Raw genomic sequence first — 57,671 nt, 5'->3', positions numbered from 1 at the left:
ATCCAGGTCTTCCTGGAACTTCTCCCGGCCTTTCTCGGTGTTTTCGCCAAACACCGTCAGGGTGCGCTTGTACTCGCCAGCGGTCAGCACTTCGAAGTCGATATCGTGCTTTTTCAGCAGGCGGTTGACGTTGGGCAACTGGGCTACCACGCCAATCGAACCGAGGATCGCAAACGGTGCACTGATGATCTTCTCGCCGATGCACGCCATCATGTAGCCGCCGCTGGCCGCAACCTTGTCGATGCACACCGTCAACGGCACGCCCGCCTCGCGGATGCGTGCCAATTGCGACGAGGCCAGGCCATAGCTGTGGACCATGCCACCGCCGCTTTCCAGGCGCAGCACCACCTCGTCCTTGGGCGTCGCCAGGCTCAGCAGTGCGGTGATTTCATGACGCAGGCTCTCGGTGGCCGAGGCCTTGATGTCGCCGTCAAAATCCAGGACAAACACCCGTGGCTTGGACTCGGGGGTTTTCTTGTGTTTTTTCTCGGCCTTGCCCTGGGACTTGCGCAGGGCCTTGAGCTGATCCTTGTCGAGCAGGGTCTGCTCCAGGCGCTCGCGCAGGCCTTTGTAGAAATCGTTGAGCTTGCTGACCTGCAACTGCCCTGCATTCTTGCGCCGGCCCTTGCTGCGCAACGCCGCGAAACTGATCAGCACCACCAGGATGGCGACGACCAACGTGACGGTTTTAGCCAGAAAACTTGCATACTCAGCCAAAAACTCCATGGGACTCCTTACAGATACGGTGCGCCAGGCGCGGATTGCCCCAGCATACCGATGGGACTGCCGGTGAGCCAGAGCTGAAACCCCTTGAAACGGGCCTCTAACGAGCTTTTAAAACAAGCGTATGTTTTTTCATTGACAGCTTCCCGGCATCCTCATAACCTCGCCAGACTTTCAACGTACCGGGTGAACGGACGTGGGCAGCATCTATTTGATTCGACATGGCCAGGCCTCCTTCGGTGCAGACGACTATGACGTCCTGTCGCCCGTCGGTGTGCAGCAGGCACAGGTACTGGGCAGCCACCTGGCGGATCTGGGCCTGATGTTCGACCGCTGCGTGTCGGGCGACCTGCGCCGCCAGCAGCACACCGCCAACGCCGCGTTCGAGTCCATCGGCGCCCAAGGCTTGCCGGTGCCGCCCCTGGAAATCGACAGCGCCTTCAACGAATTCGATGCCGACGCGATCATCCGCGCCCTGCTCCCGGATTTGCTCGACAGCGAGCCCGAAGCCCTGGAGATCCTGCGCAACGCGCCACACAACCGTAGCGAGTTCCAGCGGATCTTCGCCCTGATCATCGAGCGCTGGCTGAGCGGGACCTACGACACGCCCGGCCTGGAAAGCTGGTTGGGGTTTGTCGAACGGGTCCGGGGTGGCTTGCAGCGTCTGCTAGAGGCGGCGGACAACTCCCACAAGATCGCGGTATTTACCTCTGGCGGCACCATCACCGCCCTGCTCCACCTGATTACCCGCATACCTGCCGCCCAGGCTTTCGAGCTGAACTGGCAGATTGTCAACACCTCGCTCAACCACTTGAAGTTCCGTGGACGCGAGGTGGCACTGGCTTCCTTCAACAGCCATACCCACTTGCAACTGTTGAAGGCGCCGCAGCTCATCACTTTCCGATGAATTGCGGCCAACCGTGACCCCAAGGTCACTGGCACCACCCATAAAAGGATCGAACCATGACTGACGTAGCTAAAGCCGTAGAAGCAATGAAAGCCAAATTCAACCCAGGCGCCGCCGACGGCCTGGACCTGGTGTTCGGTTTCCGTATCGACGACACCCAGAACTTCTCGCTGATCGTCAAGAACAACACTTGCGAACTGCAAGAAGGCGTGAATGAAGATGCTCAAGTGACCCTGGTCATGGACGGCGACACCATGAAAGGCATCGTCGACGGTTCCACCGACGGCATGCAGGCCTTCATGGGCGGCAAACTGCGCACCGAAGGCGACATGATGCTGGCGATGAAGCTGAGCGAACTGTTCCCGGCCTGATCCAGGGCAACCTGGGTTGACCAATCCCGCCTGCCCAGGCGGGATTTTTGTTTGTACCGGTTCCCGCAGTGGAACTCATTCATTTGCAGAATGAAGTCCAGAGGAATCTTCATTTGCACCCACGGGCAACGCCCAACAAAATCTGGCTCACGGCCCATACCACCGTTATCGCAGCCAGGATTTTTTCTATGCCTACCCCGCGCCATATCAGCCCCGACGACATCCGCAAAGACTTCTCCAAGGCCATGTCCGACATGTACCGCGAGGAAGTGCCGCTGTATGGCGCGCTGCTGGAGTTGGTGGCCGACACCAATGCCCGGGCGCTGGCGAGCGAACCCGACCTGGCGCGGCAACTGCAGCGCACCGGTGAAATCCAGCGCCTGGACATGGAGCGCCACGGCGCCATCCGCCTGGGCACGGCCCTTGAACTGGCAACCATCAGTCGCCTGTTTGCGGTGATGGGCATGCAGCCGGTGGGCTACTACGACCTCACCCCGGCCGGCGTGCCAGTGCATTCCACGGCCTTTCGCGCAGTGCATGAAAGCGCCTTGCAGACCAGCCCGTTCCGGGTCTTCACCTCGCTGCTGCGCCTGGAACTGATCGAAAACCTTGAACTGCGGGCCTTTGCCGAAGCCGCCCTGGGCAAGCGCTCGATCTTCACCCCACGGGCGCTGGCCCTGATCGAACAGGCCGAAGCCGACGGTGGCCTGAATGCCAACGATGCCCAGGCCTTTATCCAGCAAGCCCTGGAAACCTTTCGCTGGCACCACACAGCCACCGTCAGCGCCGCCCAATACCAACAACTCAGCGCCCAGCACCGGCTGATTGCCGATGTGGTGGCCTTCAAGGGCCCGCACATCAATCACCTGACCCCACGCACCCTGGACATCGACCGCGTACAAGCCGACATGCCCGGCAAAGGCATCACCCCCAAGGCCGTGATCGAAGGCCCACCCCGCCGCCAATGCCCGATCCTGCTGCGCCAGACCAGCTTCAAGGCCCTCGACGAAGTCATCGCCTTTACCGATGCCACGGGCAGCCACAGCGCACGCTTTGGCGAAATCGAACAACGTGGCGTGGCCCTGACGCCCAAAGGCCGCGCACTCTACGACCAGTTGCTCAACGCCGCCCGGGATGAACTGGGCGCCTTCCCCAATGAGGCCAACGCCCAGCGCTACACCGAACTGATGGAGCAGCACTTCCAGGCCTTCCCGGATAACCACCGGGCCATGCGCGAGCAGGGGTTGGCGTTCTTTCGCTACTTCCTGACCGACAAGGGCCGCGCAGCCGATAAGAGCCCGCGCCCCAATCTGGACGCACTGCTTGAGGCCGGTTACGTGGCAATCGAACCGTTGGTGTATGAGGATTTTCTGCCGGTCAGCGCGGCGGGGATTTTCCAGTCGAACCTGGGCGATGCGGCGCAGAGTCACTACGCGGCCAACGCCAACCAGGCCGAATTCGAACAGGCCCTGGGCCGCCAGACCATTGATGAGTTGCAGCTATATGCCGACACCCAGCAGCGCTCGATCGACGCCTGCCTGCAGGCGCTGCGCACCTAGAAAATAGAGTTCGCCCGACACCACAACGCAATCCATGCGCAGTCAACGTGCCCCAGGGTCGGGCGAACGGTTGGGATAATAGGCAGTGCAGGGGTGGCTGTCCTTTGGTCAATTCTGAACAAATATGGCGCCTCCCCAGGCGTTGGCTAATGCCCTTTGGTCTGCTCCAGTTGTTCGACGATTTTATCTTTGATCAACAGGCGTTTCTTCTTCAGGTTCTCCACATCATCGTCATTGGCACTTGCGGATTCAGCTTCCAGTACCTCCTTGTCGGCGACGTCATACTGAGTGAGCAATACATCCAACCGATGGTGGCTTGCCCGACGCTGCTGAACGTCTTCCTTGCTCAACCCCAAATCCTGATAAAGATCATGTTTCACTGGCATGAAGTACCTCCGCAAGTTAATCAATGACTGGTACACCTTGAAGCTAGCCCATCCATGGGCCTCTTGTCATGCCCAAGGTCAATTCCCCGGGCCCAGCTCGCGTGCGAGGAACGGTGCGGTGCGGCTGGTTTTGCTTTGGGCGACGTGTTGGGGCGTGCCGCTGGCGACGACTTGGCCGCCCTGGTCGCCGGCGCCTGGGCCGATGTCGATGACCCAGTCGCTCTGGGCCACCACGCGCATTTCGTGTTCGACCACAATCACTGTGTGACCGGCGTCCACCAGATGGTTGAGTTGCAGTAGCAGGCGGTCAACGTCACGGGGGTGCAGGCCGGTGGTAGGCTCGTCGAGGACGTACAGGGTTGCGCCCCGCGCGGTGCGTTGCAGTTCGGTGGCCAGTTTGATCCGCTGGGCCTCGCCGCCGGACAGTTCGGTGGCCGGCTGGCCCAGGCGCAGGTAGCCCAGGCCGATGTCGCGCAGGACCTGCAACGCACGCAGTATGCCCGGCTGTTCGGCGAACACGTCCACCGCCTGTTCGACGGTCAGGCCCAGTACCTGGGCAATGTTCAGGCCCTGCCAGGTAATCGCCAGGGTCTGGGGGTTGTAGCGCGCCCCGTGGCAGGTGGGGCAAGGGGCGTAGACGCTGGGCATAAACAGCAGTTCGACGCTGACAAAACCCTCGCCCTCGCAGTTCGGGCAACGACCCTTGGCCACGTTGAAGGAGAACTGCCCGGCATCGTAGTGGTGTTTTTTCGCGGCTGGGGTGGCGGCGAACAGTTTGCGCACGTTATCGAACAAGCCGGTATAGGTCGCGAGGTTGGAGCGCGGGGTGCGGCCGATGGGCTTCTGGTCCACCTGTACCAGGCGGCGGATCTGTTCCAGGCCCGCGCGGATGCGCCCGCCGCTGGTTTGCGGTGCCGGGTCTTGCAGGTCGGGCTCATCCTCGCTGACCACCACCCGCCCCAGCCCCTCACCCACCAGGTCCAGCAGCGCCTGGCTGACCAGACTGGATTTACCCGAGCCCGAAATCCCCGTCACCGCCGTAAAACAACCCAGGGGGAAGTCCACGCTCACCTCGTCGAGGTTATTGCGGCTGACCCCTTCCAGGCTGAGCCAGCCACTCGGCGCACGACGCGAAGGGTTCAGCGGTTGCGGCTCGGCAAACAGGTATTCGCGGGTCTGTGAGGCTTGGACCTGTGCCAGGCCTGCCGGTGGGCCGCTGTACAACACTTGGCCGCCCTGCTCGCCGGCTGCCGGGCCGACGTCGATCAGCCAGTCGGCGCGGCGCATGGTTTCCAGGTCGTGCTCCACCACAAACAGCGAGTTGCCGGCGGCTTTCAGGCGCTCAAGGGCGGTGAACAAGGCCTCGCCATCCGCCGGATGCAAGCCGGCCGACGGTTCATCCAGCACGTAGATCACCCCGAACAACTGCGAGCCCAATTGCGTCGCCAGGCGCAGGCGCTGCAACTCCCCAGAGGACAGGGTCGGCGTACTGCGCTCCAGAGACAGATAGCCCAGGCCCAGGTCGGTCAGGGTGCTGACCCGCTCCAGTAAATCCTGGGCGATACGTTGGGCGGCCAGGCGTTTTTCCAGCGAAAGTTTTACCCGCCCTTTGCCCTCGGCCACCGGACGCAGAAGTTGCGCCAGTTGCAACAATGACAATTGCGACAACTCGCCAATATCCACCCCGGCGAACTTCACCGACAGCGCGGCCTTATTCAGGCGCTTGCCCTCGCACAGGGGGCACGGGCTGCCCTGCATGAATTGCGCGACACGCTTTTTCATCAGCGCGCTCTGGGTGTGGGTGAAGGTATGCAGGATGTAGCGCCGGGCGCCGCTGAAGGTGCCCTGGTAACTGGGTTCGAGCTTGCGCTTGAGGGCGTCGCGGGTTTGCGCCGGGGTCAAGCCGGCGTACACCGGCACCGTGGGTGTTTCCTCGGTGAAGAGGATCCAGTCGCGCTGTTTTTTCGGCAGCTCACGCCAAGGAATATCGACGTCGTAACCCAGCGTCACGAGAATATCCCGCAGGTTTTGCCCCTGCCAGGCCAGTGGCCAGGAAGCCACGGCACGCTGGCGAATGGTCAAGGAGGGATCGGGGACCATCAGCGCCTCGGTCACTTCATACACGCGGCCCAGGCCGTGGCACTGCGGGCAGGCGCCCTGGGGCAGGTTGGGCGAGAAGTCCTCGGCGTACAGCATCGGCTGCCCCGGCGGATAGCTGCCGGCACGGGAATAGAGCATGCGGATCAAGCTGGACAAGGTGGTCACGCTGCCCACCGACGAGCGCGTGCTCGGCGTACCCCGCTGCTGTTGCAACGCCACGGCGGGCGGCAAGCCTTCGATGGAGTCCACATCCGGCACGCCCACCTGGTCGATCAGGCGCCTGGCATAGGGCGCCACCGACTCGAAATAGCGCCGCTGCGCCTCGGCATACAGGGTGGAAAACGCCAGGGACGACTTGCCCGACCCCGACACCCCGGTGAACACCACCAGGGCATCCCGTGGGATGTCCACATCGACATTGCGCAGGTTATGTTCACGGGCGCCCCGCACCCGGACAAAACCGGGGCGCGCGGCAAGAAGATTGGTGCCTGGCGGCAAGTGGCGCGCTGAAGTCATGGTCAACCTTGTTGAGGGTGGCAGGTCCTGCGGTGGAGCCAGGAACCGGGGCAAACGTTCAATTACGTGCATTGAGTACTGAGCGTACCCGCTGCGCGAGGGCATCAGGGCTATAGGGTTTACCCAGCAGGTGAATATCGGCTCCCAACTGGTGATTGCTGGAAAGCACGTCGCGGGTATGCCCGGAGGTAAACAACACAGCAACGGGCGGCTGTTGTACCTTGGCCCACTCGGCCAGGTCCGTGCTTTTGAACCGCCCCGGCATGACCACGTCGGTAAAGATCAGGTCCGGCCGCAAACCGGTGCGCAGCATCAACATCGCGTCGTCGCCGTCCTCGGCCGTGAGCACCGTGTAGCCGGCCTGTTGCAGCAACTCCACCGCCGCGGCACGTACACCTTGGTTGTCCTCCACGACCAGGATGGTTTCGCGGCCGCCTTCCTGCAACATCACCTGGGCAGGCGTTTCCTCGCTTTCCGGCTCAAGGCTGTGGGGGAAGTACATCTGCACTACGGTGCCCTGGCCCGGCTCGCTGCTGACCTGCACATGCCCGCCACTTTGCTTGACGAAACCAAACACCATGCTCAAGCCCAGGCCGGTGCCGTGACCGTCTGGCTTGGTGGTAAAGAACGGCTCGAAGACCCGCCGCAGCACCGCCGGCGACATGCCGGCCCCGGTGTCGCTGACAGACAAGCGCACATATTCACCGGGGGCAATCCCGTTGCGGCTGCCCTCCTCGGGCGACAAGGTGATGTTTTCACCGGTGATGCGGATCACCCCCTCGCCTTTCATGGCATCCCGGGCATTGATCGCCAGGTTGAGCACGGCATTTTCCAGCTGATTGCGATCGACATGGATGCACCACGGGTCTTGCGGCAATTGCACATCGATCTGGATGGTTTCCCCCAGTGCCCGCTGCAGTAACTCACCCAGGCCTTCATAAATGCGCCGGGGGTTGAACACCGCCGGTGACAGGGGCTGGCGCCGGGCAAACGCCAGCAGTTGCGAAGACAGCTTGGCGCCGCGTTCGACGGCAGCCAGGGCAGCCCCGACGCGCCGTTGTACCTGGGGGTTATCCCGTTCATGGCGAGCCAGCAAGTGCAGGTTGCCGGCAATCACCTGCAGCAGATTATTGAAGTCATGGGCCACGCCCCCCGTCAGCCCGCCAATGGCCTCGAGCTTCTGCGACTGGCGCAACTGGTCCTCGGCGGCCGAGCGCGCCTGGACTTCGGCGGCGACGCGCTGCTCCAGATTGTGAGTGAGCTTGAGCAGGGACTCTTCCGCGATCTTGCGCACATGGATATCAATGATCACCCCGGGAAAGCGCAGCGGCTGCCCCTGCGCATCCAGTTCGCAGCGCCCGCTGGCCAGTACCCACAGATAGCTGGCGTCAGGGCGCCGCACGCGAAATTCGACGTTATATGACCCGCCGGCTTCCAGGGTGCGGGCGATCAGGCGGCTGACCCGCGCCAGGTCATCGGGATGGATGATCTCGGTGGCGGTGGCGATGGGCAGGCCCTGCTCCACATCGTCCATGGACAGGCCCAGGGTGCGGGCGAAACGCTCGTCTCCCGACAGGCGATCCGGCAACACATCCCAGACAAATGAGCCCAGCAATGCCCCGGCATTGAGCGCCAGTTGCAAACGCTCGTCCGCCACACGGTAGGCACCCTCGGCTTCCTGGCGCAAACGCTCGGACAGCACGTGCGCGGTGGTCTCCACGACAATCGCCAGCACCCCGGCCGGCTGCTGGTCGTCACCGGCTACCGGGCTGTAATAGAGGTCCAGCCACAAGTCTTCGGGTTGACCATTGCGCAGCAGCGTCAAGGCCTTGTTGCGATAGGACAAGGTGCCGCCGGCCAGGCAGGTGCTCATGACATGCCGGTTGAAGTCGGCCACTTCCGGCCAGCCCTGCTCCACCGGCATGCCCAACAGGGACGGATGCCGGCCGCCGGCAAACACCGAGTAACTGTCGTTGTAGATCATGTACCCGGCGCGCCCCCAGAGCATCACCATCGGCACCGGCGAGGCCAGGAGCATCTGCACGGCACAGGTCAGGCTGGTGGACCAACTGTCAATCGAGCCCAGGTCCGTGTTCGACCAGTCAAAGGCACGAATCCTTTGGGCCATTTCACCGCCCCAGCCGTCACAACCATGGGTATTGGATAAAAATTGCATGGACCCTGCTCATACAAAGAGAAGACGTTCGCCAAGGTTGGAGCATAGCGGTGCCGGATGGTTTCACTCTGTATCAATGTGGCTAGGGGGCTGCCCCTCGCTGGGTTGCGCAGCAAGCTCCAGAACCTGCCACCTCGGGGTGTCTGGTGGAGCATGGTGAGCCGGTTGGGGTGGCTTTGCCACCCAGCGCGGGGCAAGCCCGCTCGCCACATAAAGACGGTGGTCCACAGTAAGTTCGAGGGTGCGGCAAGCTCCTTGTGGCGAGGGGGCTCGTCCCCCGATGGGCTGCGCAGCAGCCCCAAATCCTGCCACCTCGGTGTGTCTGGTGGAGCATGGTGAGCCGGTTGGGGTGGCTTTTCCACCCAGCGCGGGGCAAGCCCGCTCGCCACATAAAGACGGTGGTCCACAGTAAGTTCGAGGGTGCGGCAAGCTCCTTGTGGCGAGGGGGCTCGTCCCCCGCTGGGCTGCGCAGCAGCCCAAAATCCTGCCACCTCGGTGTGTCTGGTGGAGCATGGTGAGGGGGTTGGGGTGGCTTTGCCACCCAGCGCGGGGCAAGCCCGCTCGCCACATAAAGACGGTAGTCCACAGTAGGTTCCTGGGTGCGGCTAGTTTCTTGTGGCTAGGGGGCTCGTCCCCCGCTGGGCTGCGCAGCAGCCCAAAATCCTGCCACCTTGGGGTGCCTGGTGGAGCATGGTGAGCCGGTTGGGGTGGCTTTGCCACCCAGCGCGGGGCAAGCCCGCTCGCCACATAAAGACGGTGGTCCGCAGTAAGTTCGAGGGTGCGGCAAGCTCCTTGTGGCGAGGGGGCTCGTCCCCCGCTGGGCTGCGCAGCAGCCCAAAATCCTGCCACCTCGGTGTGTCTGGTGGAGCATGGTGAGGGGGTTGGGGTGGCTTTGCCACCCAGCGCGGGGCAAGCCCGCTCGCCACATAAAGACGGTAGTCCACAGTAGGTTCCTGGGTGCGGCTAGTTTCTTGTGGCTAGGGGGCTCGTCCCCCGCTGGGCTGCGCAGCAGCCCAAAATCCTGCCACCTTGGGGTGTCTGGTGGAGCATGGTGAGCCGGTTGGGGTGGCTTTGCCACCCAGCGCGGGGCAAGCCCGCTCGCCACATACAGCCCGCTCGCCACATAATGCCAGTGGTACATAGTAGGTTCCAGGGTGCTGCAAGTTCCCTGTGGCCAGGGGTTGTTTTTTGAAAGAAGAGCGTTGTACCCCTCAGCGGAAATCCCGGCTACGCACGCTGATCCCCGCCAACAGTGGCGTCAGGTCGCTCAGGCGGCCAGCGATCAAATGGCGGACTTCGCCCACCGCTTCCCAGCGACCATCCACCTTGAGCAGCCGTGAGTTCACCAGCACCTGGCGCTGACGCTCGGCCAGGTCGCGCCAGACCACCACGTTGATGTTGCCAAACTCGTCTTCCAGGGTCACGAAGGTCACGCCGCTGGCAGTGCCCGGGCGCTGGCGCCCGGTGACCAGGCCGGCAACGCTGACATTGCGCCCATGCTCCACCGCCTGCAGCTCCTGTGAGCTGCGGCAGCGCCGCGCGTGCAATTGATCACGCAACAGCGCCAAGGGATGGGGCCCCAGGGTGGTGCCCACGCTGGCATAGTCGGCGTACAGGTCTTCGCCGACGCTGGGTGCCGGCAGTTGCACCGCCTCTTCCTGCGGGCTCGATGCCCCGGCAAATAATCCCAGTTGCTTCTCCACCCCGGCCACGTCCCAGCGCGCTTGATGCCGGTGCCCGGTCAACTGACGCAAGGCCCCGGCATCCGCCAGCAGTTCCTGGGCCCGGCTGTCCAGTCGGGCGCGCTCGCCCAGGTCGGCGATATCGCGAAACCCTGCGCCCTGACGGGCTTTTTCGATACGCAGGCCCTCGTATTCGCGAAAGCCGCTGATCATGCGCAAGCCCATGCGAATCGCCGGTTGCTGGCCGTCGATGGGTTCCAGGCTGCAATCCCAGTCACTGGCGGTCACGTCCACCGGGCGAATCTGCAGGTGATGGCGGCGCGCATCCTGCAGGATCTGGTCCGGGCTGTAGAACCCCATGGGCCAACTGTTGATCAGGGCGCAAGCGAACGCCGCCGGCTCATGGCATTTGAGCCAGCAACTGGCGTAGGTCAGCAAGGCGAAACTGGCCGCGTGGGACTCGGGAAAACCATAGCTGCCAAAGCCCTTGATCTGCTCGAACACCTGGGCGGCAAAGGCCTCGCTGTAGCCGTTGTTGAGCATGCCGGCGCGCAGCCGCTGGCGATGGGGCTCCAACCCGCCATGGCGCTTCCAGGCCGCCATCGAGCGGCGCAACTGGTCAGCTTCGCCGGGGGTGTAGTCCGCCGCGACAATGGCGATCTGCATCACTTGCTCCTGGAACAGCGGGATACCCAACGTGCGCTTGAGTACCGCTTCCAGCTTGGGCGACGGATAGGTCTCGGGCTCTTCCTTGTTCCGTCGGCGCAGATACGGATGCACCATGCCGCCCTGGATCGGCCCGGGGCGCACGATGGCCACCTCGATCACCAGGTCATAGAACGTATTGGGCTTGAGCCGGGGCAACATGGACATCTGCGCCCGTGACTCGATCTGGAATACGCCGATGGTGTCGGCGCGGCTGATCATCGCGTAGGTTGCCGGATCTTCCGAGGGCACCGTCGCCAGTGTCAGGTCGCGGTGACGATGGCGGCGCAGCAGGTCGAAGCAGCGGCGGATCGCGCTGAGCATGCCGAGGGCCAGGATATCGACCTTGAGCAGGCCCACGGCGTCCAGGTCATCCTTGTCCCATTGGATGATGGTGCGTTCGGCCATGGCGGCGTTTTCCACCGGCACCAACGTGTCCAGCGGTTGCTCGCAAATCACGAAGCCACCGGGGTGCTGGGACAGGTGGCGCGGGAAGCCGATCAGTTGCTGGGTCAAGCCCAGGACCCGTCGCAAGACCGGGCTGTCCGGGTCAAAACCACCCTCGCGCAAGCGCTCCAGGGGCGGCGCTTCATCGCTCCAGCGCCCGCAGCAATCGGCCAGGGCATTGACCTGATCCGGTGGCAGGCCCAGGGCCTTGGCCACATCACGCACCGCGCCGGCACCGTGGTAGCTGCTGACCACTGCGGTCAAGGCCGCGCGGCGCCGGCCATAGCGCTGAAACACGTATTGCAGCACCTCTTCGCGGCGTTCATGCTCGAAGTCCACATCGATGTCCGGCGGTTCGTTGCGTTCCCGGGACAGGAAGCGCTCGAACAACATGTTCATCCGGCTGGGATCGATTTCGGTGATGCCCAGGGCAAAGCACACTGCCGAGTTGGCCGCCGAGCCACGGCCCTGGCAGAGGATCGAACGGCTGCGGGCGAAGCGCACGATGTCGTGCACGGTAAGGAAATAGCTTTCGTAGCCCAGGTCGCTGATCAACTCCAGTTCATTATCGATTTGCTCCAGGGTCTTGGCTGACGCCCCCTCGGGCCAGCGCTGGCTGATGCCCTCTTCGGTCAAGGCGCGCAGCCAGGACTTGGCGCTCTGCCCTTGCGGCACCAACTCCTTGGGGTATTGATAGCGCAACTGGCCCAGGTCGAAGGTGCAACGGCGGGCGATCTGCAGTGACGCCTCGAGCAAGCACGCCGGATACAGCGCACCGATCGCCTCCAGGCTGCGCAAGTGCCGCTCGCCATTGGGGTGCAGGCGCTCGCCGGCTTGCGCCACCGGCAGATGGTGCCGGATGGCGGTCATGGTGTCCTGCAAGGCGCGCCGGCTACGCACATGCATATGCACATCGCCACAGGCCACGGTTGGCAGGCCCAGGCTGGCGGCCAGTTGCAGACGCTGTGCCAGGCGGCGGGCATCGTCCTGGGCGCAATGCAGTTCTATCGCCAGCCATAGCTGTTGATTGAAGGTGTCGCACAACCACTGGCCATCGGCAGGTGTATCACCCGCCTCGGCCAGCCACAGCACCAGCAACCCCGGCACCGGGTCGGCGAAGTCTTCGCGCAACAGGCGGTACTGGCCTTTTTCGGCACGGCGCCGGGCCTGGGTGATCAGCCGGCACAGGTGCTGGTAGCCCTGTAGGTTCTCCACCAGCAACACCAGTTTCGGGCCGTTCTCCAGGCGCACCTCACTGCCGACGATCAACTCCAGCCCGACCTCCTTGGCCGCCTGCCAGGCCCGCACGATACCGGCCAGGGTGCATTCGTCGGTGATTGCCAGGGCCTGATAACCCTGCTGCTTGGCGCGCTCGAACAACTCGCGGGCACTGGACGCACCGCGCTGGAAGCTGAAGTTGGACAGGCAATGCAGCTCGGCGTAGCCCTGCATCATGCAAACCAACCCTGCAGCCACAACCCGGCGCTGTCACCCACGGTGCGATAAGCCCAGCCTTGCTGCCCGGCGCGGGTACGCACCAGGTAGTAGTCGCGGCGGATATCCGCGCCATCCCACCAACCGGACTCGATGCGCTCCGGGCCCAGCAGGATCTGGACACCCTGCTCGGCCAGCAAGGTCGGCTCATTGAGCAACCAGCCAGGGCGTTGCACCGGGCTCAAGGGTGGGCAGACGCGGCTGTCGCTGCCCGGTAGCCAGGCACACTCGGGGCGATGGTCAGCATGAAAGCGCAAGCCCTGCACCGCCTCATCCCCCAGACGCGCCCGCAGACGCTCGCGCAATTGTGCCCAGGGCAGGGTTTGCTGCGGGCGCTCGTCGAACAGGTCCTGGCGCTGGGGCACAAACACCGGCAGGTCCTCGGCCAGCAGGCGCAGGGCATGTACGGGCGCGGCCACTAGCACCTGCTCCAGGCGGCCACGGGCCAGTTCAAACAGCATCGAAGGTTCGCGTTCGGCACTCAGCAGGCCCACCGTGATCACGCTGTCCGGCGCCTCGGCATGCTCCAGGTGCAGGGCAAAACGCTGCACGCCACTGTCGCGGCCACAGAGGAACGCCGCCAGGTCGCCGGTCAGGCGCCGTAAGGGAAACAGCAGGGCCTGGTGGGACTGCACATCGAAATTCAATTCGATGCGCAGGTCAAAACGATCCGGCGGCTGATAAAAATCCAGGGCCAGCGGCCGTTGCCCGGTCAAGGCATCCAGGTGCCTGAGCAACCCTGCGTCAAACCGCCGGGCCAAGGTATGCCGGGGCAACGCCTGCACTTGGGCCAGGGTCCGCAGGCCCATGCGCGACAAGGCCGTGGCGGCTTGCGGGTCGATGCCGACGCGATCGATGGGCATCGGCCCAAGGGCTTGCTGGAGGTCCTCGGCATCGGCCACGGCCAGGCTGTCGTAGGCATTGGCCAATACGCGCGCGGCGGCCGGGTTGGGGGCGGCAACGATACGGTGGCGAAAGCCCAGGTCGGTCAGTTCCTCGCGCAAGCGTGCTTCCAGCAGCGGCCACGGCCCGAACAGGCCAAGGCTCGACTCGATTTCAAACAGCAAGGCCCGCGGATAGAACACGCTGACCTGGGAGCTGAAACCATAGGCCCAGGCCGCGAGCAGTTGCTGGCAGCGGTCGATCTCCACCGGGTCGTATTCGACGCAGGCAAAGGCCTTGGTCAGGGCATGGGCCGCGGTCAGGGATTGGCCGGGGCGCAGGCCCAAGGCACGCGCGGCGGCATTGACGGTTTGCAGCACCCGGCGTTGTGGCGGGCCGGCCAACAAGGCCAAGGGTTGCTCGGGCTCGGGGCGCTGACGCAAGACCCCGTCCAACGCCAATTGCGGGAAGACAATACACACCCAGCGCATATCAACCTCAGTGCCCGCTGGCCAGGGCAATGGGCGCGGGATGGGCCAGGCCACCCCGGCACTTGAGTACCCGCACCTGATGCGGCTCGACGGCCAGGCGCAGGGCCGCCGGTGACGGGTTGATCGCCTCGCCCATGGCCCGCCAGGCAAACGCCAGGGTCTGGCCGGTCTCGGCAGCCACCTGCAAGCGGCGCAAGGCCCGGTCATCGGCCTTGCGCGGCCAGCACAGCACCGCGCCGCAACTGCCAGAGCGCAGGCATTGCTCGGCCGCCCACAAGGCATCGCGCTCATCGGCCTGGATCACCGAGAGCTGGCGCAGGTCCACCCCGGCGTTCTGCCAGGCGTGGGGGTATGGGGTATACGGCGGTGCCACCAGCACAATGCGCTCGCCGGCCGCCGACAGCCGCGCCAGGGTCGGCCAGACCAGTTGCAACTCACCCACGCCCTGCTGGGCCACGAGGATTTCGCTCAAGGCCGATTCTGGCCAGCCACCGCTGGGCAACACCGCATCCAGGGCCGCCAGCCCCGTGGGATGCACACTGGCCGGCGGCGCGGCCGGCCGCCCCTTCCAGACCCGCCCGCCATTGAACAGCGAGTCCAGTGCAACCACGGCGCCCATCAGCCTGGCCTCACCAGGCCACAGAACACACCCTCGATGGCCAGGTCCTGGTCGGGACGGACCACGATAGGTTGATAAGCAGGGTTGCGCGGCAACAGACGCACACTGTCGCCCGCCCGCTCGAAACGCTTGATGGTGACTTCGCCATCCAGGCGCGCCACCACTATCTGCCCGTTCAGCGCCTCGGCACTGCGCCGCACGCCCACCAGGTCGCCATCGAGAATGCCGTCTTCGATCATCGAGTCACCCTGGACCCGCAGCAAGTAATCCGGGACTCGGGCAAAGGTCGCAGGGTCGAGCATCAACCGTGCGTGCACTTCGGCGTCGGCGCCGATGGGCAGGCCAGCTGCAACGCGGCCCAGCACCGGGACATCCAGCCATTCGGGGCGGGCCGGTTGATTGAGCAGGCGAATACCCCGGGCCTGGTTCGGGTTGACCTCGATAAACCCGGCCTCGGTCAACGCCAGCACGTGTTTGCGCGCCACACTGCGCGAGGCAAAACCGAAGGCCTCGGCGATCTCGGCGAGGCTGGGGGGCTGACCTTGCTGCGCGATACGCTCGCGGATGAAGTTCAGGATGGCGCAACGGCGGGGAGTGAGAGTCGTCATGGAGTACATTTGTACTCCTGTGGGAATTTTCTGACAATAGCCGCTAGTCAGAAGCCCACCCACCTATCGCTGGGCTGGAATCCGCAGTTCGCCAGCGCGGCATTGTGTCTTGATGCTCTGCGGGCAACCGGTAAAGCGCAGCTCCTTGCTCAAGCAGACCCGCACCTCCGACAACACCTTGCCCTTGCAGATCACAGCCATGCCGTGGCGCCCCATGCTGGGGTTGCTCTCGCGAAACAAAGCTTCAATGTCCCTGGCTGCAAGGGGGCCCGGCACATTGAAAGGCTCGAACGCCTGGGGAATCTGCACCACACCCAATGCCGTATCAGTCTTGTCCAGATACTCGGATGCGTCCACGCCGCTGCATGTGCCGTGCTTGGCCCACTCATGCTTGAGCAGTTTCTCGGTGACAAACAGTGACATGCCCTTGGCCACTTCCTCGGCCGACAACCGCGACTGCGGCAGGCAAGATGCCGGCCAACCGCCTCGCGCATACTGTGGCCACAGGCCATGCAACACAAAGCCGTAGCCCTTGCCCGTGCATTGCTGGTCCTGCGGGTGGGTGAGGCAAAAAGTCGGCGACCAGGACAGTGACAACACATAAAAATCAAAGTCCCCGGCTTGCCCCTGATGACGGGGGGCGGCATCAGCCAGGGCGGTCAATACCAGGCACAGGGCGATCCAGGAGGTTCTCCATCTCATCAAGCAAATCCTTAAATAAACTAAGCGGCCATTGTTATGAACGACTACCCCGCAACGCCGTCAGGTAACGCGCCGCCCTACTGTCGAAAGCTCAACAACTGTGGGTCACGGCTTGCGCTGCAACACCCGATCCATGATGCGGTCGGTCTTCAAGGCCTCGATCGCCAGTGCCGGGTGCACACTCTCGCCGCGGATATGCGCGTTCATACCCAGCACGTGGTGCCACTGGATATGGGGGTGATGGGCAATATGCAGGGTCTCGCTGACCTCGGCTTCGAGCTGCAGCGGCTGCTCGTCGAACACTGAAAACGTGATACGCCCTGTGCTGCCGATCAACTCGACCCGGTCCTCGCGCCGGTCAGCCACAAAGTTCCAGCAACCCATGCCCAACGCACCCGAGCTGAAGCTCCAGCAGGCGGTGACGGCGTCTTCCGCCACATAGCGCCCGGCTTGGCGCGCGGTATAACCCGTGACCTCGACGATATCCCCCGCCAGGTACTGGAACAGATCGAAACCGTGGCTGGCCAGGTCGGCAAAATAACCACCGCCGGCAATCGCCGGATCCGTACGCCAGTTGCTGGCATGGGTATCTGTCGGCGCTGGCGGCTTGCACAAGGTCCAGCTCAGGTGCCGCAACTCGCCAATGCGCCCTTCCTGCAACCAGGTACGCACCTGCTGGAAGCGCGGCAGGGAGCGCCGGTAATAGGAGACAAACAGATGCAGCCCGGCCCGCTCGAAAGTGCGCTGCATCAAGGCGCTCTGCTCGGCATTCAGCGACATCGGCTTCTCGACGCAGCAATGCTTGCCCGCCGCCGCCACCAGCAGGCTGTATTCCAAGTGGCTGGCCGGTGGCGTGGCGATGTACACCGCATCTACTTCAGGGTCATCGATCAGCGCCTGGGCATCGGTGTAAAACCGGGCAATCCCGTGGCGTGCCGCATAATCGCGCACCGCTTCCTCACGACGCCCCATCACGGCGACCAGGGCCGAACCTGGCGCTTTGTAGAAGGCGGGTCCACTCTTGACTTCAGTAACACTGCCACAACCGATCATGCCCCAGCGGATGGTGCTCATCTGACTTTCCTTCACCGGTATTTTTTCAGTTGGGCAGTATCAGCGTTTTCCTGCACGGTCTCCAGCCTCTCCCCATAAAGACCCAGCATGACAATTGCATTACACTTTTGTGACAATCATCCAGCTGCGGGGGCACAGACGATGAAAATACGCGCAACGGTGATTTGCGAACACGAGGGGCACATTCTGTTCGTGCGCAAGGCCAGGTCGAAATGGGCATTGCCCGGTGGCAAGGTCGAACGCGATGAGCGTCCGGTCGGCGCGGCCGAGCGTGAGCTGCAAGAGGAAACCGGGCTGCACGTGGATGGTTTGTTGTATCTGCAGGAGTTGAAGGCCAGTGACACGCTGCATCACGTGTTTGAAGCCTCGGTGGTCAACATCGACCAGGCCCGGCCCTGCAATGAAATCATCGACTGCCAATGGCATGCCTACAGTGCGCTGGAGCAGTTGGATGCGACCGACGCCACCAAGCGCATTGTCCGCTCGTTCCTACGCAGGCTCTGACGTTTAGCCGAATGCCGCAAACCCACGGCGCCCGGCCTTGAGCTCGGTGCGCAGCTCGCCGATCAGGTTGGAGATGGCACGGATGCTATCCAGGCCCTGGGGCGAGACGCCGGTCAACAGCAGGTCGACGCGACCAGACTCGGGCTCGAATACGCGAATGGTCAAGAAACCCTCGGGGTTGACGCTACAGTCGCAGGACAGCGGGACGAAACCGGACGCCATGATGCGGCTCAACTCAACGATGGGAATCATCCTGGGCACCCTTGTTCGCACATGACGCGATGGACGTGATCCCTGCAGGTTAGATCAGGTTGTGCAACCCGTGTGGCCAATCCTACGAAAGTGTTAGCTACCCCACATTTTTGCGCGAAAGCGCTGGTGCAATGGCGTCAGAAAAACCACGCCACAACCTCTCATCCGAGGTTGCCAGCGGCGCTTGATTCTTGGCAAGGATCACCAGATGCTCATGGTTTTTGCCGATCTGGAGCACCTCCATGCGCCGCGACATCCCGAGCGAACCCGACAGCGCCGTGTACAAAACCCTGCTGGAGTCGACCAAGGCCATTCCCTGGCGCATCGACTGGCAGACCATGACCTTCAGCTACATCGGCCCGCAGATCGAAACGCTGTTGGGCTGGACGCCCCAGAGCTGGGTCAGCGTCGACGACTGGGTCGAACGCATGCATCCGGATGACCGCGAATACGTGGTCAATTTCTGCGTGTCGCAATCGCGGGCCGGCGTCGACCACGAGGCCGATTACCGTGCCTTGACCAGCACCGGCAACTACGTGTGGATTCGCGACGTGGTGCATGTGGTGCGCAAGGAGGGCGAGGTGGAGGCGCTGGTGGGCTTCATGTTTGATATCAGCGAGCGCAAGCAGACCGAGGAGCACCTGATCCGCCTGCAAAAACAACTGGAAGAGTATTCGTTCCAGGATGGCCTGACCGGCATTGCCAATCGGCGCATGTTCGACACCGTACTGGAGCGAGAGTGGAGCAGCGCCCTGCGCAGCCAGTTGCCGTTGTCGCTGATCATCCTCGATATCGACTACTTCAAGCAGTACAACGACCACTACGGCCATATCAAGGGCGACGAATGCCTGCGCCAGGTCGCGCGCACCTTGTCAAAAGCCGCCAACCGGCCACGGGATTTCATTGCGCGTATCGGTGGTGAAGAGTTTGTCTGGTTACTGCCCGAGACGGATGCTGCGTCGGCCAGGCGCGTGGCCGAGCGCTGCCTGCACCTGATCCGCCAACAACAGATCGAGCATGCCCATTCCAGCGTGTCGCCACTGTTGAGCTTGAGCCTGGGCGTGGGCACCACCACGGTCAAGCCAGGCAGCGAGGCCTTGACCTTTGTCGAGGAAGTGGACAAACAGTTGTATCAGGCCAAGCGCAATGGCCGGATGCGTGCTGAGTTTTTCGAAGCCATGGTGTGAGGCCAAATCGCGGGCAAAAAAAATCCCAAGTAGCTGATGGAAACTTGGGATTTAAAAATGCATAAACCGTGGGAGGTGAACGCCCGGCCATAATAACCACAGAGACAACTTGTAACAAGTTGATTAATAGCCTTTCGTCGGATTGAAACAGCGCTAAGTCATTCAATAACCACACATTTTTTATGGAGCACGGCACTTGTCGTGCCACTTTTTGGTGCAACTTCCAAACTTGCGAGAGTAAAACCTTAATAACTATCGGGTTAATAAACATCTATGCATACCGCTGATGTTTTTATAGGCGCCGGCTTGCCGGCGAAGCACCTGAGAGCACCACGGGGGCCAGACACCCCTCGTTATCGTTGACGCTTTTCGCTGGCAAGCCAGCTCCTACGGTAGGTCTTGCGCCCTTCTATTTGCGCGCCAACTTGTAGCGCACGCACTCTTCATAAAAGCTCGAACGGACTGCCGCCGGCTTGAGACGCGAGGGGCTGTCATAGGTCTGCTCGGTGATGCCCATGGCCATCATGCGCATCCAGGACTTGTCGAACTTGTACCGCTGGATCTTCTGCCGCGCTGCATACAATGAAACGCCAGCCAACTTCAGCTCCTGGGCCCTGGCCGCCGTGCCCGCGCCCCAACTGCACATGTAGCGATCCCCTTCACGCAGCGCCTTGCCCTGGGCCGCCGCCGCCGCCGCCCCGCTGGCCAGGGCCAAGGCCAAGGCTAGCAGCGTGATTTTTACATTGCGCATTGGCATCCTACCTAACCACCTGAAAATAAAAGTGATTTTGGCGAAACATGCGGTAGACGGGGGCCAGCAAAATGCCTTCTTGACGTAATCCCCTCCCCGCCATGGTTGCCGCCCTACCCGCGCCTGACCATAATCGCGCGCCCCTATCCCCCTCACGCAAGGAAATGCCGTGAAGAAATTTCTTATGTTGGCCCCATTGGTATTACTGCTGCTGCAAGGTTGCGGCGTGACCATGACGCAATACGAGCCCAATTTCGACAACGTCCAGCGCCTCAAGCAGACACCCGCGTTGCAACCCATCAGCCAGGCCAAGGTCACTGCCGCCTCGGGCCAGGGTTCGTTGATGGTCCGGGCCAATCCGATCAGCTCGCCTGCCGGCAGTATCCCCGCTCACGTGCAGGCGGCAATCACCCAGGAACTGTCCCTGGCCGGCCTGCTGAATCAAAGCGCGCACCGGCGCCTTGACGTACTGCTGGTGAAGAACGAGCTGACAGCGGGCATGGGGTCCGGCCACGGCATACTGGCCGCACGCTTTACCGTGCTCAAGGACGACACGGTGGTGTACGACGCCACCAAGGAAGTGACTAGCGTGTGGTCCAGTTCATTCTTCGGTCCCATTGCGATTCCGAATGCGGCGAATGCCTACAACCCGCTGGTGCGTGACCTGCTCAAGGCCTTGTACAGCGACCCGCTGTTCATTCAGGCACTCAAGTAAAAACACCAGGTAAAAAAAAGGGAGCCGGTTAACCGGCTCCCTTTTTTTACAGCCTGAATCAGGCCCGCGGCACACCGGCATCCAGTGCCGAGTACTTCAGGTTATTGCTCTCGACCATCTGCTTGAGCAACGCATTGACCTGGCGGGTGAAGGTATCGGTCACCGCTTCTTTTGGCGTGTAGGCCATCATCGGGATAAACCAGATACCCAACCAGGTGTTGATCGCATCATGGTTGCTGCCTTTGCTCAGCGCCTGGCCCTGTGGGTCCAGGGCTTCCAGGCTCATGGTGTACTGGTCGGTACCCAGCGCCGGGATGATGGTGAAGGTGAAGCCGCTGATCAAGGCCAGTACCATCTGACCGCCACCTGGCGGATGGTTGTAGACCTTCAGGCGCAGGCTGTAGTCGCCTGGCTGCTTCTGGAACTCATCGAGGGTCACACGGCCGAACAGGCCGGAGTCGGTGAGGATTTTTTGCAGTTGCGGGCGCAGCATATCCCGCGCCTGGGGTACTTCAGCAGCGGCAGCGTTGGTCGGTTCGCCTTGATAAAAATCAAAGTCGACATAAACGTTCGGCTTGTTGGCGAAGCTCGCCTTCGATGGCAGGGTGACTGGCGCGACTTCGTCCTTGGTGAAGCTGGCGCAGCCACTCACTGCCAACATCATCAGGGCCAACCCCAGCATTTTTCCAATGTGCATTACGACTTCCTTAGTTGATGGAGCGTCTCCATGGCCGGAGGTGCTGGGGGCGGATAATAGAGAGTCAACGGCCCTGGTAAAAGGCCGCTGTAGGAAAAAACCTCATCAACTACCCGCGCTTACCACTGATACGTCGCACTCGCCTGCACCGTACGCTGCGAGCCGTACCAGCACCACGAGTACGAATAGCAGGACGCAACGTACTCTTTATCCGCCAGGTTGGTGGCGTTCACCGCCAGGCGCAGGTTGTCGCCCGGGGTGTTGATGTGGGGGATGTCGTAGTGCACCGACGCATCGAACAAGGTGTAGCCGGGAACTTTCAAGGTATTGGCGGTATCGCCCCATGACGAGCCCACATAACGCGCACCCGCCCCTGCACCGAAGCCCTTGAGGTTGCCATCATGCAGGGTGTAGTCGGCCCACACCGAGGCCGTGTGCCGTGGCACCGCGTAGGTGGTGGTGCCCTGGGTCGGCACGGCCGGGCCTACGCCAATGTCGGTGATCGGCGCATAGCGCACGGTGCTGTTGGATTTGCTGATGCGGTTATCGAGGTAGGCATAGGCCGCCGTGATATCCAGGTTGTCGTTGAGGCTAGCCTTGCCTTCAAGTTCAAAGCCACGGGAGCGCACTTCGCCGTCCTGGACCTGGCAGCGACCATTGCCGCACAGGTGGGTAGGATCCGGGTCCATGGTGGGCACGTTGTTCTGGCGCAGGTCGAAGATGGCAGCCGTGATAAAGCTGTTGCTGCCCGGCGGCTGGTACTTGATGCCGATTTCGTACTGCTTGCCTTCAGTGGGCTTGAACACCGAGCCGCCGTAGCCGGTACCGGTTTGCGGTGAGAAGGATTCGGAGTAGCTGGCGTATGGCGCCAGGCCGTTATCGAAGAGATAGACCACGCCCAGGCGACCGGTGAAGGCTTTGCTGTCCAGGGAGGATTTGGTTTTCTTGCCGTCGGTCAAGCTCAACGAGCTGTTATCCGAACTGGCCCAGTCATAGCGACCGCCCAGCAACAGTACCCATTTGTCCCACTTCGCCTGCTCCTGCAGGTACACACCGGTCTGCTCGCTACGCTGGGTCGCGTCGCTGGAAAATGCCGGGGTGGTCACCGGTGCACCGTACACCGGATCGAAGATGTCCAGGTCCGATCCCTTGCCGTAACCGGCCTTGGTATCGACGCTGGTGTTCTGGTAATCCAGCCCCATCAACAACGTGTGCTGCACCGGGCCGGTGTCGAACTTGCCCTGCAACTGGTTATCCAGGTTGTAGGCGTCCATGTCGACATCGGTGGCGATGGTCGAGCGGGTCAACGTACGGTAATCGGCCTGCAGGTTGCTGCTGTAGATACTGCGATAGATCCCTTCGCTACGCATATAACGGGCGTTCTGGCGCACGGTCCAGACGTCATCGAGGTGATGCTCGAAGGCATAGCCGATGGAGTAATGTTCGCGATCACTCTTCTCGAAATTTTTCTCGCCGTCATAGAAGTCGACATCGATCTTGCGCCCCAGCGGACTATGCAACACCGAACCCCACGCCGGCATCGACCCGTAGGACGCGCCCTTGGGATCCTTCTGGAAATGCCCCAGCAGGGTCAGCGACGTGGCCTCGTTCGGGCGCCAAGTGAAAGCCGACGACAGCGACTGACGGCGGGTCTCGGTATGCTCGACCTGCCCGTCTGCATCATCGAACAACCCGGCGACGCGGTAGGAATACACCCCCTGGTCGTCCAGCGGGCCGCTGAGGTCGAAGGTGGTGCGTTTCTTGTTGAAGGTGCCGTACTCCACGCCCACTTCATGGAACGGCGTATCCAGCGGGCGCTTGGTGACCAGGTTGATCACGCCGCTGGGGCTGCCCTGGCCGTACAACACCGAGGCCGGGCCACGCAGGACCTCCACGCGCTCCAGGTCGAAGGCATCTTTTTGCGGCGAGGCATCGCGGCTCGATGCCACGCGCAGGCCGTCCAGGTAAGTCACTGGCGAGAAGCCACGGATGGTCAACTGGTCCAGGCGCGAGGCAGTGGCACCACGGGTTTCCGGGACGACCGCAGCGCTGTAACGCAGGATCTGGTTGAGGCTTTCGGCATTCTGCGCACGCATCTGGTCCTTGGTGACCACCGAGATCGACTGTGGCGTCTCGATCAGCGCGGTGTCGGTCTTGGTGCCGGACAGGCTGCGTGTGGCGACATAGCCAGACACCGGGCCAATGGGGCTTTCACTTTGAGCAGCACCGCTGATGGTGGTGGCCTGCAACTCCACCGAGCCCTCCACCTGGGGGATCGGCTCGATGCGGTAGCGCTTGGCAGACAACGCCTGGGCACGCAAACCGCTGCCCGCCAGCAACTGGGCCAGTGCCGCGTCGCTGCTCAACTGCCCGTTCAAACCACTGCTGCGCTTGCCGCGGGTCAAGGCCGGATCAAAGGCCAGGACCAGCCCGGCCTGTTCGGCAAAGCCATTGAGGGCCTGGCTCAGTTCACCGGCAGGGATCGAAAAATGGCTGCTTTCATCAGCCCATGCCGTGGGTATGGCAAGGGGTAAAGCGGCAAAAGCCATCGCCACCGACAGCGCCAGTGGGTGCAACGGACGAGCAAAGCGTGACATGAGAGGTCCTGGAAAATGGAGTTCTATATTCCATGACGGCCATGTCGGGAAATCGGGTATGAATGAGAGAGATTTTTATTTGAAGGGGCGTTTCCAGCCCGGTCAGAGGGGTTTGACCACCACCATCAGGTCGGTGAAATATTCCACCTTGATCGGCAGGTTATCCGCCAGGGTCGCCAGCGCCGCGTCGCTGTCATCGAGCTTGAATACCCCCGACACGCGCATGCCTTGCAACGCTTGGGCGTCAAAACGCACCATCCCATGGCGATAGCTGGCCAGGGTCTGCAGCACTTCGCTCAACGGCCGGTCATCTACCGTGAGCAAGCCACGGGTCCAGGCAGCCGGGTCGCCACTGCCGACCGGCTGTGCCGGCTGCGCGCGGCCCTGCTTGAGGATCGCACGCTGGCCTGCGGTCACTTTCACCGCAGCGCTGTCGTTGCCTTTGGCGGCTACCGTTGACTCGATCACCGTGACCACGGTGGAGCCGTCCACTGCACGCTGGACCAGAAAACGCGTACCCAGTGCCGTCGCCGTGCCCTGGTCGGTGCGCACCACGAATGGCCGTTGCGCATCCTTGGCCACCTCCACCCACATCTCGCCCTTGAGCAATTCGATCACGCGTTGCCGGCCGTCGAACTTCACGTCCAGCGCCGAGTTGCTGTTGAGTTGCACCTGGCTGCCGTCGGCCAGGGCGAGCTGGCGCCGCTCACCGACACTGGTGCGTTGGTCGGCCATCCACAGGGGCAGTTGCTCGACGCCCGCCCAGCCGACCACCAGCACACCCAACAACCCCAGGACCTGCCCGCCGCGCACGGCGTACCCGGGTTTGCGTGGGATAAAGGCCTGATTCAGCGCCAGGCGTGCCGGTTCGGCAGGCAGTTCATCGAGACTGCCCCACAAAGCCCCCATGCGCTCGAAAGCCACCCGGTGACGTGGGTCGGCTGCGCACCAAGCCTTGAATGCCTCGCGATCGGCCGTGCTGACGTCCTCGTCGTTGAGTAACGCCAGCCACTGCGCCGCTTCGCTGACAATCTGTTCAGAGGACATCAAAGCGGGTCCGCGCCATGCAGCGTCTGGTAGCAATGCACCAGCGCGCTGGAGATATAGTTTTTCACCGTGCTGGGCGAGACCTGAAGCTGGACGGCAATTTCACTGTAGGTCAGCCCGTCCAGGCGACTGAGCAGGAACGCCTCGCGGGCCTTGTCCGGCAGGCCGGCGAGCATCAGCGCTATGCGCTCCAGGGCCTGCAGCGCCACATGAATGGTCGCCGGGTCTGGCATGCCGGCGTCTTCGTACTGGATGGCCAGGGCTTGCATATAGGCTTTCTCGATCTTGCGCCGCCGCGCACCGTCAATCAGCAAGCGCCCGGCTGTGGTCGCGAGAAATGCCCGGGGCTCCTGGATGTTGTGCGGTTCGGCCAGCAGCAATACCCGCACAAATGCATCCTGGGCAAGGTCCGCCGCATGCTGCGAGCAGCCGAGTTTCTTGCGCAGCCACCCCTGTAACCAGGAGTGATGGTCACTGTAGAGCGCGGTGAGTGTCTGCTGGCGGCGGGCCATATCACATTCGGCCACAGGAAAGTCATGCATGCGCAAAAATTTCTCAAACAAGAAAGATTACCAATCGCGCAAACGATGACAGTAAAACGATGGCAGGGCAAGGGGGCCTTTGTGGCTTGGGGGCTTGTCCCGATGGGCTGCGCAGCGGCCCCAAACCTGCCTCATCGGTGTGTCAGGAAAATGGGATGTGCCTTATTGGGGCTGCTACGCAGCCCATCGGGACAAGCACCCTCGCCACGACAAGCTCTCTGGCATGACAGCCCCCCTTCATGGGGAGGCAGGTTAACGCAAGCTCCAGGAAACCCCGGCATATACGCCCATGCCGTCGCCCGGCGTCGAGCGCGCCATGTCGTTGCCGTGGTCGTCGTACCCCGGGGTCACGGTATTGGCGTAGCGCTGGTTGGTCAGGTTGCGCAGGTCGATCCAGGCTTGCCAGTCCTGTTTGGGCGCGTCATAGCCGATGGTGGCGCCCAATAAACCATAGGCTTTCGCGTAGTAGGAGTTGGCGTAGTCCACCGCCACCCGCGAGGAGTACTCGCCATTGAGGCTGCTGAAAAAGCCGCTGGGATGGCTGTAGCGCAACTGCGTCTGGTAGTAGTGCTTGGGGATGCCGGGCAGCGTGTTGTCGCCAAACCGTGGGTCGTCACGGTAGTGGAAGTTGCTGTAGGTGTAGGCTTGGCGCAGGGCCAGGCGGCCAGCATTGCCACCGTCCCACAGCGGGCTGGTGAGGCTCAGTTCCACGCCTTGGTGGATGGTCGGGCTGGCGTTGGATTCGGCGACCACCTGCGACGTGTCAGGCGTAGCCGCCTGGGTCTCGACACTGAGCAGTTCGTGGCGCACCAGCGAGTGGTACAACGCCAGGTCCCATTGGCCAAACCAGGCTTCGCCGCGCCCGCCCACTTCCAGGGTGGTGGCGGTCTGGTTTTGCAGCTCCACGCCTTCGCGGGTCAAACCTGATGCCGGATTATTAGTATCTTCAGGGAAGAACTTATTGGCCCCCCAGATCATCGACCAGGCATGTGGCGGCTCCACCGACCGGCTCAGGTTGCCATACACCTGCAACTGTGGATTGAAGTCATAGCGCAGGCCCACGCGCGGCGCATAGTCCCAGTCGTGGGTGCTCAAGGGGGCATGGGTCTCGGGATAAGTGACTTCGGTTTCGCGGCGGGTGTAGATCGCCGCCAGCCCGGTGGTCAGCCACAGGTCGGGCAGCAGTTCCAGGTCGTTGCTCACGTGCAACACCGTGTCCGACCCCAGGTAGCTGTAGTCACGGGTCTTGGTACCCGGAGCGAATGTGGCCGTGGCGCCGGCGGGCACGCGCACGTATTCCGACACGCCGTTATTGGGCATCCCCTGGGTAGTGCGCAGGCCGACCGTGGTCTTGCTGTCACGCCCCAGCAAAGTGTCCTGGCGGATGTAGTTCAAGGTACCGCTGATATCTGTGTACGCCACCTTCAACCGGTTGGTGCCCTCGCGCAGGTCCATCGGGTAATCGTGGTACACCAGGCCCGCCTCGATACGCGCGTTATCGTCCAGTTGCAGGGTGGTCTTGTTGGCGATCCACGTAGAGCCCGGTTGCAAGCGCTTGGAGTCGCGCGCCAGGTTGACCGCGTTGGCCGCGCGCGGGCTGTGTTCGATCTGCTGGCGCGTGAGTTTGCCGGGGCTGTCGTTGGCGGTTTCGCGGTAGCGCAAGTAGAAGCGCGTTTCCAGGTCCGGGTTGAACCGATAGCCGAAGTTGGCCGCCACACCCTTGCCACTGCCGGCGCTCTGTTGCTGGAAGCCGTCGTACTCGGCATCGGTCAGGCTGATGTAATAGTCGGCATCGCCCAGCACTTGCCCGGAGCTGATTTCCCGCTGGGCATAACCATGGCTGCCGGCCTCATAGCGCACGCGCAACTTGGGGGCATCGTAGCCTGTGCGGGTCACATAGTTGACCGCCCCGCCCAGGGCCAATGCGCCCCGGTCAAACCCGTTGGCGCCGCGCAGTACTTCGACGCGGCTTAGCCATAACGGATCCTTGAGTTCGTAAGGCGTGCCGCCGGGGCCGGTGAGTGGCAGGCCGTCGATGGTTTCATACAGGCCGGACGCATGACTGCCAGGACCACGGTTGATGCCCGACCCGCGAATGGAGATTTTCGTCCCTTCGTTGTTCGCAGCCTTGGCGTAGATGCCGGCCTGGTACTTGAGCACATCTTCGTTGCTGCTGACCCGGCCCTGCTCGACGCTGGCCATGTCAACGTAGTTGGTCCCGCCGGGCACCTGCTTGAGTTGCGCCTGGGCCGCCTCGCCTTCGCTCAGCTCAGTGCTGGTGACTTGCAGCGGCGCCAGTTGCAGCGCCTCCTGGGCTTGGGCCAGGTGACTGAATGTCAGGGCGACGCCGAAACCGAGCCAACGAGGAGGGAGAAACAGCAAAGGTTGAGGCAGGCGCATGGGGCCGAATCCTGGAAAAGTTCAAGCGTTGGAAGAACATGGGATACGGCAGGTCACGTCTGTTTTTAAGTCCAAAATAGAATTAATAAATGCAAACTCAGTATTTAAGGAAATAAGCCGCACGCAGTAATGTGGAGCAACCGAGTCACCACCGTCAGCCGAGACTGCCCATGTCGATATCCGCCAACGTCATTGATTTCACCCTCCACCGCAAGCGCCGCCAGGCACGTGCAGCGGCCGAGCTGATGTGGGCAATGTACGCGGCGCGTGCCGGGCTGTCGGGGTTCACCTTGCAGACCAGCAACACATCCACCGATACACGCCGGGCATAAGGCCGATGAGTTTTCTCCAGGCCATTCCCGAACGGCTGCCTCCCACCGTTCAACCCAAGGATTGCGCCACCCGCGACGACGATGCCATCGGCCAGTGCGTCGCGCATAACCTGCAGCGTCTGCGCAGCAAACGCTACTTATCCCTGGATGCGCTGGCCCGCGCCTGTGGAGTAAGCCGGGCGATGCTCGCGCAAATCGAGTCCGGGCGCAGTGTGCCGTCGATCAAGGTGCTGTGCAAAATCGCCAAGGGCCTGAAAGTGTCGGTGGCGGCGTTCCTGGAAAACCGCTCGTTCGAAGGGGTTGAACTACTGCCCGCCCACCAGAGCAAGCGCCTGGTGAGTGCCGATGGTACGTTCGTCAGCCGTGCATTGTTTCCCGACGACATGTCACGCCAGTCGGAATTCTATGAGATACGCCTGAGCGCGCGCGGTGAAGAGGTGTGCGAAGGCCGCAGGCCAGGAATCCAGGCAAACCTGGTGGTCGCTCAGGGCGTGCTGGAAGTCAGCGTCAACGAGGAGCGATATTTGCTGTCCACCGGCGACTCGATTCTGTTCTATGCCGACCAGCCCCACCGCTACCGCAACCCGGCAGACAGCGATGCGCTGGCGTTCCTGGTCATCATCCACCCCGAACGCCTGGACTGAACGCAAAAAGCCCCGCCTGAGCAATCAGGCGGGGCTTTTTCATGCCCGCGAACAGCCTGTCAGCAGGTGCAGCACATCATCGGCATGCCGTTGCAGCTCATCATCATCGGCATAGCGCAGTCATTCATCATTTTCTTCATCAGCATGCAGCAGTTGTCCATCATCGCCATGCTCATGCCGGGCATCGGCATCATCTTGCAGGTCATGCCATCGGCTTGCAGGGTGCATTCCATGACGCACTTCATCATCGGCATCGACATACCCATGGGCATGTTCATCGCCGGCATGTTGTTCATCATGGCCATGGTGTCTTGCGACATGCACATCATCGACAGATTGGCACACTGCATCATCATCGGCATGCCGCAGTTCATCATCATCGCCATCATTTCGGCGTTGTTCTTGAACATCGCCATGTCCATGCCGGCTGCCGGTTTCATCGTGCACATCATGGCATCACCGGTCATTTCGCACTGCATGGTGGCCATCATCATCGGCATGCCCATCATCGGCATCATCGGCATCGCGTTGTTCATTGGCATCTGCATGGCGTTCATCATGTTCGAAACTCCGTAATCGACAGGAAAGGACTAAATTCTGGGGCCGATTCTAGAGATGACGCATCACGCTGCAAGACGCCAGCCGAGCAGCGTAAATGGCTGCCAGACCGTCTACTCGTCACTTGCGGCAGACTTCATAGACGCGGTAGCAGACAGATACTTGTTATTGCATCCGCAGCCTACGCAGCAGCCTGGAAATGGACGCAATGGATATTCACTAAACAGCTATGTACCTTCGATAAGGAAATAAACGATCTAACCCTTGTGAAAATAGATGCCCGATGCAGGCTGGCGCGCAATATTGCGGTACTGTGCGGGGCCCGATCGTCGCTCCCCTATCGCCATTTTTCGAGGCCGACTATTTTTATGCGTCTGATGAATGTTGCCGGCGTATGCCTGCTTTCTTCGGTACTGATGGGCTGCCAACAGCGCCCACCCGCCAACGACCAACTGGATGCAGTGTTGTGGACCCAGACGTCCATCGAGCATGAGCTGATCTATCGCCAGGTGTTCGCCGACGCCACCCGCCAGCTCGACGTGGCCCTGGCCACCAAGGACTGGGACGCCCTGCCCTTTGCCCCGCGCAACCTGGCCGGCCTGCCGCCGGCGGTGATCGTCGATATCGATGAAACCCTCCTGGACAACGTGCCACTCAATGCCCGGGACATCGTCAACAACCAGGTCTACTCCTATGACCGCTGGAACACCTGGGTCGACCAAGCCAAGGCCCAGGCCCTGCCCGGCGCCGTGGCGTTTTTGCAGGCGGCCAAGCAACGCGGGATCAAGGTGTATTACCTGACCAACCGTGAGCATAGCCAGGTTCAGGCCACCGTCGACAACCTGCGTTTGCGCGGTTTCCCGGTAGAAAGCAATGAGCAGGTGCTGGCAGCCGCTACCCCGACCGGCCACTGTGAACAGGCGGGCTACGGTAAGAACTGCCGACGCCAATGGGTCGCCAGCCAGGCGCGGGTGCTGTTGATGGCTGGTGATTCCCTGGGGGATTTCGTCCAGGCCGAACACAACACCCTGGCCGCCCAACGCCGGGCGGTCGAACCCTACGCGGCTTGGTTCGGCCAGCGCTGGTTCCTGCTACCGAATCCGACCTATGGCAACTGGTACAGCGCCCCCTATGGCGACCGCGAAGATATTCCATTTGAGCAAAAGCGATTCTTCAAGCGTGAGGCCCTTCAATTACAGCAATAACCTGCTGTCTGTAGGAGCCTGGTTTGCCTGCGATGGCGGTGTACCTGCCACCAAAAATTGCGACTGAACCACCGCTTTCGCGGGCAAGCCCGCACACAGGGGGTTGCTGATAGGTCCGGGATTTTGGTCGCGACATGGACCTCATGTGGGAGCTGGCTTGCCTGCGATGGCGGTGCACCTGCCACCAAAAATTGTGACTGAACCACCGCTTTCGCGGGCAAGTCGAATCGTCGCACCGCCGCTCCCACAGGGGGTTGGTGGCAGGTCCGGGATTTTGGTTGCGACATAGATCTCATGTGGGAGCTGGCTTGCCTGCGAAAGCGGTGTACCTGCCACCAAAGATTGCGACTGAAACACCGCTTTCGCGAGCAAGTCGAATCGTCGCACCGCCGCTCCCACAGGGGGTTGGTGGCAGGTGCGGGATTTTGGTTGCGACAGGGATCTCATGTGGGAGCTGGCTTGCCTGCGATGGCGGTGTACCTGCCACCAAAAATTGTGACTGAAACACCGCTTTCGCGGGCAAGTCGAATCGTCGCACCGCCGCTCCCACAGGGGGGTTGGTGGCAGGACCGGGATTTTGGTTGCGACAGGGATCTCATGTGGGAGCTGGCTTGCCTGCGATGGCGGTGTACCTGCCACCAAAAAATGTGACTGAACCACCGCTTTCGCGGGCAAGCCCGCTCCCACAGGGGGTCGGTGGCAGGTCCGGGATTTTGGTTGCGACAGGGATCTCATGTGGGAGCTGGCTTGCCTGCGATGGCGGTGTACCTGCCACCAGAAGTTGCGACTGAAACACCGCTTTCGCGAGCAAGCCCGCTTGTATGTTTAGACTTGAAGGGGTGGGCGGCGACTAAAAGCCCGATTCCGACTCTAGCCAGTACGGACCGTGGGAGACTTCTCGTCCCGCCCTTTCTACCCTAAGCGCCGATAAGGAATTCATCGGGAAAACCGACAATAGAGGCAAGCCAGCGCTGGGATAGACCCCGACAAGCCCTTAAACCCTAGCTCCGAGGATTAGTTATGACAATCCTTACTTCACCAACGGTTGTGGGTATCGATGTGGCCAAGGCCGAAATCGTTGCCTACCGCGAAGACCTCAACGCCACTCAAGCCATTGCCAACGACCGCGATGCTCTTGGCCGCTGGCTCAACACATTACCTGCCAACAGCTCAATTGCCCTGGAAGCCACCAGCACTTACCACTTGGACACAGCTGAACTCGCCCATGAAATAGGACATCGGGTTTACGTTGTAGACGCTTATCGGTTGAGCCATTACCGCGAAAGCATTGGCCAGCGGGCGAAAACCGACCCTTGTGATGCACGTTTATTAGCGCGCTACCTGAGCAGCGAGCAGAAACGGCTACGGCTCTGGAGTCCACCTCCGCAGGCTTACAAGTTATTGAAAAGCTTGCTACACCGACGTGCAGAACTTATCAACTTGCGTGTAAGCCTCACACTGAGCTGGTCAGGCGAACCGCTTTTGAAAGACGAGTTGGCCCAGCAGTTAAAGTCCTTCAAACAAGCTGAGCAGGTCATTCAGAAGTTGCTGCACAAGGTCAGCAAAGAGGCGGGCATCACCGAAAATATCAAGCGCTGCAAAGCCATTGAGGGAGTGGGTGATCTTACGGCTACTGGTCTAGCGACAGCCTTCATGCGCGGTCAGTTCGCCAATGGCGATGCATTCATCGCTTTCTTGGGGATGGATCTGAGACCAAAAGACTCCGGAAAAAAGGCCGGCCCTCGGCACTTGAGTAAAAGGGCGATTCAGAGTTGCGGCGCCTTGCTCACAACGCAGCGATGGCCGCTAGCCGATCTGCGACCTGGAAACCGTACTACGAGTCCTACCTGGCCCGAGGACTGGCAAAGACCCAAGCCCTGGTAATCCTCGCCCGCAAGCTCTGCCGGGTGGCATTCGCGCTGATGAAAAACCAGAGCGAATACCAACCGAACTTAAGGTTGCAGGGTTTACCTGCAACATAGAATCTCCCACAGGGGGGTGGTGATAGGTCCGGGATTTTGGTTGCGACAGGGATCTCATGTGGGAGCTGGCTTGCCGGCTACTACAGGAGTCAACCGCGCGCCCTCTGATCCGTGTTTCAATGCGGCATTTCGCCAGCCCCTTTAAGGACTACGGATGTCTCTGATCTCGCAACGTGTAGCACTGGCGCGCAGCGGCGCCAATGACAAGGTGATTTGCAAAATGGCCTCCGGTTGGGCCGTGATGGGCGATGTGCAGTTTCTGCCGGGTTACTGCCTGCTGCTGCCCGATCCCGTGGTGTCGAGCCTCAACGATCTGGACACCCAGGCCAGGACCACCTACCTGCTGGACATGGCCCGCCTTGGCGATGCCGTGCTACAGGCAACCGATGCGCTGCGCATGAACTACGAAATCCTCGGCAACTCCGAGCCGGAGCTGCACTGCCACATCTTCCCCCGCTACGCCTCGGAAGCGGAGCACTACCGCAAGATGCCGGTCTGGTTCTATGACTGGAAAACCGCCACGCCGTACGCCGAAGACGTCCACGGCGCATTGCGACTGGAGATTGCGCGGTTGCTGGCCCTCACTGATAAATAATCGTGAACGTCGCCGAGGCATTGGCCGGCCCCGGCGTGACCGTGTTGGCCGTTTGCAGGTAACGCGCACGCAGGGGGATCGAATAGCTGCCCTCGGTGGTGCGCAAGGTAAGGCCACTGGCACGGTTGGTTGCCAACGGCACAGGCGTACCGTTGCTGGTCGCCACCTGCACGCCGACACCGGTTGCGGCAGGTGCCTTGCCCGTCCCGCTAGGGTCAAGGGCAAGCACGCCGTTGGTTGCGTTGATCGCCACACGCGCCGGGTCGATGCGGTACTGCAAGGAGTTGTTGACCCGGGTGCCGCTACTGGTAGTGGTGCCAGACGGTGAGGTGCCACTTTGCGAAACCCAGTTCGGCCCGCTAGTCGTATAGATCCCGCTGAACGCCGGGCAGTTGTTCAGGGCAATGGCAAAGTCTGTCCAACCCGTGGTGCTGTTGATCCCGGTGAATTTGGCAGTCAGGTGCGAGCCCATGGGCACCGACACATCCGGCGTACTGCAAGTGCGCGAGACAATCTGGATGCTGCCGGAGATGCCCATCCTGAAACCCTGCATCCTGGCGTCGCCGAAGTTACCGAATAGGCTCACGATCGGTAACGTACTGCCCATCAGTACACCCGGCGTCACATCGCCCAGCTTGATCAGGATCAGCTCAAAGTTCGACGGCCCGTCAAATGGGACCAGGCACCTCCAGCCACTCGTACAGGTGGTCCAGGCTCTACCAGATTGCCTTGGCAACGGGCCACCCAAGCTATTGAAGGCGACCCCCAGCCCCGGAATGCTGGTTCTGTAGACTTTGTTGGCATACGTCCCGCTGGACACACTGGCCAGAGCATAGCTGGATTCGACAGTCAGCTCGGTCCACTGCTGATACGGGGCGTAGAGGCACTCAAGCTTGGGCGCCTGGCCTGCCGCCATACTGAATTTCTGGCGATACACTTCAGTACCCACTGGCACATCGCGCCCGACAGTGATCGCCGAAACCTGCAATGGCATGGAGCCCACGGCCGGGCGAATACCGTCCATGTAGGTGCACGTGACCGCCATGGCCGTCCCGGCCACCGCCCACAATGCGCCGACGGCCAGGCCCGCCTTGATCAAAGCGCCGATGTTCATAACTGTACCTTTTGAAGAGTGTTGGGCTGTACGCTGCCAGCCACCTGTTTACCGGCCGCACATACGGCGTCCAACTGCTGCAACTGCTGCCCCTGACCGGGGCCGGCCGGGATCACCAGCGCGCACTGCTGATGGGTCTTGCTGCCCCAGTTGATCAGCAACTGGCGGGTTTCAGGCTTGATCCGGGCGTACAACTGACCGCCCTGCCCGACCATGCCCACCGACGTGCCTTCGGCATCGGTCACGCCCGCACCAAAGGGCAGGCTGCTGCCATCGTCGAGGCGCACGTTGAGCAACACCGCGCGGCCCTGGTTGGTGGTGTATTTGAGGTGCACCACGGCGCCAGCACGCGGAGCCACTTGCTGGCTGGTTTCGTTGAGTTCGACATCCAGCGAACTGCCAATCGGGTCGATCGCCACTTCATTCAATTCATAAGGACGCAGGTACGGCACCACGGCATTACCGCGGCTGTCGAGCTTGAGCCCTGGATACCCCGAGACCTTGGCGCCTTCGGCACCCGGCGCACTGACTACCGCCATGGTTTCACCACGATACGGCGTCATGGTTACGCCGGCGGCATGGGCCACCACCGTGCCGCTGGCGCCCACCGAGGCGCTGGTATAGCCATCGCCGCGGCCCAGGGCAGCACTGAGCATGGCCCTTGCGCCGGTGTACTGGCCATTGAGGGCTGCGCTCTTGCTGTTGCTGGCGCCATCATGGCCGAAGGTTGCGCCGTAGCCGTACTGGCGGTCATCGCCAGCGGTGCCGCTGATGCCGGCCTGTTCGCTGTAGTTGCCTTCGCTATCACGCCCCACCTGCGCAGTTATTTGCGGGCTGTGGCCAGACGCACCAAATTCCAGCGGCATACTCATGGTCAGCAAGAAGCTGTTTTGCATATCGCCCAGGCCCATGCGGCTGCGGTTGGCGTTCACGCTGAAGCTGATGCGATTGAACTGCTTGCTGTAGCTGAACTGGTACTGCAAGTCACTGCCCGGCAGGTTCCAATAGTTCTGCGCAAAACCACTGATTGCCACTTGGCCCCAGTCGCCCAGGCTCTGATCGGCAGTGACTGAGAAGCGGCTGCGTGGGCGCCCGAACATGCTGGTGTCCCAGCCACTTTTCTCGGCATCAAGCAGCTGTATGGCGTTGCTGAAATCCAGGTATTCGCTGGTGGAAAACCGATAGGCCGCAACGGAGAAGTTACTACCCGTACTCAGCACATTCTTGCTGTAGGACACGCGCATGCTCTGCCCTTTGGCGGCACCGGTGGCTAGGTCAGTCTGAGCGTGGGTCAAGTCGACGGCCATGGCCCCGATGGGCGTACCAAATGCCAGGCCGGTAAGCACCGCGGTGTAGTCATCACTTGACTGCATGCCGGCAAAGCCTGTGAAGGTATTGTTCAGGCCATATTGCACAGTACCTTGCAACAGACGCGACTGCTGGTCGACGTAGTTGTTGCGGGTTTCACCTGCAGTCAGGCTGAAACGCGAGGTGCCAGGGCGCAATAATTGGCTGACCGAGGCATACGGCACGATGAAGTTCTGTTCGGTGCCGTCGGCCTCGGCCACGCTCACGTTGAGGTCGCCGCCGTAGCCGGTGGAGTACAGGTCATCGATCACGAATGCGCCGGGGGCCACGGTGGTTTCCAGCAGGATGTTGCCGGCCTGGCGAATGGTCACCCGTGCGTTGGTGCGGGCAATGCCACGGATCACCGGGGCATAGCCGCGCATGGATTCGGGCAACATGCGGTCGTCACTGGCCAGTTGCACGCCACGGTACGACAAGGTGTCGAAGATCTCACCGGTGGTGTTGGACTCGCCCACCGTCAACTGGCTTTTCAGCGCAGTGATATCGCGTTGCACGTAAGTGTCCAGGGCCTGGTAATTGGTACCCAGGCGCGACTGCCAATTCATCGAGGCATTGTGGCGCAAGCGCCAGTCGCCCAGGTTGAGACCGGCCTGCAGCCCCAGGAACGCCGAGTCGGAATTGCCGCTGCGGGTGTGGTTACGGTTGCCGCTGAAGTTGTAGCTGAGCATACCGGCGGTGACGCCACGGTCCCACAACTCGGGGCTGACATAACCGCGCGCATTCCGCTTGAGCACCATTTGCGGGATGCTCAGGTCGAGGGCCTGGTTGTCTGGCGAGAAGGTCGCGGTGGCGCTCGGGATCAGCGTACCCAGCGCTGCGCAGCCGTGGCTGTCCAGGGCCAGGCTGGCATCGGGTGACAGGCTGGACATCTCCACGCCCTGGCGCTCAAGCAAGCCACGGGTCATGCACACCACTGGCTTGCTGCCGTCGGCCTGGGCCTCGATACGGATATCCTGGCGGCTGTTCAACTGCCCGTTAAGAATCACGTCTGCACGGTATTGCCCCGGCATCACCGGGTTGCCAGCCTGATAGGCATCAAGGTCGAGATTGCGCGAGTCCTCAGGCAGAAACGCGTCATTGAATTGCACCTCTTGCGCCAGTGCGTCCTGCACGGCCATTACGCCTGGAGCAACGGCCAGCACCTTGAGGATCAAGGCCGTGAGCGGATTCAAGGCGAAGCGAGGCCGCGCCCGCAGAAAAAACCTGCAGCTGAAAGAGGTCGACATAAGTGACTCGCGAGTAAAAACGTCAGGGATTGATCAGCGCTGGAGTGGTTTCCGAGTCGGGACCAGTGCGCCGTAATCATTGATGGCGTTGAACTCCACCTGGGCATCGCCGGCTGGTCGTGCCTTGAGCGCGGGCAGTACGAACTGCCGGGTTTCACCCGGAGCGATCATGCCGTCTTCACTGCGCTCACGCTGGGCGCCAGCCACCAGTTCCAGTTCAACCAGCGAGACATAGAACGCCGTCGGGTTGAACGCCTGCAACGCCAGGGCTTGCCCGTCACGCGCCGGCACCAGTTGCCACTGCACCTGCTCAATCGCCTCACTGGCAGTGCCCGGCAAATCGCTCGGGCGGTAGAACAATTTGATCCGTGAGCGAAACGCCATTTGCAGGGTATTGAGGTCCGTACCGGCCTCAGGCTTGGGCGGAATTTCCAGCACGTTAAGCCAGAACACCGACTCTTTGTCCTGGGCCAAGGGAGCCCCTGTGAACATCAGCCGCAGGCTTTGGCCCTTGGTCGGATCAATGCGCGCCACCGGTGGCGAAAGCAGGAACGGCGCCTGGGAGCTGGTCGGGGTCGATTTGACGTCGCCGGTGTCGATCCACGATTGGGTCAACGCCGGCTGCGTGCCGTTGTTATTGAGTTTTACGGTGATTTCTTTCTGGTCCGCCGGGTAGATCAGACGGGTTCCGGTAATCACTACCCCAGCCAAGGCCTGGGAACACATCAGTGTCGCCATCCCTGCCAGGAGCAGTTGCTTGAATGCAAGTGAGCAAGACATAAAGCAATCCCGTTGCCGCATGGAAGCACGCCCCTCGAAACATCAACAGGGCGTGTGTCCATGGCCTGCGACTTACTGATAGTTGATGGAGTAAGTCACGGAGCTGACAACGGTGCCCGGAGTAGTAGCCGCCTGGGCGAAGTACTGGACAGCGTACGGCAGGGTGGCAGAGGTGGTGGTAGCGTCGACATCGATACGGCTGGTGGACGTGACCTGCGCGGTGTTGCCGGCCTGGATTTTTGCGCCATTGGTGGCGTCAACCAGTTGCAGTTGAACCTTGGTGGCGGAACCGCTCACGTTCTTCAGGTTGCCGCTGACCGGATCAACACTGCCGCCCGCTTCAAAGAATGCAGCAGCGGTCTTGATCGCGGCCGAGCACTTGCTCAACTCGATGTTGAAACCTGTCTGGCCGGCCACTTGACCTGCGGCAGCCAGGGAAGCAGTGGAGATGGTTGGCAGCGTGACGGTCGTGCCGCTCGCACCGCTCGCACCGTTCACTGCTACCTGACAGGTTTCGGCTTTGAGTTCGCCGTTGAAATCGATTTTTCCGTCCGAAGCCAGAGCAGCGCAAGAGACTGTGGCAGCGACCAGTACAGCGAGGGCGCGGGCTTTGTAATTCATGAGTAACTCCGAGAGAGCGATGTTCTACAGTAAGTTGTAAAGCTTCCGTTTATCGGAGAGCTTCTGTGTTGTTGCAGGATTAAGTTTAGGGACGGCGCATCAAACTCCATATAGGAGTGCTCTGAAAAACCCTTGAACGCCTCACCTTTCTTAAACTTTCAACGCCACTGAAACTTACTGTTGCGCGCTAGTCTTTATTGAAATAACAGCCACACTCCGTCAATAGGAGCACTCCTAAAAAGCAGCCCTGCCAATACTTATCAATGGTTAAACACACGAAATAAAAAGCAGCCGCTATGTAGCCCTGAGGTCCGCACCCAGCCTAGGCCCCGCCAATAAGCCCACCCCTGTGCTCAAGCAGGCTGCGGGCATGGCCCGCGATAGCCTCTGCAGGCCAGCTCAGTTCATCTTGCAACAGCACTTCGATACGCTGCGCCATCGCTGCAAAGTCTGCCCAACCCACTTCCAACGCGGCAGAGTGCAGTCTCTGCGCTGCGTCCAACGCCAAGCTGCGATCGCGCAAGGCGAGCCGCTCTATCAGGCTGTTGAGTTCCTTGCGCAGCGCCTCCGGTGTCGCCGCCGGCTCCAGACTCCTTTCAACTGGCGGGGCCTGGGGGAGTTCGCACCAGAGCTCAATCATCTGCTGCAACTTGGCCAGTTGGATGGGTTTAGTCATTACGCCATCTAAACCGGCATCAAAACAACGCTGAAGGTATTCATTCCCGGCAACTGTCGAGACGGCGATGATCGGGCAGTATGAGCGTTCGTGTTCGCGCTCCAGCTGACGAAACGCGCCAGCCATACGCTCATCACTCTCTGGCGAATCACACGCTATCAACACCATATCGACCCGATGGGCGCTGAACAATGCCAGCCCCTGGGCTGCATCCGCCGCCAGCAGCGCGCCGCAGCCAAGGCTTGCGAGCTGTGCCTGCAATATTTGCCGACTGGGCAACGAGTCATCCACCACCAGCACCTGCAAACCGTTACCGGCCTCAGGTATGGCAGGCTCGTTCGCCGGCAAGTGGTGAGATGCTGCCAGTTCAACGGGCACTCTCACTTCGACCTGGGTCCCGACGCCCAGCAGGCTGCTGAGCACCAACTCGCCGCGCATCAGCCTCACCAGGCGCCGGCAGATCACCAGGCCCAGGCCGGTACCGCCAGTGCGCCGATAGGATTGTTTGGCCCGGGCGTAAGGCCGGAACAGCGAGGATTGCGCCTGTTCGGACAAGCCTATGCCCGTGTCGATGACTCGAATCACCAGGTGCCGCACCTCCACCGCAGGCGCTGCCAAAAGTTGCAACTGCACCTCTACCCGGCCGATCTCGGTGAACTTGACGGCGTTACCGATCAGGTTGCGCAGCACCTGCGCCAGGCGCAGCTCGTCCAGCAACAGAGGATCACCGGGACGCTCGCCGGTGACGAGCAGCTCGAGGCCCTTTTCCTGCGCTTGGGCTCGATGCTCGCCCACTATCCGCAAGACCAGCGCCCAGAGGTCCACCGGTTCAAGATTGAGGGCCAGTTGCCCGGCTTCCATCTTGGAGATGTCCAACACATCATCCACCAACCGCAGCAAGGTATTGGCGCCGCTATTGGCCAACGCGGTGAAGTGTCGTTGCCGCTCGTCGAGTGGGGTGTGCTCAAGCAGCTCGACGGCAGCCAGCACGGCGTTCATCGGCGAACGCACCTCATGGCTGATGACTGCCAGAAACATCGCCTTCTCCCGCTCGCTGTTCATGGCGTGGCGACGCTGCAGACGACTTTGCAAGACCAATGCAAGCAGCACTATCACCACCATCAGTAACAGCCACAATTCGCCCTGGTAATGCTCGGCAATAGCCTTGACCGTGGGTATGTCCAGGTCCATCTCCACAAACCAGGCATCATAGATCGCCTTGCGCTCATCGCCGCTGATGGACGCCAGCGCCTTGTCCAGGATGGACAGCAGAAGCACATCGCTGTCACGTATCGCCATGCTCACACCGGTATGCAGCATTGGAAGCACACCTGAAATCTGCAGCACCCCATGATATTGGCGAGACAGGTAGGGAATCAGCAGCCATTCCGAAGCAATCGCCGCATCCGTGCGACCATCCTTGACCATCGCCATCATGTCCACCGCATTCAGCGCAGAGACAACGGTTATCCCCGGGGCCTTATGCCTCAAGAACGCGACATAGTCCTCCTCACGGCCCAGCATCACCACCCGCTTGCCGGCGAGTAGCTCCAGGTCGGCAAAAGGTTGGTCGCCAAACCGACTGACGATAATCGTCGAACTGGTGTTGTAGGGCGTGGTGTAAAGCATCCCGATATCCTTTGCCGGGTCATCGTCGCGGCGCCGGGTGGGCAATATATCGACTTCGCCGCTGATCAACATGTCTTTGCGGGCGCTGCGCGTAGTGGTGGTGACAGGTTCGAAATGCAAGCCCGTACGCGCTGCAATAACCCTCAGGTATTTGGCTGACAAGCCTCTGAGCTGGCCGTTGCTGATGTATTCAAAAGGCAGCAAGTTATCGAATACGCCAACACGCAGCACCGGGTGGGCGGCAATCCAATCACGCTCCTGCTGGGTCAACTCCATCGGCGTCGGGCTGGCGTGTGACGCCCCACTCAGGTTGCACAACAGGATTGCCAGCAACAGCAGGCGTTGCAGGAAGGCGCTCATCGCTGCGTCACTCGCGCGGGCCGATTGGGCGGCAGCACGTCGAGGGTCGCATTCCCGCCCAAGGCCTGCCAATGCTCAACCAACGCCCGCAGGGCCTGGGCATAGGCCGGGTTATCCCAACCCTGCGGCCCACGCAACAGGCGCTCCAGATGCTCGGCACTCTGCCCCAGGGCCAACCACTCCATGATCAGTGCGGCCCCGTGCAGACGATGGGCAACGTGGACTGCACTGGGCCGGTCACATAGCGCGATGGCCTTGATCAGGCTGCCGATGTCACTGGCCATTTCCCGATTGATCGCCGCCTGATCCAGCTGTGGAGCCATCAGGCTCGCACGGGGTGCCGCCAGTTTGACGTCGCACCAACGCTCAATCACCTCGCGCAGTTGCCCCAGGCGTATCGGCTTGCTCAAGGCTGCGTCCATACCCGCCTCCAAGCAGCGTTTCAGATGCGGTTCACCGGTCAAGGCAGAAATAGCGATGATCGGGCAGCGTGGACGCCCCAAATCGCGCTCGAACTCACGCAGTTCGCGCACCAGGCTGTAACCGTCCTGGTCCGGCAGGTCGCAGTCCATCAGGATCAATTGGTAAGCTCGCTCCCCAAACAAGCTGCGGGCCTGGGCGGCATCGGCGGCGATCACGGCCGCGCAGCCAAAGCCACCGATCTGCGCCCGTAGCACTTCCTGGTTGGCCAGGGTGTCTTCCACTACCAGGATCTGCAGGCCGCCCGTCACGGCCTGAGGCGCGGACGGCTGAATCTGCGGCTGTTCAGTAATCTGCGGTGCAACCGCCACCGGCACGCAGAGGATGATGGTGGTACCAACCCCCGGTTCACTGTTGAGCGTCAACGAACCCTGCATCAAGTTGGCCAACTGCTGGCAGATCACCAGACCCAGCCCGGTACCACCGGAGCGCTTGTAAGAGTGAGTGGCCTGGGCATACGGCCGGAACAACGATGCCTGCACCGCGTCGCTCATACCGATCCCGGTATCGCGCACCTTGACTTGTAATTGCTGGCCGTCGGCCTGCGAGCCCACCAGGCACAGCTTGATGTCGACTCCACCGGCATCGGTGAACTTGATGGCATTGGATAGCAAGTTATGAAAGATCTGCGTCAGGCGGGAGCTGTCGAGTAACAGCATGGGCAGCGTAGTGTGGATGCTCACGTTCAGGCTCAGGTGCTTTTCCCGGGCGCGCAGGCGGTGCAAGCCAACTACGCCTTGCACCAGCGCGGTCACATCGGTCGGTTCAATGCTCAGGCGCAACGCCCGCGCACCCGAGCCTGGGGTGTCCAGCACGGTATCCAGCAACCGCACCAATGCGTTGGCGCCGCCATTGGCAAGGTGCACAAAGTGGCGCTGCTGCTCATTGAGCCGGGTGTGCCCCAATAATTCCATGGCCGCCAGCACGGCATTCATAGGCGAACGTATTTCATGGCCCATGACGGCCAGGAACATGGTTTTTTCCTGCTCGTTGCGTACGGCCTGACGCCGCCGGCGATGGCCGCGATAGACCAGCACACACAAACTGGCGAGCACCAACGCGCCCATGACCAGGACATGCAAGAAGTGCTTGTACAGGGTAAGCAAGGTTGGGACATTCAGGTCGAGGTCGTGATACCAGTGGCTATAGATCACTCGGCGTTGCTCGGCGGTGATTGACCCCAGGACTTTGTCGAGGATCGAGATCAGCATGGCCTGGTCCGAGCGAACCGCCATGCTGACATCCAGCGCCTGGCTGCCGACCACGCCTGAAACTTCGAGGATGCCCTGGAACTGGCGGTACAGATAGGGCATCAGGAAGGTTTCCGAGGCGATGGCCGCGTCGGCACTGCCGTCCTCGACACGGGTCAGCATTTCCAGGGCCGATTGGCTTTTGATCAGCGTGACCTTGGCCCCTGTTTCACTGACTATCTCATCGTAATGATCCACGTCGGGGACCATCACGGTTTTGCCTTGCAGTTGGTCGATGTCAAAGATATCGAGGCCGTCGACACGGGTCACGATGATCGGCGAAGTGGTGTGGTAGGTCAGCGCGGTAAGGCCCTTGGTCGCCCGCTCAGACCTGAAGCGCAGGTAAGAGGACAACAGATCGACCTGGCCATCGAGGAGCATCTGCTCGCGTATCTGCGTGGTCTTTCCTGGCACGTAGGTGAATTCAAGGCCCGTGGCATCGGTCACAAATTGCAGGTACTGCGCCGAACGCCCTTGCAGTCGCCCGTCACTCAGGTACTCGAATGGAATCAGCCCCTCCGCCACCCCCACCCGTAGCACCGGGTGTTGTTGAATCCACTGCTGTTGCTGTTCACTCAGTTGAACCCCATCCGCGCCGAGAGCAGGCGCTCCTCCTATCAACCACAGCAGCACGCCCCCCCATAACCACTGCCTCATGGCGAACCAATGATCTTGTTGAGCTTGAACAGTTCGTTGTTCGAAGTGACTCCCAGCTTGCGAAACGCCGAGGTTTTCTGGGTGCTGATGGTCTTGATGCTGCGGTTGAATTTCTCGGCGATTTCGGTAATGGTCATGCCCGCCAGGTAACACCGAATCACCTCCTGCTCGCGACTGGTCAGCTCCGCCAGGATCAGCGCGTCCGGCACCTCGCCAGGGCCCTTGCGGGTATCGCTGGTGACGGTTTCGGCAAGGCGATAGGTCATGTCGGGACTCAGGTACACCGCCCCCGCCGCGACTTTACGGATGGCCTTGACCAACTGGCCCATGTCCTCGCCCTTGCCGACAAACCCGCGCGCCCCGACACGCATGGCCAAGCCCACGGTCGCCGGGTCATGGTGGGTGGACAATACAAGGATGTGACTATCGGGAAACTTGACCCGCAAGGCGCGGATCAATGACACGCCGTCCAACTCTTCAGGACTCAGCGAAAAGTCCAGTAGCAGCAAGTCTGCAGGCGCCGTGGCGAGGCCGGCGATCAGGTCCCGGCTGCGCTCATAAATGCCCACTACTTCAAAGTTCGCCTCGGCCGCCAGGGTATTGGCCAGACCATGTCGAACAACCGCGTGATCATCCAACAAAGCAATACGTATAGGTTTCATCGTGATCGAGCCCACTCAGCCCAGCGCACACCGCGCTGCCGAAAAACAGGGGTAACCCACCGCTACAACGTCTGGCACGCTCGTAAGTATATGCAACAACCAGCAAATCGCACGGCGCGTGGGTGGCGGGTTCAGACGCCTTCAATGAGGTGCTTGATCTTGAATAACTCGTTGTTGGATATCACGCCCAACTTGCGAAAAGCCGAGGCCTTTTGGGAACTGATGGTCTTGATGCTGCGATTGAACTTCTCAGCAATCTCGGTGATGGTCATGCCGGTCAGATAACAGCGGATCACCTCCTGCTCGCGAGCGGACAGGCTGACAAAGCGCAGGGCATCCTCACGGTTGCGGACTTCACCGTCATAGTTGACCGCAGTGGCCTCGGCAACCCGGTAGGCCATGTCCGGGCTCAGGTAGACCACGCCCGATGCCACCAGCCGGACGGCATCGATCAACTGGCCCATGTCTTCACTCTTGCCGAGAAATCCCCGAGCACCTACGCGCAAGGCCAGGATCACGGTGGCGGCATCATGGTGGGTGGAAAATACCAGGATGCGGCATTGTGGAAACTTCACCCGCAACGCTCGAATCAGTAAAACACCGTCCAACTCGCTGGGCCCCAGGACATAGTCCAGCAACAGCACCTGCGCCGGAGCCTTGGCCAGCCCTGCCAACAGTTCACGCGTGCGGGCGTAGACACCGACCACTTCAAAATCAGGTTCCTGCACTAAACGATTGACCAGGCCATGTCGCACGATTGCATGATCATCCAGCAAAGCAATTTGTAAGCGTTTCATAGATCACAGGACACTCTATATAACGAGCAAAAAGATGAAAAACAACTCCGCCTCATCATTGGTAAGTTGCCGTCATTGCAGACGGGCTTACAACGTCAATTCCATCCGTGCAACTGAGCAAGCGCACATTAAAAAGCAGCAGGCGAACTTTTGATCACGCAATACACTACGCACTGGCAAATTTGAAGTTGCCAGGCGAACAGTCGTTTTTTTGAAATCAATGACCTTCAACAATAATTATTGAATAGTCAGATTGATTAACTCCAGCGGCAGATAATTTAAAAAATTCGACGAGGGGGAATTTAAGTCACCGATGAAAAAATGGAAATAAGAGTACTCCTAAAAACTACATCAACAGGGCAGACAGGCAAACACAAGTCTATTTATTGATGTTTATTGCGCTGAATCAGGAAGCTCAAAAAAGCCTCGACTTCCATCGGTCGCGCCAGCGCATAACCCTGCCCGACGCGGCAGCCTAAGCGGTGCAACAAAGGGATTGTGGACTCATCCTCGATGCCCTCGGCCACTAGATTCAGATTCAGCAGCCCGGCCCAACTGACGATGCCTGCAATCACCTTGCGTGATGAGGAGTGCTGCTCTACCGCACGCACGAACGAGCCGTCGATTTTCATCTCATCGAACGACAGGTTCGCCAACAGATTCAGGGTGGCCGCGCCCGTACCGAAATCATCCAGGGACACCTGGAAACCCTTGGCGCGGATCGCCGTCAGCGAGGCTGAAAGATGCAGTTCATCCGGCTCGGGTACGTCCTCGGTAAGCTCGATTTTCAGCAAGCGGTTCGGCAACTCGGCCTGCTGCATCCGCGTGGCGAGACGGTCGGCAAAGTGCGGGGTGCAAAGGGTTTTGGCCGAGGCGTTCACGGCGATGGGGATCAGGATGTTTTCACGCTTGAGCGCGAGCATCGCCCTGATGCTCCACATCTCCACCAAGCTGAACAGCAGCAGGTCCAGGCCCAGACGGTTGACCAACGGCATCAACACCGACGGCGGGATTTCTCCAAAGCGCGGGTGCTTCCAGCGCACCAGGGCCTCGGCCCCCACTACACGCCGGCTCAACAGTTCGAATTGTGGCTGGAACACAAAGCGCAACCCCTCCCCCGTGGTCAGCGCATTGATCACTTCATCCTCGGCCAAGGCGTCGAATGTGGTCATGTGCAACTGCGGGTCCGGTTTCGCGCGGGTCAGCACCACGGCTCGCAGGGCATCGCCCAGTTCCAGGGTTGCGCCTTCACGCAGGATCTCCACCAGAACCCCTGCGGCCCGGGCCAATCGTGCATGAGACTCCAGCGCACTGATGGCGACCCCGCCCATGTGCTTGATCCAGCGCTGCTGGGTGTCGGCATGCGGGGACACCACGCCGTCCTCCTCTGCAGCGCGCACCTGGGCATTCAACGTGGTTTCACCGGTCCAGAAGATGCTCGGCAACTGCGCCACGGTGCCGGCTTCGTGCAGGCCCTTGAGCAGGCTTGGCAGCATCAGCCCATCATCACACCCCGGACGAATTTCGCAGACGATAACGTCCACCGGCTGCTCAACCAGCCAGGTCTGCACGTCGCTCAACGATTGAGCATTGGTCAGCGCGGTCACGCCCATACTGCTCAACGCGCCGGCTAGCCGATTGGCACAGGTGGCGTCGGTTGCCAACGTGATAACGCGCAGGGCGTTGAACTCGTTGGGTACGGCGGCATTTACGATCATGACAAGAATTTCCCGATACTTTTCCAGGAAAAAAGCTTATCAGTGCCAAAAAAGAAGCAAATAGGATTGGGACTAAAAGCGCCCTTGCCTGCGGGGTGTGCGAGCCACAATGGCGCGTGGATTGCCTGAGATCAGGTCAGTTGTCTCGCGTTATCGTCGAGGAGCATCGCCAGCAAGCCGGCGCTTACAGGAAAAAAAACATAAAGCGGTGAATTATTTCGTGTCCTCATGTATCTGACCGAATAGACCATGCCATTAAAACAATGGCATCGACACCGTTCAGTGACAGAGTGACCTGTATGAAATCACGCAAGAAAAGCGTCAGCCCAATCGGGTTGAACGACATCACCATCGTTGACGACGCCAAGATGCGCAAGGCGATTACCGCCGCCGCACTGGGCAATGCCATGGAGTGGTTTGACTTCGGGGTGTATGGCTTCGTGGCCTATGTGCTGGGCAAGGTGTTCTTCCCCGGCGCCGACCCTGGCGTGCAGATGATCGCGGCGCTGGCGACCTTTTCCGTGCCCTTCCTGATCCGCCCCCTGGGTGGCCTGTTCTTCGGTGCGCTGGGGGATAAGTACGGGCGGCAGAAAGTCCTCGCGGCCACCATCGTGATCATGTCCATCAGCACCTTTGCCATCGGCCTGATTCCATCCTATGCCTCGATTGGCATCTGGGCCCCGATCCTGTTGCTGTTGGCCAAGATGGCCCAGGGGTTTTCGGTGGGTGGTGAATACACCGGGGCTTCGATCTTCGTCGCCGAATATGCCCCCGACCGCAAGCGCGGCTTCCTCGGCAGTTGGCTGGACTTCGGCTCCATCGCCGGCTTCGTGCTCGGTGCGGGCGTGGTGGTGGTGATCTCCAGCGTGCTGGGCGAAGAGCAATTCCAGGAGTGGGGCTGGCGCCTGCCGTTCTTCCTCGCCCTGCCCCTGGGCATGATCGGCCTGTACCTGCGCCACGCCCTGGAAGAAACCCCGGCCTTCCAACAGCATGTTGAAAAACTCGAGCAAGGCGACCGCGAAGGCCTGGCCCGCGGCCCGCGTGTGTCGTTCAAGGAAGTCGCCACCAAGCATTGGCGCAGCCTGCTGACCTGCGTCGGCGTGGTGGCCGTGACCAACGTCACCTACTACATGCTGCTCACCTACATGCCCAGCTACCTGACGCACAACCTGCACTACAGCGAAAACCATGGCGTGCTGATCATCATCGCGATCATGGTCGGCATGCTGTTCGTGCAACCCTTGATCGGCTTTATCAGCGACAAAGTCGGGCGCCGGCCTTTTATCATCGCCGGCAGCATCGGGCTGCTGGCTCTGGCGATTCCGGCGTTTATGCTGATCAACAGCGGCAAGCTCGGGCTGATTTTCGCCGGGTTGCTGATGCTGGCGGTGGTGCTGAACTTCTTTATCGGCGTGATGGCGTCCACCCTGCCGGCAATGTTCCCCACCCATATCCGCTACAGCGCCTTGGCCAGCGCGTTCAACATCTCGGTGCTGATCGCCGGCCTGACCCCAACCGCTGTGGCCTGGTTGGTGGAGAGCACCAACGATTTGTACATGCCTGCCTACTACCTGATGGTCATTGCCGTGGTGGGCCTGGTCACCGGGCTGACCATGAAGGAAACCGCCAACAAACCCCTGCGCGGCGCGGCCCCGGCGGCGTCGGATATCGAAGAGGCACGGGAACTGCTGCAGGAGCATCACGACAATATCGAGCAGAAGATCGAAGACCTGGACGAGCAGATCGCCGAGCTGGAAGCCAAGCGCGAGAACCTGGCGCAACAGCATCCGCGGATCGACTGATCCGCTCCTACTAGGGAGCTCGATCAGGCAGCGCGCTTGGCTGGGCGGCAAAAAAATCTAGGGGCTGGCTTGCCGGCGATGGCCATAGGCATCTACACAACTTTCAGAAACTGACGATCTTCCCTGTGGCGAGCGGGCTTGCCACAACAGACCTATCTGCCTGGGTTTATGCGATGCAGCAAAGTTGTGTAGATACCTATGCGGCGATGGCGGTGGGTCAGTCACTTTGTCGGCGACCGGTCCTGCGCGATCGCTTCAAGCCAGCTCCTACAGGAGGGGGTGATGGCGACAGCTTACTGATCACCGCAGTGCCGCCGCCGCCAGTTGCGCCACGCCGAGGGTGATTCCCGGTTCATCCCCCTCTTCAAGCATCCAGGTTGATGACAACCCTGCCCACGCAAGCACCCATTGCAGGAGCCTGCGCCGCTCGATACCCGAAACACTGGCGACCACTTCGATCCGCCGCGCAAAGCACTCCGGGGCCAGGGCGCGTTCATCGGGGTTGCAGAACAGGTTCGCATAATCAAAGCCCCGTTCGCCGTAGAGGCCCTTGGGATCAATGGCCAGCCAGCCGGACGCGGCAAAATCCAGCACGTTGCCATGGTGAATATCGCCATGCAGCACCGTGACATCCCGAGGTGCTGCCAGGAGTTCACGTGCAGTGCTTGCACAATGCTCAAGAATGCCGCCGTGCATGGCCGCCCCTTGCCATAGCGCTTCGAACCACTGCTCCAGCGCAACCAATGCGGGAGTCGGCTTGGCCCGTGGTGCATGCAGGCGCGCAGCTACGCCACACAGGATGCGAGTGGCCTCCTCATCCCGGCCGTCATTGACCATCTGTATCAGCGAGGCCGAGCCCAAAGCACGCGCCATGAGCAAGGCCTCGCCGTCATGGGCCAGCACGGGGGCTGCACCTTCGCCGTCCCACCAGGCCATCAGCAAACTGCCAGCCTGCTCCTCGGCCACTTGGGAGATTTTGAGCATGGCAGGCATGCCACGCTGGCGAACGGGCAGTAGATTACCGTTGCGCGAGACGAATGCATCGCCGTCGACGACCAGGTCCCATCGCTTGAGGTAGTGATCAAACATACGCATCACGGTTCAGACCGGAACCTCACAAAACCCATGGCAAACAGCCAACCGCTGAGCATTGAGAGATAGAGCGAGGTATACGCAGCAAAGGTGTAGTCCAAGACGAAGTTGAGCGCGGTGATGGCAATGGCAGCGCACAGGAACTGCGTGCGGGTAAACCGACTCAGAAAGCGTTCCGTGGCGAGATTCAAGGTTCGCAGGTGCTGCATGAATTTACCCATCCGCACCGGCCACTATCCCGGCACAACCCAGCACCCGAATACTTCTGCTCGACGATTTCAGTTCCATTGCCGCAAGGCTCCCTTTCAAGAATCCGCGGAGTTTATCTCAGCCCTGGGCAAACAAGAACGTTTCTCGCCAGAGAATGCCGCACAGAGCTGATGAGAATTCACCGCAGAGATGACATAGTCGCGCTGACGACCAATGGAGTTGGCCCCAATGAAGCACTACGTTCTCTATATCCTCCTCGCGCTGCTTGCCGGATGCAGCACCGGGCCGTATCTGCACCCGCAATCGACAGTGGGTACAAATGCTCTGCTCGAACGCACCTGCCCCGGCCCGAAAGCCGCGATTAGCTTTGCCCCACGCTCGGCAGAGCTCGATTGGGTTCACGTGTTGGTCTATGCAGCACCGCCCGGAACATACAGCTGGCCAGACAAGCTGCGCTCAACCGACACCGAACTACGTCTGTTCGGTCGGCTTTACACCCCCCCGCGCCTGCGCAACCTGAACACCCCGGATGAACGCCGGGCGGCCTATCAACAGACCGATCCGCCATTGTGGGTCAGCGCCGCCTCACCCCTGGTCACCGTAACGCTGGCGACAGGTGAAACCTATCAAGTCAGTATCGAGCAGTTGAAAACCGGCTTTGATCCCAAGGAGCAATCGAACAGTAGCCGTAAGGGTACGGCCCTGGGCGAGGGCGATATGGATGACTTCACCCTCACCTTTCCGGCCATATTCGTGAACGGCGAAAAAGTGCCGATGGCGCCGATTCATTTCAAAAAGCGTGAAGAACGCTATGCTCCGGTCTTCAATTGTTGAGTCAGAAACCTGCATCACCCAAGGAGCAGCAATGATCTTCGACTGGCACTCAGGCCCCATCACTCGCGACACCCCACTGGACCCACACTACAGGAACACGCAGAAGGTCCGCCGCTTCCTGATCGGCGAGTGCGGGGAGTCGTTCAAGTTCGATCGGGCGTTCATGGCGTGGATCAAGAGTGGCGAGCCCTTGACCAGGGGCGACGTGGCAGATCAATGGAATCGTAATTCGTCATCCCGGCGGCAAGCGTTGGATCAGTAACCTGCCCAACGCAAAGTGAGTGCAGGTTCGCCGGCGCCCGACCGGCGGCACCCCATTTCTGCGGTTCATGCCGCACTATATTCGGCATGCCTCTACGCCCGACTCCTCCCGCCCCATCCTTCGAATACCCTGCCCACCTTCGCGCCCAGGCAGAGGCGGCGCCGCGTGCGCCCGGCGTGTATTTTTTCTACGCACAAGACGATTCGCTGCCGTTGTACATCGGTAAAAGTGTCGATCTTCGCAGCCGCCTGCTGGCGCACCTGCGCAACCCGGAAGAGGCGCGCATGTTGCGTCAGGCACAGCGGATCGAGTACCAGCAGACCGCAGGGGAAATCGGTGCACTGTTGCTGGAGTCGCGCCTGATCAAAGAGATGCAGCCCTTGAAGAACAAACGCCTGCGCCGGCAGCGGCGCCTGTGCTCGCTGCGCATGCACAACGGCAAACTCGAGATCATCGACACCACCGCGCTGGCCGAGGGCCCGCAGTTGTACGGGCTGTTTCGCAGCCGACGCATGGCAATCGAAGCGTTGATGCTGCTCGCCGACGAGCACCGCCTTTGCCATAGCTTGATGGGTATAGAACCACCCAGCGCAAAAGGTTGTTTCCGCGCACAGATCCGTAAATGCGCCGGGGCGTGCCGGGGCGATGAAACCCATGCGGCCCACACCGAGCGTTTGCTGCAGGCGTTGGCGCACTGGGCCGTCCATCGCTGGCCGTACCCCGCCGCCATTGCGCTGCACGAATGCCATGGCCAGATGGAGCAATACCACGTCGTGGACAACTGGCGGTACATCGGGACTTATGCCTCGCAGGCCGAAGCCCGATTGGCGCCGGCCCTGCCACCGCAGTCGTTCGATGCTGACAGCTACAAGATTCTTGTACGGCCCGTGCTATTCGAGAGCGCCCGTGTGGTGCTGCTTTCGTAGGTAGCGCCTTACCGCGTTCAGATCAGCGGGCGCGCTACCTGCCCGGCAGGAACCTTTTTCACAATCTGGAATCAGTGCTGCATGTTTTCATACCCATGACTCAGCGAATTCCCGATGATTTTAAGAAGATCCCTGCTCTGTATCGCGTTGCTGGCCATCGGCTTTCTTGCCGGATACGCCGCAAAACCCAATGATGTGCTTCAAGTGACCGCTGGCCAACTCATAGAATGTGGCCAGGTAACCATTCCGACCCTGGGCATGTAAGCCCAGCCACCAGCGCCAGCCCTTACTGCGGTTTGACTTCAGGCACCCATAAGGTGCAGGCGGTGGCAGCCTGGGCGACTAGCCAATCATGACCCCGGGTGCCGAAGGGGCGTGGCATCGTGTGGGAGATCCTTAGCGCCATGTTGTAGGCGCCCGTCATTTCATTCTCAGTCGGGTTTGTCTCTTCCAGCTTTGTATTGTTCTTGAGCCCATTAAGCGCCCCTTGTAGAGCGATTGCCTGTTTGTAGGTGTCTTCGCTTTCTTCAAGGATAGATACCGCGATAAACGCAGCAGTCGAGCAACGATCCATCTTTTCCCACTGTTTGAGTTGCGCGTCATCAGCGAAAGCAGTGGCGCACCCCAGCAAAACCGTACATCCCAGTAAATAACGCATTGATAGCTTCCCGGCGAATAGTTGGCGGTTTTAATAACCCATTGCAATCCAAATTGCCACAACGCTACTCGCCGCACCCGTCATTCATGCTCGGCTGCCACCTTGATCTTTGTCATGTGGTCCGCACTAGCCCGCCTTCACGCTGCGATGCGTAGTCAACACGCCTTTGTCATCGAACAAGAAAATCATCTGGTTCCCCCCATTGTCCTGGCAAATAACGCCTTCAGTGCCTGCGTCGACGATCCCTTGGCAAGCCATGTTCCAGACATAAGGGCGGATTTGGCATTTCAGTGTCTTACCGTCTTCTATCACCAGATGATTAGTGGCCGAAATGCTTTCTGGCGCGGGTTTGGGGCAAGCACCATCTCCCCAATTGACACCCTGATGATTGGGTTGCGAAACACAACCAGCCAGCAAGAGCATGGGCAGCAGGCATCGGTAATTCATGAGCACTCTCCTTAGTTGCAATAGGGTTGAGCGCAACCCTAACTTCGGCTTCGCTGGGGAACGGGGATTTAATTAATTGCCGGACCAATAAACTTTTAGAGAAGGCACTAAAAAGAACCCTCTTTCACCACAAAAATAAAGCCCAAAAGTTAGCATTGATCCGTTCGCGAGTGAACTAGCACAGATGGGCTAGTGGCTCATTGCCTTTTATAAAAACCCTGATTATTTTTTCGGGATGCCGCGCGCCTATTGCCCAGGTGGTACCCTCCCGACTCAATGTTCTGCCTACCCAGTAGCCACCTGGCTTTAACTGCCCGTAAGCACTCATCCTTCACCCGCCCCCACCAGCAAGACAAGGACGTAAACACAGTGAACAGGGAGATCATCCTGATGCGCCATGGACAGCCGAACCTGACCATGAGCGGCAAGGTTTCTTTAGTCGACATGCAACACTGGATCGAGCATTACAACTTATCCGAAATCATCAATCAGCCCCCACCAGAGGCCAGCGTGCAACTGGCGGCGAGCGCTCAGGTGATCGTATCGAGCAGTGCCCCACGAGCGCTGACATCCGTACGGGCGCTGTGCCTTCAGCCTAGTGTGGTAGACGCTGTGTTCTGTGAAGCACAACTGCCCCATGGTCGCTGGAGGCTGGCGCGGCTCTCTCCTTTTACCTGGGCATTTATCCTTCGTATCTCATGGTTGTGCGGTTTCTCAGGAGCGGTCGAATCCGCCCGTCAGGCCAGGGTACGGGCCAGCAAGGCCGCCCAACAGTTGCAAGACCTTTCCAGCACCGGGCCGGTGTTGTTGCTCGGTCATGGCTTCATGAATCGAATGATTGGTAAGCAGCTCGAGGCTAGCGGCTGGACTCGCCAGATGCGAAATGGAAACCGCTACTGGAGCGCGGTGGTTTATCAGATGCATCAGACGTGAGTTACGCAAGTAACCCGCAAAAAACCTGCGGCAAACATGCCCCAGATCCATGCGCCCTGCCGGCCGAACACAAACTGCCCAACAACCCAAGGGCCAGCAGACTCATCCCCTGGCCGCACTCTGCCAGTCGCTGCCATTTCCAGTCATAGGCCGATCAAGCTGGCAGCCCAAGAAAAGATTGTTAATGCGAAGCGCTATCATTAAAGTACGGGGCTTTCCTCTGCGTGATCTCTGCCAATGTCGAGCATGACCACCGAAGAGCTTGAGGTGGCGTTTCGGGCCCATGCCACCGAGTTGCGTTCGTTTCTTCATCGTCAGTTGCGCAATCCTGAGACTGCTGCCGATCTGACTCAGGAAACCTACCTGCGCCTGCTCCGTCAGCCACCCCGTAAACCGGTGCTCAACCTACGCGGCTTTATCTTTAAAATTGCCCGTAACTTGGCGATTGATCATGCACGCAGCAGGCAAACACGGGAGCGCCTCGACGAAGGCACCGCCTACCTTTACGAGGTAACGGGCGAAAGCCCGGCTCTGTTCGATGTCGTGGTAGCGCAACAGGAACTCGCCGCAATGGCCGCCGCTTTGCACCGCTTACCTATCCAGTGCCAGGAGATATTTACCCTGTGCCGGCTGCGCAACCTTCCCCATAAGGAAGTAGCCTCTCAACTGCAGGTATCTGTAAGTACGGTGGAAAAACAATTAGCTATTACTCTCGACTTTCTCAGCCAATGCCTGCAACGATAGCCGGTATGCATGATCAATCCGACACCCCCCAATCCATTAGCGAAGTCCAGCGCACTGCCCACGCGTGGGTGATTCGCCTTACCTCGGGCTCGGTGCAGCCCTCTGCTGTGGCCGCGGCGCGGGCATGGTGCGAACAGGCACCGGAGCATCAGCAGGCGTTTGTCGAGGCGCGTCGGCTGTGGAGTTTAAGCGCACATCTGGCCGAGCCTCGTGCCGCAGCACGGCCGTCGTCGCGACGCGTGTGGGCAATGGGTATCGCAGCATCGTTGGTACTCGGGCTCGGCGTGGCATGGGCGCAATACATGGCGTTGGACGCAGACTATTACACCGGCACCGCTGAGCGTCGCCAGGTCACGCTTGCTGATGGTTCTCACATCACCTTGAATACCAACAGCGCCGTTGATGTGAATTTCACTGACGATGGGCGCCGCATTACCCTGCGCAAGGGCGAGGCCGTGTTCGATGTAAAGCCGGACCCACAACGGCCCTTCAGTGTGCAGGCAGGGGCCCTGAGCGCTACGGCCCTGGGCACGATCTACGCAGTGCGCCGTGATGGAGAGCACGTGGATGTCACGGTGCGCCGCGGGCGTGTGGCTGTCACCAATGCGCCTGACAAGGTGACGCTCAGCGCTGGCGAAACCGTGGGTGGGCGTGCCGATGGCCTGGGCGCCAAGCAGAGTGTGGTCGTCGACACGATACTGGCGTGGGAGCAGGGTCGCCTGGTCTTCGAAATGACGCCGCTTGCGCAGGTGCTTGAGCAGGTCGAACGCTATCGTCCGGGGATCATCCTGATACGGGACACGAGCCTGGGCGCACTCAAAGTCAGCGGCACCTTTCAACTCGACGACCTGGACGACGGCCTGGCGACGCTGGAGAAAGTCTTTCCCCTCAAGATCGAGCGCTACACCGACTATCTGCTGGTGATCTCCTCCAAGACTTGACTATTTTTACGGGTGTTGGCGTGTCACCCGTCTTCCCTCCCTAGAATGATAATGTTTCGTATTAGGGAGAGCACTGATGCAGCATCCGTTACCTGAAGGTTTGCCAATAAAATCTTTGTCCGCAGCCCCGCTTACACTGTTGTGCGTACTGATATCCGGCCTGGCGTTTGCTGATCCCCACTCATTCAATATCGCACCGCAACCCTTGGCGAGCGCGCTGAACCGCTTGGCTGCCCAAAGCGGTTTACAGGTGATAGTGGATGGCACGTTGGTAGCCGGCAAGAACAGCCTTGGGGTGGTCGGCCCCAAAGAGCCAGAGGCGGCACTGGCTGAAGTATTGAAAGGCAGCGGCTTGACCTGGCGCGCGACCGGCGCAAACAGCGTGATGCTGGAGAAGGCTCCCGAATCGAGCAGCACCCTGCAATTGGGGGAAACGGCAATCGTCGGCCAGGAGATGGGCGAAACGACCGAGAACACCGGTTCCTATACCACCGGCGCCATGCAGACCGCCACCAAGCTGCCCTTGACCTTGCGTGAAACGCCACAGTCGGTCAGCGTGGTCACGCGCAAACGCATGGACGACAAGGCCATGACCACCATCAGTGATGTGGCCCAAAGCGCGCCGGGCATTTTCCTGAATAACTCCGGCGGCGTGGCGCGCCCCACCTTCAGCGCGCGCGGGTTTGACGTCGACACCGTCATGTACGACGGTTTTCCCACCAGCTTCCTCACCTACCTGCCCAGCAGCGAAGCCAACCTGGCCATGTATGACCGGGTGGAAATCGTTCGCGGCGCCACCGGCCTGGCCCAAGGCGCCGGCAGCCCTGCGGCCGCTATCAACCTGGTGCGTAAACGCCCGACACATAAGTTCCAGGCGGTGCTCACCGGCAGCGCTGGCAGTTGGGACGATTACAGCAGCACCCTGGACATTGGCGGCCCACTCAATGAAAGCGGCACTTTGCGCGCCCGTACCGTGCTCTCGCGGCAAGACTCGAAAAGCTTCCGCGAGTCGGTGGAAAGTGACGCGGACCTGTACTACGGCGTGGTAGACGCCGACCTGACTGATACCACCACTTTGACGCTGGGCGCCTATCGGCAGAAGGACTACACCAACTACGTCTGGGGCGGGTTGCCCATGGCCCGTGGCGGTGGTCATCTAGGACTACCCCGGGACACGTTCCTAGGACACGACTATGAATACATGAACAACCGCACCACCGGTTATTTCGCGACCCTGGAGCACGGTTTCGCCAACGACTGGAAGCTGCGCATGGCAGCCATGCAGTCGACGACCGACAATGACGTACTGGCCTCTTCCATTTGGGGATACAACCGCCACTATCTATGGACGCAAGCCATGGAGCAGAAGGAAAGAGGTTATGACCTGGCCCTCAGCGGCCCCTTCCAGTTGCTGGGTCAAGAACATGAGTTCAGCATGGGCCTCAGCAAGCGCCAGCTGGATTATCGTACCGGTAATATTTGGGAAAGGTTCATCGACAGCAACGTCGATCTGTTCGCGTGGGACCCACGTGGCCATACCAAGCCCAATATCGTCAAAGGCCCCGACGGCCGCCTCGAGACGACGACTCAGGACAGTCTCTATGCCAGCACCCGCCTGCGCTTGACCGAGCCTCTGTCGCTGATTCTCGGCGGTCGTCTGGACTGGTACGAATTCGAAAGCAGGGCCACCCCCGCAAGCAGCTACAAGGTCACGCGCAATTTGACCCGCTATGCCGGCCTGGTCTATGACCTGGACGCCAATCACTCGGTCTACGTCAGCTACACCGATATCTTCAAGCCGCAGACCGAAAAAGGCCTCGGTGGGCAAGTGATCGAGCCTATCTTGGGCGAGAACTACGAAGTGGGTATCAAGGGCGAATACTTCGATGGCGCACTGAACGCCAGCCTCGCTGTTTTCCAGATTGATCAGAAGAATCGCGCCCAGGAATTGCCTGACGTCAAAGGCTGCGGTCCAGCCGCCAACAGTTCGTGCCACGAGGCTTCCGGCCTGGTGCGCAGCCGAGGTGTTGACCT

The 57,671-nt window shown here is 60.8% G+C and carries 51 protein-coding genes and 1 pseudogene (2 of these 52 cut by a window edge); 21 read left to right on the top strand and 31 right to left on the bottom strand.

Annotated elements, in window-relative coordinates; translation table 11 throughout:
* On the bottom strand, positions 1 to 726 hold the 5' portion of the coding sequence (gene sohB / locus HKK57_RS21335; RefSeq protein WP_029293703.1) for a protease SohB. 297 nt of this gene lie to the left of the window's left edge; only the first 726 of its 1,023 coding nucleotides appear in the window; its start codon is at positions 724 to 726; its stop codon lies beyond the left edge, outside the window.
* A 193-nt stretch (positions 727 to 919) separates the two neighbouring features.
* Between sohB and HKK57_RS21330 the strand changes: the two genes are divergently transcribed.
* From HKK57_RS21330 to hglS, 3 genes are all read left to right on the top strand, one after another.
* Positions 920 to 1,630 (top strand): histidine phosphatase family protein, encoded by a 711-nt coding sequence (locus HKK57_RS21330; RefSeq protein WP_029293701.1) that lies wholly within the window; start codon positions 920 to 922, stop codon positions 1,628 to 1,630.
* Between the two features lie 56 nt (positions 1,631 to 1,686).
* Positions 1,687 to 2,001, top strand: coding sequence for an SCP2 sterol-binding domain-containing protein (locus tag HKK57_RS21325; protein ID WP_169390711.1), 315 nt, complete (start codon positions 1,687 to 1,689; stop codon positions 1,999 to 2,001).
* Between the two features lie 188 nt (positions 2,002 to 2,189).
* Positions 2,190 to 3,560 carry a 2-oxoadipate dioxygenase/decarboxylase HglS gene (gene hglS, locus HKK57_RS21320; protein ID WP_169390710.1) on the top strand — a complete coding sequence of 457 codons (1,371 nt, stop codon included), beginning with the start codon at positions 2,190 to 2,192 and terminating at the stop codon, positions 3,558 to 3,560.
* 146 nt (positions 3,561 to 3,706) lie between these two features.
* On the opposite strand, the gene HKK57_RS21315 is transcribed toward hglS, so the two are convergent.
* From HKK57_RS21315 to HKK57_RS21275, 9 genes are all read right to left on the bottom strand, one after another.
* Positions 3,707 to 3,946: a DUF465 domain-containing protein gene (locus HKK57_RS21315; protein WP_032857259.1), complete on the bottom strand. Its 240-nt coding sequence runs from the start codon at positions 3,944 to 3,946 to the stop codon at positions 3,707 to 3,709.
* Between the two features lie 78 nt (positions 3,947 to 4,024).
* A complete protein-coding gene (locus HKK57_RS21310; RefSeq protein WP_154906100.1) occupies positions 4,025 to 6,562 on the bottom strand; it encodes an excinuclease ABC subunit UvrA in 2,538 nt (845 codons plus the stop codon).
* A gap of 58 nt (positions 6,563 to 6,620) precedes the next feature.
* The gene (locus HKK57_RS21305) at positions 6,621 to 8,738 is read right to left on the bottom strand and encodes a hybrid sensor histidine kinase/response regulator (protein WP_169390709.1); all 2,118 of its coding nucleotides are present in this window, start codon (positions 8,736 to 8,738) and stop codon (positions 6,621 to 6,623) included.
* 1,211 nt (positions 8,739 to 9,949) lie between these two features.
* A complete protein-coding gene (locus tag HKK57_RS21300; protein WP_201975810.1) occupies positions 9,950 to 13,048 on the bottom strand; it encodes an error-prone DNA polymerase in 3,099 nt (1,032 codons plus the stop codon).
* Positions 13,024 to 14,439 carry a Y-family DNA polymerase gene (locus HKK57_RS21295; RefSeq protein ID WP_169390707.1) on the bottom strand — a complete coding sequence of 472 codons (1,416 nt, stop codon included), beginning with the start codon at positions 14,437 to 14,439 and terminating at the stop codon, positions 13,024 to 13,026. The genes HKK57_RS21300 and HKK57_RS21295 overlap by 25 nt, the downstream gene beginning before the upstream one ends.
* A gap of 7 nt (positions 14,440 to 14,446) precedes the next feature.
* Positions 14,447 to 15,058, bottom strand: a complete 612-nt coding sequence (gene imuA / locus HKK57_RS21290) for a translesion DNA synthesis-associated protein ImuA (protein ID WP_169390706.1) — start codon at positions 15,056 to 15,058, stop codon at positions 14,447 to 14,449.
* Positions 15,058 to 15,675, bottom strand: coding sequence for a transcriptional repressor LexA (gene lexA / locus HKK57_RS21285; RefSeq protein WP_029293681.1), 618 nt, complete (start codon positions 15,673 to 15,675; stop codon positions 15,058 to 15,060). Before lexA ends, imuA begins: the two co-directional genes overlap by 1 nt.
* 54 nt (positions 15,676 to 15,729) lie before the next feature.
* Positions 15,730 to 16,368 carry a ribonuclease T2 family protein gene (locus HKK57_RS21280; RefSeq protein WP_169390705.1) on the bottom strand — a complete coding sequence of 213 codons (639 nt, stop codon included), beginning with the start codon at positions 16,366 to 16,368 and terminating at the stop codon, positions 15,730 to 15,732.
* Between the two features lie 105 nt (positions 16,369 to 16,473).
* A complete protein-coding gene (locus tag HKK57_RS21275) occupies positions 16,474 to 17,442 on the bottom strand; it encodes a Gfo/Idh/MocA family protein (protein ID WP_029293679.1) in 969 nt (322 codons plus the stop codon).
* 141 nt (positions 17,443 to 17,583) lie between these two features.
* Between HKK57_RS21275 and HKK57_RS21270 the strand changes: the two genes are divergently transcribed.
* Positions 17,584 to 17,946, top strand: a complete 363-nt coding sequence (locus HKK57_RS21270) for an NUDIX hydrolase (RefSeq protein WP_029293678.1) — start codon at positions 17,584 to 17,586, stop codon at positions 17,944 to 17,946.
* Between the two features lie 3 nt (positions 17,947 to 17,949).
* On the opposite strand, the gene HKK57_RS21265 is transcribed toward HKK57_RS21270, so the two are convergent.
* Positions 17,950 to 18,198 carry a DUF1652 domain-containing protein gene (locus HKK57_RS21265; protein ID WP_029293677.1) on the bottom strand — a complete coding sequence of 83 codons (249 nt, stop codon included), beginning with the start codon at positions 18,196 to 18,198 and terminating at the stop codon, positions 17,950 to 17,952.
* Between the two features lie 97 nt (positions 18,199 to 18,295).
* Positions 18,296 to 18,442, bottom strand: coding sequence for a hypothetical protein (locus HKK57_RS21260; RefSeq protein WP_169390704.1), 147 nt, complete (start codon positions 18,440 to 18,442; stop codon positions 18,296 to 18,298).
* Here HKK57_RS21260 and HKK57_RS21255 point away from each other — a divergent pair.
* Positions 18,441 to 19,385, top strand: a complete 945-nt coding sequence (locus tag HKK57_RS21255; RefSeq protein ID WP_070996091.1) for a sensor domain-containing diguanylate cyclase — start codon at positions 18,441 to 18,443, stop codon at positions 19,383 to 19,385. The two genes, HKK57_RS21260 and HKK57_RS21255, sit on opposite strands and share 2 nt — an antisense overlap.
* A 409-nt stretch (positions 19,386 to 19,794) precedes the next feature.
* Here the strand turns inward: HKK57_RS21255 and HKK57_RS21250 are convergent, their stop codons facing one another.
* Positions 19,795 to 20,136 carry a hypothetical protein gene (locus tag HKK57_RS21250; protein WP_169390703.1) on the bottom strand — a complete coding sequence of 114 codons (342 nt, stop codon included), beginning with the start codon at positions 20,134 to 20,136 and terminating at the stop codon, positions 19,795 to 19,797.
* A 169-nt stretch (positions 20,137 to 20,305) separates the two neighbouring features.
* On the opposite strand from HKK57_RS21250, the gene HKK57_RS21245 reads away from it, so the two are divergent.
* On the top strand, positions 20,306 to 20,851 hold the full coding sequence (locus HKK57_RS21245; protein WP_029293674.1) for a hypothetical protein: 546 nt from the start codon (positions 20,306 to 20,308) through the stop codon (positions 20,849 to 20,851).
* Between the two features lie 58 nt (positions 20,852 to 20,909).
* Here HKK57_RS21245 and HKK57_RS21240 read toward each other — a convergent pair whose 3' ends face one another.
* From HKK57_RS21240 to HKK57_RS21220, 5 genes are all read right to left on the bottom strand, one after another.
* Positions 20,910 to 21,548: a hypothetical protein gene (locus HKK57_RS21240; RefSeq protein ID WP_169390702.1), complete on the bottom strand. Its 639-nt coding sequence runs from the start codon at positions 21,546 to 21,548 to the stop codon at positions 20,910 to 20,912.
* Between the two features lie 119 nt (positions 21,549 to 21,667).
* Positions 21,668 to 24,145: a TonB-dependent siderophore receptor gene (locus tag HKK57_RS21235; RefSeq protein ID WP_169390701.1), complete on the bottom strand. Its 2,478-nt coding sequence runs from the start codon at positions 24,143 to 24,145 to the stop codon at positions 21,668 to 21,670.
* A 102-nt stretch (positions 24,146 to 24,247) separates the two neighbouring features.
* Entirely contained in the window at positions 24,248 to 25,192 is a 945-nt protein-coding gene (locus HKK57_RS21230) for a FecR family protein (protein ID WP_029293671.1), read from the bottom strand.
* Positions 25,192 to 25,734: a sigma-70 family RNA polymerase sigma factor gene (locus tag HKK57_RS21225; RefSeq protein WP_029293670.1), complete on the bottom strand. Its 543-nt coding sequence runs from the start codon at positions 25,732 to 25,734 to the stop codon at positions 25,192 to 25,194. The genes HKK57_RS21230 and HKK57_RS21225 overlap by 1 nt, the downstream gene beginning before the upstream one ends.
* Positions 25,735 to 25,986: 252 nt before the next feature.
* On the bottom strand, positions 25,987 to 28,134 hold the full coding sequence (locus HKK57_RS21220; RefSeq protein WP_029293669.1) for a TonB-dependent receptor family protein: 2,148 nt from the start codon (positions 28,132 to 28,134) through the stop codon (positions 25,987 to 25,989).
* A 170-nt stretch (positions 28,135 to 28,304) separates the two neighbouring features.
* On the opposite strand from HKK57_RS21220, the gene HKK57_RS21215 reads away from it, so the two are divergent.
* From HKK57_RS21215 to HKK57_RS21190, 6 genes and pseudogenes are all read left to right on the top strand, one after another.
* A complete protein-coding gene (locus tag HKK57_RS21215; RefSeq protein WP_166647865.1) occupies positions 28,305 to 28,466 on the top strand; it encodes a hypothetical protein in 162 nt (53 codons plus the stop codon).
* Positions 28,467 to 28,471: 5 nt separating this feature from the next.
* Complete coding sequence (locus HKK57_RS21210) at positions 28,472 to 29,110, top strand: helix-turn-helix domain-containing protein (protein ID WP_029293668.1); 639 nt, start codon at positions 28,472 to 28,474, stop codon at positions 29,108 to 29,110.
* Positions 29,111 to 29,176: 66 nt separating this feature from the next.
* Positions 29,177 to 29,686, top strand: coding sequence for a hypothetical protein (locus HKK57_RS27225; RefSeq protein WP_029293667.1), 510 nt, complete (start codon positions 29,177 to 29,179; stop codon positions 29,684 to 29,686).
* A 350-nt stretch (positions 29,687 to 30,036) separates the two neighbouring features.
* A complete protein-coding gene (locus HKK57_RS21200; RefSeq protein WP_029293666.1) occupies positions 30,037 to 30,873 on the top strand; it encodes a 5'-nucleotidase, lipoprotein e(P4) family in 837 nt (278 codons plus the stop codon).
* A gap of 1,020 nt (positions 30,874 to 31,893) precedes the next feature.
* A pseudogene (locus tag HKK57_RS21195) lies at positions 31,894 to 32,855 on the top strand (IS110 family transposase).
* Positions 32,856 to 33,009: 154 nt separating this feature from the next.
* The gene (locus HKK57_RS21190; RefSeq protein ID WP_104910366.1) at positions 33,010 to 33,450 is read left to right on the top strand and encodes an HIT family protein; all 441 of its coding nucleotides are present in this window, start codon (positions 33,010 to 33,012) and stop codon (positions 33,448 to 33,450) included.
* Here HKK57_RS21190 and HKK57_RS21185 read toward each other — a convergent pair.
* The 9 genes from HKK57_RS21185 to HKK57_RS21145 form a co-directional block, all read right to left on the bottom strand.
* Positions 33,437 to 34,564 (bottom strand): fimbrial protein, encoded by a 1,128-nt coding sequence (locus HKK57_RS21185; protein WP_029293664.1) that lies wholly within the window; start codon positions 34,562 to 34,564, stop codon positions 33,437 to 33,439. The genes HKK57_RS21190 and HKK57_RS21185 overlap by 14 nt on opposite strands.
* Positions 34,561 to 37,104 carry a fimbria/pilus outer membrane usher protein gene (locus HKK57_RS21180; RefSeq protein ID WP_336604592.1) on the bottom strand — a complete coding sequence of 848 codons (2,544 nt, stop codon included), beginning with the start codon at positions 37,102 to 37,104 and terminating at the stop codon, positions 34,561 to 34,563. The genes HKK57_RS21185 and HKK57_RS21180 overlap by 4 nt, the downstream gene beginning before the upstream one ends.
* 87 nt (positions 37,105 to 37,191) lie before the next feature.
* Complete coding sequence (locus HKK57_RS21175; RefSeq protein WP_169390699.1) at positions 37,192 to 37,938, bottom strand: fimbrial biogenesis chaperone; 747 nt, start codon at positions 37,936 to 37,938, stop codon at positions 37,192 to 37,194.
* Between the two features lie 72 nt (positions 37,939 to 38,010).
* Complete coding sequence (locus tag HKK57_RS21170) at positions 38,011 to 38,559, bottom strand: fimbrial protein (RefSeq protein ID WP_029293661.1); 549 nt, start codon at positions 38,557 to 38,559, stop codon at positions 38,011 to 38,013.
* A 322-nt stretch (positions 38,560 to 38,881) separates the two neighbouring features.
* Positions 38,882 to 41,224: an ATP-binding protein gene (locus HKK57_RS21165; RefSeq protein WP_169390698.1), complete on the bottom strand. Its 2,343-nt coding sequence runs from the start codon at positions 41,222 to 41,224 to the stop codon at positions 38,882 to 38,884.
* Positions 41,221 to 43,611, bottom strand: a complete 2,391-nt coding sequence (locus HKK57_RS21160; RefSeq protein ID WP_169390697.1) for an ATP-binding protein — start codon at positions 43,609 to 43,611, stop codon at positions 41,221 to 41,223. Before HKK57_RS21160 ends, HKK57_RS21165 begins: the two co-directional genes overlap by 4 nt.
* Complete coding sequence (locus HKK57_RS21155) at positions 43,608 to 44,273, bottom strand: response regulator transcription factor (protein WP_029293655.1); 666 nt, start codon at positions 44,271 to 44,273, stop codon at positions 43,608 to 43,610. Before HKK57_RS21155 ends, HKK57_RS21160 begins: the two co-directional genes overlap by 4 nt.
* Positions 44,274 to 44,404: 131 nt before the next feature.
* Positions 44,405 to 45,070, bottom strand: a complete 666-nt coding sequence (locus tag HKK57_RS21150) for a response regulator transcription factor (RefSeq protein ID WP_029293653.1) — start codon at positions 45,068 to 45,070, stop codon at positions 44,405 to 44,407.
* Positions 45,071 to 45,453: 383 nt separating this feature from the next.
* Entirely contained in the window at positions 45,454 to 46,788 is a 1,335-nt protein-coding gene (locus HKK57_RS21145) for an EAL domain-containing protein (protein WP_169390696.1), read from the bottom strand.
* Between the two features lie 299 nt (positions 46,789 to 47,087).
* Between HKK57_RS21145 and proP the strand changes: the two genes are divergently transcribed.
* Entirely contained in the window at positions 47,088 to 48,590 is a 1,503-nt protein-coding gene (gene proP, locus HKK57_RS21140; protein ID WP_029293649.1) for a glycine betaine/L-proline transporter ProP, read from the top strand.
* 300 nt (positions 48,591 to 48,890) lie between these two features.
* Here the strand turns inward: proP and HKK57_RS21135 are convergent, their stop codons facing one another.
* The gene (locus HKK57_RS21135; RefSeq protein ID WP_169391227.1) at positions 48,891 to 49,679 is read right to left on the bottom strand and encodes an aminoglycoside phosphotransferase family protein; all 789 of its coding nucleotides are present in this window, start codon (positions 49,677 to 49,679) and stop codon (positions 48,891 to 48,893) included.
* A gap of 5 nt (positions 49,680 to 49,684) precedes the next feature.
* Positions 49,685 to 49,891 (bottom strand): hypothetical protein, encoded by a 207-nt coding sequence (locus HKK57_RS21130; protein ID WP_169390695.1) that lies wholly within the window; start codon positions 49,889 to 49,891, stop codon positions 49,685 to 49,687.
* Between HKK57_RS21130 and HKK57_RS21125 the strand changes: the two genes are divergently transcribed.
* From HKK57_RS21125 to HKK57_RS21110, 4 genes are all read left to right on the top strand, one after another.
* Complete coding sequence (locus HKK57_RS21125; RefSeq protein WP_169390694.1) at positions 49,890 to 50,063, top strand: hypothetical protein; 174 nt, start codon at positions 49,890 to 49,892, stop codon at positions 50,061 to 50,063. The two genes, HKK57_RS21130 and HKK57_RS21125, sit on opposite strands and share 2 nt — an antisense overlap.
* Positions 50,064 to 50,120: 57 nt before the next feature.
* Complete coding sequence (locus HKK57_RS21120) at positions 50,121 to 50,726, top strand: hypothetical protein (RefSeq protein ID WP_169390693.1); 606 nt, start codon at positions 50,121 to 50,123, stop codon at positions 50,724 to 50,726.
* 31 nt (positions 50,727 to 50,757) lie between these two features.
* On the top strand, positions 50,758 to 50,988 hold the full coding sequence (locus HKK57_RS21115; RefSeq protein WP_169390692.1) for a DUF6434 domain-containing protein: 231 nt from the start codon (positions 50,758 to 50,760) through the stop codon (positions 50,986 to 50,988).
* 176 nt (positions 50,989 to 51,164) lie between these two features.
* Positions 51,165 to 51,914, top strand: a complete 750-nt coding sequence (locus tag HKK57_RS21110; RefSeq protein WP_029293638.1) for a nucleotide excision repair endonuclease — start codon at positions 51,165 to 51,167, stop codon at positions 51,912 to 51,914.
* Positions 51,915 to 52,200: 286 nt separating this feature from the next.
* On the opposite strand, the gene HKK57_RS21105 is transcribed toward HKK57_RS21110, so the two are convergent.
* Both HKK57_RS21105 and HKK57_RS21100 read right to left on the bottom strand, forming a co-directional pair.
* Entirely contained in the window at positions 52,201 to 52,572 is a 372-nt protein-coding gene (locus tag HKK57_RS21105) for a hypothetical protein (protein WP_029293636.1), read from the bottom strand.
* 126 nt (positions 52,573 to 52,698) lie between these two features.
* Complete coding sequence (locus HKK57_RS21100) at positions 52,699 to 53,019, bottom strand: hypothetical protein (protein ID WP_029293635.1); 321 nt, start codon at positions 53,017 to 53,019, stop codon at positions 52,699 to 52,701.
* A gap of 369 nt (positions 53,020 to 53,388) precedes the next feature.
* Here HKK57_RS21100 and HKK57_RS21095 point away from each other — a divergent pair, with 369 nt between their 5' ends.
* The 4 genes from HKK57_RS21095 to HKK57_RS21080 all read left to right on the top strand — a co-directional run.
* Complete coding sequence (locus tag HKK57_RS21095) at positions 53,389 to 53,952, top strand: phosphoglycerate mutase family protein (RefSeq protein WP_032866689.1); 564 nt, start codon at positions 53,389 to 53,391, stop codon at positions 53,950 to 53,952.
* 246 nt (positions 53,953 to 54,198) lie between these two features.
* The gene (locus HKK57_RS21090; RefSeq protein ID WP_224791095.1) at positions 54,199 to 54,696 is read left to right on the top strand and encodes an RNA polymerase sigma factor; all 498 of its coding nucleotides are present in this window, start codon (positions 54,199 to 54,201) and stop codon (positions 54,694 to 54,696) included.
* Positions 54,697 to 54,701: 5 nt separating this feature from the next.
* A complete protein-coding gene (locus HKK57_RS21085; protein ID WP_169390691.1) occupies positions 54,702 to 55,637 on the top strand; it encodes a FecR family protein in 936 nt (311 codons plus the stop codon).
* A 256-nt stretch (positions 55,638 to 55,893) separates the two neighbouring features.
* On the top strand, positions 55,894 to 57,671 hold the 5' portion of the coding sequence (locus tag HKK57_RS21080; RefSeq protein WP_237150440.1) for a TonB-dependent siderophore receptor. It continues 448 nt past the right edge of the window; only the first 1,778 of its 2,226 coding nucleotides appear in the window; its start codon is at positions 55,894 to 55,896; its stop codon lies beyond the right edge, outside the window.

The organism is Pseudomonas sp. ADAK21 (assembly GCF_012935735.1).
Taxonomy (GTDB): Bacteria; Pseudomonadota; Gammaproteobacteria; order Pseudomonadales; family Pseudomonadaceae; genus Aquipseudomonas; species Aquipseudomonas proteolytica.
The sequence above is the reverse complement of the archived record's forward strand: the minus strand, read 5'-3'. Positions and strand labels throughout refer to the sequence as shown.

Excerpts from the sequence above, each read along its gene's own strand:
- lexA (WP_029293681.1), bottom strand. The coding sequence starts at position 15,675 with ATGTACTCCATGACGACTCTCACTCCCCGCCGTTGCGCCATCCTGAAC.
- HKK57_RS21190 (WP_104910366.1), top strand. The coding sequence starts at position 33,010 with ATGTCTCTGATCTCGCAACGTGTAGCACTGGCGCGCAGCGGCGCCAAT.
- HKK57_RS21310 (WP_154906100.1), bottom strand. The coding sequence starts at position 6,562 with ATGACTTCAGCGCGCCACTTGCCGCCAGGCACCAATCTTCTTGCCGCG.
- HKK57_RS21305 (WP_169390709.1), bottom strand. The coding sequence starts at position 8,738 with ATGCAATTTTTATCCAATACCCATGGTTGTGACGGCTGGGGCGGTGAA.
- HKK57_RS21220 (WP_029293669.1), bottom strand. The coding sequence starts at position 28,134 with ATGCGCCTGCCTCAACCTTTGCTGTTTCTCCCTCCTCGTTGGCTCGGT.
- imuA (WP_169390706.1), bottom strand. The coding sequence starts at position 15,058 with ATGGGCGCCGTGGTTGCACTGGACTCGCTGTTCAATGGCGGGCGGGTC.
- HKK57_RS21135 (WP_169391227.1), bottom strand. The coding sequence starts at position 49,679 with ATGTTTGATCACTACCTCAAGCGATGGGACCTGGTCGTCGACGGCGAT.
- hglS (WP_169390710.1), top strand. The coding sequence starts at position 2,190 with ATGCCTACCCCGCGCCATATCAGCCCCGACGACATCCGCAAAGACTTC.
- HKK57_RS21155 (WP_029293655.1), bottom strand. The coding sequence starts at position 44,273 with ATGAAACCTATACGTATTGCTTTGTTGGATGATCACGCGGTTGTTCGA.
- HKK57_RS21200 (WP_029293666.1), top strand. The coding sequence starts at position 30,037 with ATGCGTCTGATGAATGTTGCCGGCGTATGCCTGCTTTCTTCGGTACTG.
- HKK57_RS21115 (WP_169390692.1), top strand. The coding sequence starts at position 50,758 with ATGATCTTCGACTGGCACTCAGGCCCCATCACTCGCGACACCCCACTG.
- HKK57_RS21240 (WP_169390702.1), bottom strand. The coding sequence starts at position 21,548 with ATGCACATTGGAAAAATGCTGGGGTTGGCCCTGATGATGTTGGCAGTG.
- HKK57_RS21255 (WP_070996091.1), top strand. The coding sequence starts at position 18,441 with ATGCGCCGCGACATCCCGAGCGAACCCGACAGCGCCGTGTACAAAACC.
- HKK57_RS21225 (WP_029293670.1), bottom strand. The coding sequence starts at position 25,734 with ATGCATGACTTTCCTGTGGCCGAATGTGATATGGCCCGCCGCCAGCAG.
- HKK57_RS21215 (WP_166647865.1), top strand. The coding sequence starts at position 28,305 with ATGTCGATATCCGCCAACGTCATTGATTTCACCCTCCACCGCAAGCGC.
- HKK57_RS21160 (WP_169390697.1), bottom strand. The coding sequence starts at position 43,611 with ATGAGGCAGTGGTTATGGGGGGGCGTGCTGCTGTGGTTGATAGGAGGA.
- HKK57_RS21165 (WP_169390698.1), bottom strand. The coding sequence starts at position 41,224 with ATGAGCGCCTTCCTGCAACGCCTGCTGTTGCTGGCAATCCTGTTGTGC.
- HKK57_RS21275 (WP_029293679.1), bottom strand. The coding sequence starts at position 17,442 with ATGAGCACCATCCGCTGGGGCATGATCGGTTGTGGCAGTGTTACTGAA.
- HKK57_RS21105 (WP_029293636.1), bottom strand. The coding sequence starts at position 52,572 with ATGCGTTATTTACTGGGATGTACGGTTTTGCTGGGGTGCGCCACTGCT.
- HKK57_RS21295 (WP_169390707.1), bottom strand. The coding sequence starts at position 14,439 with ATGCGCTGGGTGTGTATTGTCTTCCCGCAATTGGCGTTGGACGGGGTC.
- HKK57_RS21230 (WP_029293671.1), bottom strand. The coding sequence starts at position 25,192 with ATGTCCTCTGAACAGATTGTCAGCGAAGCGGCGCAGTGGCTGGCGTTA.
- HKK57_RS21280 (WP_169390705.1), bottom strand. The coding sequence starts at position 16,368 with ATGAGATGGAGAACCTCCTGGATCGCCCTGTGCCTGGTATTGACCGCC.
- HKK57_RS21150 (WP_029293653.1), bottom strand. The coding sequence starts at position 45,070 with ATGAAACGCTTACAAATTGCTTTGCTGGATGATCATGCAATCGTGCGA.
- HKK57_RS21260 (WP_169390704.1), bottom strand. The coding sequence starts at position 18,442 with ATGGAGGTGCTCCAGATCGGCAAAAACCATGAGCATCTGGTGATCCTT.
- HKK57_RS21085 (WP_169390691.1), top strand. The coding sequence starts at position 54,702 with ATGCATGATCAATCCGACACCCCCCAATCCATTAGCGAAGTCCAGCGC.
- HKK57_RS21250 (WP_169390703.1), bottom strand. The coding sequence starts at position 20,136 with ATGCGCAATGTAAAAATCACGCTGCTAGCCTTGGCCTTGGCCCTGGCC.
- HKK57_RS21175 (WP_169390699.1), bottom strand. The coding sequence starts at position 37,938 with ATGTCTTGCTCACTTGCATTCAAGCAACTGCTCCTGGCAGGGATGGCG.
- HKK57_RS21325 (WP_169390711.1), top strand. The coding sequence starts at position 1,687 with ATGACTGACGTAGCTAAAGCCGTAGAAGCAATGAAAGCCAAATTCAAC.
- HKK57_RS21125 (WP_169390694.1), top strand. The coding sequence starts at position 49,890 with ATGAATTTACCCATCCGCACCGGCCACTATCCCGGCACAACCCAGCAC.
- HKK57_RS21145 (WP_169390696.1), bottom strand. The coding sequence starts at position 46,788 with ATGATCGTAAATGCCGCCGTACCCAACGAGTTCAACGCCCTGCGCGTT.
- HKK57_RS21170 (WP_029293661.1), bottom strand. The coding sequence starts at position 38,559 with ATGAATTACAAAGCCCGCGCCCTCGCTGTACTGGTCGCTGCCACAGTC.
- HKK57_RS21235 (WP_169390701.1), bottom strand. The coding sequence starts at position 24,145 with ATGTCACGCTTTGCTCGTCCGTTGCACCCACTGGCGCTGTCGGTGGCG.
- HKK57_RS21100 (WP_029293635.1), bottom strand. The coding sequence starts at position 53,019 with ATGAATTACCGATGCCTGCTGCCCATGCTCTTGCTGGCTGGTTGTGTT.
- proP (WP_029293649.1), top strand. The coding sequence starts at position 47,088 with ATGAAATCACGCAAGAAAAGCGTCAGCCCAATCGGGTTGAACGACATC.
- HKK57_RS21185 (WP_029293664.1), bottom strand. The coding sequence starts at position 34,564 with ATGAACATCGGCGCTTTGATCAAGGCGGGCCTGGCCGTCGGCGCATTG.
- HKK57_RS21270 (WP_029293678.1), top strand. The coding sequence starts at position 17,584 with ATGAAAATACGCGCAACGGTGATTTGCGAACACGAGGGGCACATTCTG.
- HKK57_RS21265 (WP_029293677.1), bottom strand. The coding sequence starts at position 18,198 with ATGATTCCCATCGTTGAGTTGAGCCGCATCATGGCGTCCGGTTTCGTC.
- HKK57_RS21120 (WP_169390693.1), top strand. The coding sequence starts at position 50,121 with ATGAAGCACTACGTTCTCTATATCCTCCTCGCGCTGCTTGCCGGATGC.
- HKK57_RS21210 (WP_029293668.1), top strand. The coding sequence starts at position 28,472 with ATGAGTTTTCTCCAGGCCATTCCCGAACGGCTGCCTCCCACCGTTCAA.
- HKK57_RS21130 (WP_169390695.1), bottom strand. The coding sequence starts at position 49,891 with ATGCAGCACCTGCGAACCTTGAATCTCGCCACGGAACGCTTTCTGAGT.
- HKK57_RS21315 (WP_032857259.1), bottom strand. The coding sequence starts at position 3,946 with ATGCCAGTGAAACATGATCTTTATCAGGATTTGGGGTTGAGCAAGGAA.
- HKK57_RS21090 (WP_224791095.1), top strand. The coding sequence starts at position 54,199 with ATGACCACCGAAGAGCTTGAGGTGGCGTTTCGGGCCCATGCCACCGAG.